The organism is Marinomonas sp. BSi20584 (genome assembly GCF_002792415.1).
GTDB lineage: Bacteria > Pseudomonadota > Gammaproteobacteria > Pseudomonadales > Marinomonadaceae > Marinomonas > Marinomonas polaris.
On sequence record NZ_KZ454885.1, the window covers coordinates 1 to 57,671 of the forward strand.

Annotated in this window: 45 protein-coding genes (1 of these 45 running past the window's edge); 19 read left to right on the top strand and 26 right to left on the bottom strand. The window is 40.5% G+C overall.

The features are described from left to right. Positions 1–174: 174 nt before the first annotated feature. Complete coding sequence (locus TY87_RS15375) at positions 175–660, top strand: GNAT family N-acetyltransferase (RefSeq protein ID WP_100187746.1); 486 nt, start codon at positions 175–177, stop codon at positions 658–660. Positions 661–742: 82 nt separating this feature from the next. On the opposite strand, the gene acnA is transcribed toward TY87_RS15375, so the two are convergent. Both acnA and TY87_RS15385 read right to left on the bottom strand, forming a co-directional pair. Next, positions 743–3,487 (bottom strand): aconitate hydratase AcnA, encoded by a 2,745-nt coding sequence (gene acnA / locus TY87_RS15380; RefSeq protein WP_100187747.1) that lies wholly within the window; start codon positions 3,485–3,487, stop codon positions 743–745. Between the two features lie 510 nt (positions 3,488–3,997). Then, positions 3,998–5,122 carry a helix-turn-helix transcriptional regulator gene (locus tag TY87_RS15385; RefSeq protein WP_100187748.1) on the bottom strand — a complete coding sequence of 375 codons (1,125 nt, stop codon included), beginning with the start codon at positions 5,120–5,122 and terminating at the stop codon, positions 3,998–4,000. Positions 5,123–5,811: 689 nt separating this feature from the next. On the opposite strand from TY87_RS15385, the gene TY87_RS15390 reads away from it, so the two are divergent. From TY87_RS15390 to TY87_RS15400, 3 genes are all read left to right on the top strand, one after another. After that, on the top strand, positions 5,812–7,656 hold the full coding sequence (locus TY87_RS15390; protein ID WP_100187749.1) for an alkaline phosphatase D family protein: 1,845 nt from the start codon (positions 5,812–5,814) through the stop codon (positions 7,654–7,656). 35 nt (positions 7,657–7,691) lie between these two features. Continuing rightward, positions 7,692–7,934, top strand: a complete 243-nt coding sequence (locus TY87_RS15395; RefSeq protein WP_157789905.1) for a hypothetical protein — start codon at positions 7,692–7,694, stop codon at positions 7,932–7,934. 194 nt (positions 7,935–8,128) lie between these two features. Then, on the top strand, positions 8,129–9,571 hold the full coding sequence (locus TY87_RS15400; protein WP_100187751.1) for an FAD-dependent oxidoreductase: 1,443 nt from the start codon (positions 8,129–8,131) through the stop codon (positions 9,569–9,571). On the opposite strand, the gene TY87_RS15405 is transcribed toward TY87_RS15400, so the two are convergent. Then, on the bottom strand, positions 9,568–11,121 hold the full coding sequence (locus TY87_RS15405; RefSeq protein ID WP_100187752.1) for a sensor domain-containing diguanylate cyclase: 1,554 nt from the start codon (positions 11,119–11,121) through the stop codon (positions 9,568–9,570). The two genes, TY87_RS15400 and TY87_RS15405, sit on opposite strands and share 4 nt — an antisense overlap. A 196-nt stretch (positions 11,122–11,317) precedes the next feature. On the opposite strand from TY87_RS15405, the gene rho reads away from it, so the two are divergent. Together rho and TY87_RS15415 are read left to right on the top strand one after the other, a co-directional pair. Continuing rightward, positions 11,318–12,274 carry a transcription termination factor Rho gene (rho, locus tag TY87_RS15410; RefSeq protein ID WP_100187753.1) on the top strand — a complete coding sequence of 319 codons (957 nt, stop codon included), beginning with the start codon at positions 11,318–11,320 and terminating at the stop codon, positions 12,272–12,274. A gap of 112 nt (positions 12,275–12,386) precedes the next feature. After that, complete coding sequence (locus TY87_RS15415; protein ID WP_100187754.1) at positions 12,387–14,531, top strand: transporter substrate-binding domain-containing diguanylate cyclase; 2,145 nt, start codon at positions 12,387–12,389, stop codon at positions 14,529–14,531. Positions 14,532–14,648: 117 nt separating this feature from the next. On the opposite strand, the gene TY87_RS15420 is transcribed toward TY87_RS15415, so the two are convergent. The 3 genes from TY87_RS15420 to TY87_RS15430 all read right to left on the bottom strand — a co-directional run bounded on the left by TY87_RS15420 (position 14,649) and on the right by TY87_RS15430 (position 17,416). Next, complete coding sequence (locus tag TY87_RS15420; RefSeq protein ID WP_072840880.1) at positions 14,649–15,113, bottom strand: bactofilin family protein; 465 nt, start codon at positions 15,111–15,113, stop codon at positions 14,649–14,651. After that, positions 15,023–15,967: a M23 family metallopeptidase gene (locus TY87_RS15425; RefSeq protein WP_072840881.1), complete on the bottom strand. Its 945-nt coding sequence runs from the start codon at positions 15,965–15,967 to the stop codon at positions 15,023–15,025. The genes TY87_RS15420 and TY87_RS15425 overlap by 91 nt, the downstream gene beginning before the upstream one ends. A 252-nt stretch (positions 15,968–16,219) precedes the next feature. Next, positions 16,220–17,416, bottom strand: a complete 1,197-nt coding sequence (locus TY87_RS15430) for a DEAD/DEAH box helicase (protein WP_072840882.1) — start codon at positions 17,414–17,416, stop codon at positions 16,220–16,222. Positions 17,417–17,574: 158 nt separating this feature from the next. Between TY87_RS15430 and TY87_RS15435 the strand changes: the two genes are divergently transcribed. The 3 genes from TY87_RS15435 to gdhA all read left to right on the top strand — a co-directional run bounded on the left by TY87_RS15435 (position 17,575) and on the right by gdhA (position 21,276). Next, positions 17,575–18,279 carry a pseudouridine synthase gene (locus TY87_RS15435; protein WP_100187819.1) on the top strand — a complete coding sequence of 235 codons (705 nt, stop codon included), beginning with the start codon at positions 17,575–17,577 and terminating at the stop codon, positions 18,277–18,279. Positions 18,280–18,298: 19 nt separating this feature from the next. Continuing rightward, positions 18,299–19,207, top strand: coding sequence for an NAD-dependent epimerase/dehydratase family protein (locus tag TY87_RS15440; protein WP_072840884.1), 909 nt, complete (start codon positions 18,299–18,301; stop codon positions 19,205–19,207). A gap of 716 nt (positions 19,208–19,923) precedes the next feature. Next, complete coding sequence (gdhA, locus tag TY87_RS15445; protein WP_072840885.1) at positions 19,924–21,276, top strand: NADP-specific glutamate dehydrogenase; 1,353 nt, start codon at positions 19,924–19,926, stop codon at positions 21,274–21,276. 84 nt (positions 21,277–21,360) lie between these two features. Here gdhA and TY87_RS15450 read toward each other — a convergent pair whose 3' ends face one another. Continuing rightward, on the bottom strand, positions 21,361–23,190 hold the full coding sequence (locus tag TY87_RS15450; RefSeq protein WP_100187755.1) for a flavin-containing monooxygenase: 1,830 nt from the start codon (positions 23,188–23,190) through the stop codon (positions 21,361–21,363). Between the two features lie 411 nt (positions 23,191–23,601). Here TY87_RS15450 and TY87_RS15455 point away from each other — a divergent pair, with 411 nt between their 5' ends. Further along, positions 23,602–25,581 (top strand): sigma-54-dependent Fis family transcriptional regulator, encoded by a 1,980-nt coding sequence (locus TY87_RS15455; RefSeq protein ID WP_100187756.1) that lies wholly within the window; start codon positions 23,602–23,604, stop codon positions 25,579–25,581. A gap of 221 nt (positions 25,582–25,802) precedes the next feature. Further along, the gene (locus TY87_RS15460; RefSeq protein ID WP_100187757.1) at positions 25,803–26,705 is read left to right on the top strand and encodes a GGDEF domain-containing protein; all 903 of its coding nucleotides are present in this window, start codon (positions 25,803–25,805) and stop codon (positions 26,703–26,705) included. Between the two features lie 140 nt (positions 26,706–26,845). Here the strand turns inward: TY87_RS15460 and TY87_RS15465 are convergent, their stop codons facing one another. After that, complete coding sequence (locus tag TY87_RS15465) at positions 26,846–27,217, bottom strand: glutathione S-transferase N-terminal domain-containing protein (RefSeq protein ID WP_072840888.1); 372 nt, start codon at positions 27,215–27,217, stop codon at positions 26,846–26,848. 174 nt (positions 27,218–27,391) lie between these two features. On the opposite strand from TY87_RS15465, the gene TY87_RS15470 reads away from it, so the two are divergent. Next, positions 27,392–27,583, top strand: coding sequence for a DUF3185 family protein (locus TY87_RS15470; RefSeq protein WP_012069603.1), 192 nt, complete (start codon positions 27,392–27,394; stop codon positions 27,581–27,583). Between the two features lie 50 nt (positions 27,584–27,633). Further along, positions 27,634–28,098 carry an ASCH domain-containing protein gene (locus TY87_RS15475; RefSeq protein WP_100187820.1) on the top strand — a complete coding sequence of 155 codons (465 nt, stop codon included), beginning with the start codon at positions 27,634–27,636 and terminating at the stop codon, positions 28,096–28,098. Between the two features lie 41 nt (positions 28,099–28,139). Here TY87_RS15475 and TY87_RS15480 read toward each other — a convergent pair whose 3' ends face one another. After that, positions 28,140–28,901 carry an EAL domain-containing protein gene (locus TY87_RS15480; RefSeq protein WP_100187758.1) on the bottom strand — a complete coding sequence of 254 codons (762 nt, stop codon included), beginning with the start codon at positions 28,899–28,901 and terminating at the stop codon, positions 28,140–28,142. 238 nt (positions 28,902–29,139) lie between these two features. Here TY87_RS15480 and TY87_RS15490 point away from each other — a divergent pair, with 238 nt between their 5' ends. The 3 genes from TY87_RS15490 to TY87_RS15500 all read left to right on the top strand — a co-directional run bounded on the left by TY87_RS15490 (position 29,140) and on the right by TY87_RS15500 (position 33,355). Then, positions 29,140–29,799, top strand: coding sequence for an NADPH-dependent FMN reductase (locus TY87_RS15490; RefSeq protein WP_100187760.1), 660 nt, complete (start codon positions 29,140–29,142; stop codon positions 29,797–29,799). A 122-nt stretch (positions 29,800–29,921) separates the two neighbouring features. Beyond that, complete coding sequence (locus TY87_RS15495; RefSeq protein WP_100187761.1) at positions 29,922–31,172, top strand: HD domain-containing phosphohydrolase; 1,251 nt, start codon at positions 29,922–29,924, stop codon at positions 31,170–31,172. Between the two features lie 599 nt (positions 31,173–31,771). After that, on the top strand, positions 31,772–33,355 hold the full coding sequence (locus TY87_RS15500; RefSeq protein WP_100187762.1) for an L-lactate permease: 1,584 nt from the start codon (positions 31,772–31,774) through the stop codon (positions 33,353–33,355). Positions 33,356–33,456: 101 nt separating this feature from the next. Here the strand turns inward: TY87_RS15500 and TY87_RS15505 are convergent, their stop codons facing one another. The 4 genes from TY87_RS15505 to TY87_RS15520 all read right to left on the bottom strand — a co-directional run bounded on the left by TY87_RS15505 (position 33,457) and on the right by TY87_RS15520 (position 39,595). Beyond that, complete coding sequence (locus tag TY87_RS15505; protein ID WP_100187763.1) at positions 33,457–34,731, bottom strand: dicarboxylate/amino acid:cation symporter; 1,275 nt, start codon at positions 34,729–34,731, stop codon at positions 33,457–33,459. Between the two features lie 35 nt (positions 34,732–34,766). Continuing rightward, on the bottom strand, positions 34,767–36,194 hold the full coding sequence (locus TY87_RS15510) for an aspartate ammonia-lyase (protein WP_072840895.1): 1,428 nt from the start codon (positions 36,192–36,194) through the stop codon (positions 34,767–34,769). 266 nt (positions 36,195–36,460) lie between these two features. Next, positions 36,461–37,879 carry a sigma-54-dependent transcriptional regulator gene (locus TY87_RS15515; RefSeq protein WP_100187764.1) on the bottom strand — a complete coding sequence of 473 codons (1,419 nt, stop codon included), beginning with the start codon at positions 37,877–37,879 and terminating at the stop codon, positions 36,461–36,463. Between the two features lie 45 nt (positions 37,880–37,924). Next, the gene (locus TY87_RS15520; RefSeq protein WP_100187765.1) at positions 37,925–39,595 is read right to left on the bottom strand and encodes a transporter substrate-binding domain-containing protein; all 1,671 of its coding nucleotides are present in this window, start codon (positions 39,593–39,595) and stop codon (positions 37,925–37,927) included. A gap of 149 nt (positions 39,596–39,744) precedes the next feature. On the opposite strand from TY87_RS15520, the gene TY87_RS15525 reads away from it, so the two are divergent. Then, positions 39,745–40,122, top strand: coding sequence for a DsrE family protein (locus TY87_RS15525; protein WP_100187766.1), 378 nt, complete (start codon positions 39,745–39,747; stop codon positions 40,120–40,122). Positions 40,123–40,244: 122 nt separating this feature from the next. Here the strand turns inward: TY87_RS15525 and TY87_RS15530 are convergent, their stop codons facing one another. The 4 genes from TY87_RS15530 to TY87_RS15545 form a co-directional block, all read right to left on the bottom strand. Continuing rightward, positions 40,245–41,762 (bottom strand): alanine/glycine:cation symporter family protein, encoded by a 1,518-nt coding sequence (locus tag TY87_RS15530; protein ID WP_072840898.1) that lies wholly within the window; start codon positions 41,760–41,762, stop codon positions 40,245–40,247. Between the two features lie 268 nt (positions 41,763–42,030). Further along, positions 42,031–44,001, bottom strand: a complete 1,971-nt coding sequence (locus tag TY87_RS15535) for a tripartite tricarboxylate transporter permease (protein ID WP_100187767.1) — start codon at positions 43,999–44,001, stop codon at positions 42,031–42,033. A gap of 23 nt (positions 44,002–44,024) precedes the next feature. Further along, the gene (locus tag TY87_RS15540) at positions 44,025–45,107 is read right to left on the bottom strand and encodes a Bug family tripartite tricarboxylate transporter substrate binding protein (RefSeq protein WP_100187768.1); all 1,083 of its coding nucleotides are present in this window, start codon (positions 45,105–45,107) and stop codon (positions 44,025–44,027) included. Between the two features lie 61 nt (positions 45,108–45,168). Continuing rightward, positions 45,169–46,230: a 4-oxalomesaconate tautomerase gene (locus tag TY87_RS15545; RefSeq protein WP_100187769.1), complete on the bottom strand. Its 1,062-nt coding sequence runs from the start codon at positions 46,228–46,230 to the stop codon at positions 45,169–45,171. Positions 46,231–46,347: 117 nt separating this feature from the next. Here TY87_RS15545 and TY87_RS15550 point away from each other — a divergent pair, with 117 nt between their 5' ends. Further along, positions 46,348–47,244 (top strand): LysR family transcriptional regulator, encoded by an 897-nt coding sequence (locus TY87_RS15550; protein ID WP_072840902.1) that lies wholly within the window; start codon positions 46,348–46,350, stop codon positions 47,242–47,244. A gap of 129 nt (positions 47,245–47,373) precedes the next feature. After that, a complete protein-coding gene (locus TY87_RS15555) occupies positions 47,374–48,039 on the top strand; it encodes a class I SAM-dependent methyltransferase (protein ID WP_100187770.1) in 666 nt (221 codons plus the stop codon). Positions 48,040–48,111: 72 nt separating this feature from the next. Here the strand turns inward: TY87_RS15555 and TY87_RS15560 are convergent, their stop codons facing one another. The 9 genes from TY87_RS15560 to TY87_RS15595 all read right to left on the bottom strand — a co-directional run. Further along, positions 48,112–50,076 carry an LTA synthase family protein gene (locus TY87_RS15560; RefSeq protein WP_100187771.1) on the bottom strand — a complete coding sequence of 655 codons (1,965 nt, stop codon included), beginning with the start codon at positions 50,074–50,076 and terminating at the stop codon, positions 48,112–48,114. A 79-nt stretch (positions 50,077–50,155) separates the two neighbouring features. After that, positions 50,156–51,808, bottom strand: coding sequence for a phosphoethanolamine transferase (locus tag TY87_RS15565; protein WP_100187772.1), 1,653 nt, complete (start codon positions 51,806–51,808; stop codon positions 50,156–50,158). Positions 51,809–52,110: 302 nt separating this feature from the next. Continuing rightward, on the bottom strand, positions 52,111–52,281 hold the full coding sequence (locus tag TY87_RS22620) for a hypothetical protein (RefSeq protein WP_198432110.1): 171 nt from the start codon (positions 52,279–52,281) through the stop codon (positions 52,111–52,113). A 14-nt stretch (positions 52,282–52,295) separates the two neighbouring features. Continuing rightward, a complete protein-coding gene (locus TY87_RS15570) occupies positions 52,296–53,252 on the bottom strand; it encodes a class I SAM-dependent methyltransferase (RefSeq protein ID WP_100187773.1) in 957 nt (318 codons plus the stop codon). 175 nt (positions 53,253–53,427) lie between these two features. Next, positions 53,428–54,825 carry a PepSY-associated TM helix domain-containing protein gene (locus tag TY87_RS15575; protein WP_100187774.1) on the bottom strand — a complete coding sequence of 466 codons (1,398 nt, stop codon included), beginning with the start codon at positions 54,823–54,825 and terminating at the stop codon, positions 53,428–53,430. A gap of 153 nt (positions 54,826–54,978) precedes the next feature. After that, positions 54,979–55,461, bottom strand: coding sequence for a DUF2946 domain-containing protein (locus tag TY87_RS15580; protein ID WP_157789906.1), 483 nt, complete (start codon positions 55,459–55,461; stop codon positions 54,979–54,981). Positions 55,462–55,499: 38 nt separating this feature from the next. Then, the gene (locus TY87_RS15585; protein WP_072840909.1) at positions 55,500–55,868 is read right to left on the bottom strand and encodes a DUF2750 domain-containing protein; all 369 of its coding nucleotides are present in this window, start codon (positions 55,866–55,868) and stop codon (positions 55,500–55,502) included. Positions 55,869–55,973: 105 nt separating this feature from the next. Further along, positions 55,974–56,981 (bottom strand): adenosine deaminase, encoded by a 1,008-nt coding sequence (locus TY87_RS15590; RefSeq protein WP_100187776.1) that lies wholly within the window; start codon positions 56,979–56,981, stop codon positions 55,974–55,976. Positions 56,982–57,143: 162 nt separating this feature from the next. Beyond that, positions 57,144–57,671: the final stretch of a BMP family ABC transporter substrate-binding protein gene (locus TY87_RS15595; RefSeq protein ID WP_072840911.1), read on the bottom strand. Its footprint extends 540 nt past the window's final position; 528 of the gene's 1,068 nt are visible here — the last part of the coding sequence; its start codon lies off the right edge, out of view — the gene reads right to left on this strand; its stop codon occupies positions 57,144–57,146.

Genomic DNA, 57,671 nt, shown 5'->3' on the forward strand with positions numbered 1-57,671 from the left:
CAGTAAACTGCTTTTCAAACCCGTCATGCTCTATGTTGATTGTCGCTATTTTATAACTGCTTGCTTCTTAATGAGTGCTTCAAGACTCAAATAAAGTTTTTTTTATTGAAAATTTGATGAATACTTAAGCTATCAGAGCAGGATTTCCTCTGCCTTTCATAAAATGGAGTCGTTATGTCTTTCTTGGTGTCTATGTCAAGACCCTTTTTTGCATCTTATATTGAAGAGCTTATCATGCAGTATGCGCGAGAGAATGTGGCATCTGGCCGCTGGCAGAAAACAGGATCATTAACTCGATCTAGGCGTGATATAGAAAGACTGTTACCGCGTGGAATAGACACAGATAATAACCATTTCTTTGAAATGAAAGTGCCTGAAGTAAACGAGACAGTCGGTATGATATGGCTGTCTTTAGAGAACAGCAGTACCACGAGTACGGTGTTTATTTACGATTTAGAAATCAAGGCAGAACATCGCCGACAGGGCTATGCGAAGCTTGCCCTAAAGGAAATCGAAGACTTCGCCGCAACGCACAACATTGTTAATATTGGCTTGCATGTATTTTCTCATAATAACGCAGCACAGAACCTATACGCTGAAATGGGTTATGAAACCGTTAGCGTGAACATGGTGAAGAAAATTGGCCAAACTGAGGGTTGATTTTCAGAGACAAACTTGTGGATGATAATAAAATAGCCTCGCTCATTATTGAGCGAGGCTATTTTATTAAATGCAGGGAAGGTTAGCCGAGCATACCTCGCAATACGTACTGTAAAATACCGCCATGTTTGTAGTAGTCCCACTCTTTGGGAGTATCAATTCGTACGTCAGCACTAAAGCTTATTGTTTGCCCTTCGCTATTCGTCGCCATTAGGGTTACTTCATCGGTTTTATCGTACAAGCCATTTATATCAAATTGCTCTTGCCCTGTTAAACCAAGTGATTCATAACTGTCACCGTCTTTAAATTGCAGAGGTAAGACGCCCATACCAATTAAATTAGAGCGGTGGATGCGCTCATAGCTTTCTGCGATTACCGCTTTTACTCCGAGTAGCAATGAGCCTTTAGCCGCCCAGTCACGAGATGAGCCTGTACCGTATTCTTTACCCGCTAAAATAATAAGTGGCGTATTGCTTTCATGATAGGTCACGGCAGCATCGTAAATACTGGCTAAGTTATCATCCGGTTGAGTGCGGGTAATGCCGCCTTCGGTGCCCGGTGCCAGTAGGTTTTTAAGTCTTACGTTAGCAAAGGTACCGCGCACCATCACTTCATGATTACCTCGACGAGAGCCATAAGAATTAAACTGTGCTTTTTCTACGCCGTGTTTTTGCAAGTATAAACCGGCTGGGGAATCAGCCTTAATTGAACCCGCTGGAGAAATATGATCTGTGGTGACAGAATCGCCCAGTTTGGCTAAACAGCGAGCACCTTTAATGCTTGGAATACCCGGAGGATCGATGCTCATGCCATCAAAAAAGGTGGCTTTTTTGATGTAGGTTGACGCGTCGTTCCAGTCATAAAGTTTGCCATCTGGAATTTGGATTTGCTGCCAGTGGCTATCGCCTTCGTATACGTTAGCGTAGCTTTTGGCGAACATTTCTTTGGTAACGGTTTCTTTGACAAGATCGTTGACTTCTTTGACACTTGGCCAAATGTCTTTTAGGTAAATATCGTTACCGTTCGCGTCTTGCGCAAGAGGCTCCTTGTACACATCTATATCGGTACGGCCTGCAATGGCATAGGCGACAACGAGTGGAGGCGAGGCTAAGAAGTTCATTTTCACGTCTTGGTGAATACGTCCTTCAAAGTTTCGGTTGCCAGATAAAATAGAGCTAACGATGAGTTTGTGTTTCTGGATAGCGTCTGATATTTCACTGGCTAATGGTCCAGAGTTACCAATACAGGTGGTGCAACCATAGCCTACGAGGTTAAAGCCTAGGCTTTCTAGGTCATCCATTAATCCTGCTTTTGCTAAGTAATCTGTTACCACTTTAGATCCTGGCGCCAGTGAAGTTTTCACCCATGGTTTTACATTGATACCTAGTTGTTTTGCTTTTTTAGCAACCAAGCCTGCTGCTAGAATGACGCTTGGGTTTGAAGTGTTGGTGCAGCTGGTAATGGCTGCGATAACACAAGCGCCGTCATTCAATTCAAATTCTTGTCCTTTAAATTTAACAATGCTCGCGCCTTTAATTGGTGCTTCATCTACGGACTCATCGGGGTGAATAACAGGGCCTTCACTTTCTATACGAGCTTGTTCTTCACTGCTTTTATTTTCACGAGCCATTCGTTCTTCTTGAAAGCCTTTTAGATGATCACGGATAGTGTCACCTGCTTTATCAAGGGGTATCCTGTCTTGTGGTCGTTTAGGGCCTGCGAGGCTAGGAACAACATCATTCAATATAAGTTCAAGTTTGTCGGTATAGTTGGCTTCATCGCCATCATTGCGCCATAGACCTTGGTGTTTTGCGTATTCTTCAATGAGGTTGAGTTGCGTTTCGTCGCGATTTGTTAAACGAAGATAGTTAATGGTTTCATCATCAATAGGGAAGATGCCGCATGTTGCTCCATATTCTGGAGCCATATTGGCAATGGTTGCTCTGTCGGCAAGTGGCAAGTCAGCAAGACCATCACCGTAAAATTCGACAAATTTACCAACGACGCCATGATTTCGTAGCATTTCAGTGATGGTAAGTACTAGATCGGTCGCCGTGGTGCCTTCCGGTAGGCGGCCACTTAGCTTAACACCAACAACCTGAGGGATAAGTAAGCTGATAGGTTGACCAAGCATAGCGGCTTCGGCTTCAATGCCGCCGACACCCCAACCAAGTACCCCTAAGCCATTAATCATTGTGGTGTGTGAGTCTGTTCCCACTAGCGTGTCCGGGTAGGCAAACTTTTTGCCATTGCGTTCTTCGTTAAATACCACGCGAGCTAAATATTCTAAGTTTACTTGGTGCACAATACCTGTCGCTGGTGGCACGACTTTTAGATTATCAAAGGCGGTTTGTCCCCAGCGCAAAAATTCGTAGCGCTCTTTATTTCTTTCATATTCAAGTTTGGTATTTAAATCAAATGCAGCTGCATTGCCATAACCATCGACTTGTACTGAGTGGTCAATAACCAGTTCGGCAGGAGATAGTGGGTTTATTTTCGCCGGATCGCCGCCTAGCTTTTCCATCGCATCGCGCATCGCAGCTAAATCAACAATGGCTGGGACGCCGGTAAAGTCTTGCATGACAACACGTGCAGGCGTAAAAGCCACTTCGGAGGAGGGTTTAGCTTGAGGGTCCCAATCTAATAACGCTTGGATGTCTTGCTTTTTAATATTAACGCTATCTTCGTTACGAAGTAGGTTTTCGAGTAATATTTTTAAAGAAAACGGCAGTCGCTTGGCTTTGTCGCCAAGTCCTTTTAAGGAGTGAATATGAAAATGCTCGCCATTAACGGTGATCTGTTGTTGGGTGTCGAAACTGTTGTTCATTTTTTTCCCCTTTGTCTATTAGGCAGATATCTTTAGACAGATATCTTGAAAAAACCTCTAAAGTGTGATGTTTTGATAAGTTTAATGTTGACTAAGAGTGTAGCAGTACTTTTTGTCTTAGACGACCGCATGGCGCCGATACTCTAGACTTCACCGCTGCAAAGCCCTATGTGAGTTGGATTTCATAGAAAAGAGTCTTACTTTTTTCGCATTTAATTATTAGGGTAATAGTAAAAACTATCATTACAATCGTACTATTCGTCCCAGTATTTCTTGGATTGGTTACTATATTTCCTTCTAAAAGAGAAAATCACAATCAAGTTATATAAAGAAGAAGTAAATAAATTGGAAGATGGAAAGTCGAGTTGAGCGGTTTGTCCAGAATGTCAGAGGTGAGGCAAAAGAATTATTTAGACTAAGTAAGAAATTACGTTTTCTCTATTTAAAAGAGCTAAGCGAATTTGACAGTTTGAAGTTAGGATGAATTTCTTGCTAATTTAAAAATATCCATCAAGATATAATGTTGAAAGAACTCATAATCAAAGTGCGAACTAGATCGGTTTGAGAGTTTACCTGTACTTTATTAAATACATTTTTTAGTTGGCTTCTGACTGTTTGAATGCTGGCGCTTTTAGAATCTGCATACTTTTGTAATGATAAACCGTTTGTTAGGGCTAATGCTAATTGAGCTTCTGAAGTTGTTAGATTATATACCTCCTTGAGCACTTCCAATGACATATGGGAGCAAAGGTCAGGATGAGAAATATACACCAGAGCAAAATTTGATATTTGGTGTTCATTTTTTAATATATCTAAATCGTGCACTCTTGAGTTTGTGATCGTTATAGATAGCGGTGTCACATTATTGTTATTTTCTAATTGTAATGAAGTAGCCGAAATCTGACCGTCTAATACATTTTGTATTTTTGATTTAAGATTTTTTTTGGATGACACCTTGTCGGTGAATAATTGTTTATCTTTTATATGAAGGCCAAAGACGCTATTAGCTAAAGATGTTGCTAAGTCGTTTATAAAATGAACCTTTAGGTCAGCATCGATTGCAATTAGGCCAAGCGGAACCTTAGCTAATGCACTGCTAAGGACTTCTTCTTTTTCATATAGTTTTTCAAGGATGTCAGAGAAATCAAATACTCTACGAAAATGAGGGTAAAGTCGTGACAATACTTTTAGCTCATTGTCATTAAATTGTTCCTGATCCATACCACGATGAATGCCAATACCAACGAAGTACTCAGTATTATTACAAATATTTAAAGCACTTATGTAGCCAACATTATTAGGTAAAAGTAGGTTTTGATAAAAGTCAGGATGGTCGAATTTTGATGTTTTATGGTCAATGGCTCCAAGCACGGTTCCTTCAGGTAAGGCTTTCATAATGGTGCCTGTAGCATCATAAACACCTAGTTTCTCTTGATATTCAGGAGAAAAATCGCTCGGAACACCATAACTTCCCAAGACTCGATAAACGTTTTTCTTAAATTTAATAAAAAACAGTCCAGCGCTTTTGGCTTTAATTGTTTCACAGAGTTTTTCTAAGACACTGTCCCAGTCTCTGTGCTCAAAGCCACGCTCATAGATCATATCGACTAAATCTAAAATAGAGTTTTCTTTCATATCGAAATGTTCCTAAGAAGCGGGAGGATACAAGTCTGAATATACCCCATGTAGGGTATGACCAAAATAAAGTAGATGTTTATATTTGTAAAAATATTCAATTTTATCGCAATCCTCTTAGAAGCGAGTAGTTGTCGAGCGACGTCCCTATGCACCACAATCTCTTGCTACAAATAAAGAAGCAATTCAAGTGGTTCGAAATAAGCAACTGAAGCAGGCAGGTAGTTCAGTGGTTAATGACGACTCTTGTCAATCTATGAATGCTAATATTAAATCACAACAGTAGTGATCCTAGCCTGCAAGCCTCTTACGAGCATTTATAACGTGCATACGATGAAAATTGTAGTGCCGTTGGCAACGGTTCTCGGATATCTATAAAAGAGAATCATTTCTTTTTAGACGGAATAGGGGGATTCGCTAGCTGTGGAAAAATTAACGAAGATCAGGTCGAATTATTATGTTTGAATGCAATTACCTTGAATGCAGTAAGTAGGCAAGGGGATTTGCACCAACAGCAACATCAGATGGCCTTTATAAAGCTCACAAAAGTAGTGCTAAGTTATATATTATATCCTTGGGAAGACTGAAGGTTTATTAAATTATTAATATAAAGCTTGGTCCTAATCTTATGTTGAGGCTATATTCTTTAGTAAATTAATTTGAGCAGGCTAAAAATAGGGAGATTTATTATGGCAATTATCTGCGGGCCAATGGTTAGGCATACAACTCGTGAAAAAATTAATATATGGCAAGTTTTAGACCATGAGTTTAGTGAGATAAATCTCGCTGTTTATCCATCATTACAGAGTTTGGGTAATATTGCTTCAGAGGTCTCAAGTAGTATTGTGCAACTTGGCTCGTCCTGTTTTGCTGTAATGTTATCTGCCACCATAGCGCCGTCTGATTCTAACGAGATTATTTATTATGATGTCATTGTGGATGGCGAAGGCTTGGTAGAAACAGGGCTTAATGAACTGGTTTGTTTACAGGGAGAAAAGCTACCAAGTGTGATGATACCGAAGCAACATCGTTATCTATATCAGGCATCTTGTCGTAAACCCCATGATAAACAAGGTGTTGACCATTTAGCTGAAATGGCTGATTTGATTGAGGAAGCCTTAGGGAAGAACACAAGACCTAGTCAGCTGTATCTTACTGGCGATCAAATTTATGCGGATGATGTGTCACCGATATTGCTGCAATCCTTTCAAGATGTTCGAGAGGCTTTAGGTCTGCCCCATGAAATGATGTATACCGACAAAAATGACTCTTTTGATCCAGATAAAATGCATTTAGATGGTCGATGGCGTAAGGCTAAACGAAAGTTAGGCTTTACCTCTGGAGAGAAAAGGTCCCATCTTTTTAGCTTTTCTGAATACTTTTGCATGTATTTATTCAGTTTTGGTGCCAGTTTACCCAAGCAAAAATTTGCTAAATATAAAGCGCTACAGCCAAGACTGACATCGCTGCGACGTAAAGATGATAGGGAATATCATTATAGCTCTATGCAATACGAGAATGAAAAAGTGGTTTTGGAGCGATTCGCGCAAACGGCAACGAGTCAAGTTCGTAAAGCATTGGCTAATATTAGTGTGTATATGATGTTTGATGATCATGACGTGACGGATGATTGGAACTTAACAGAGGAAAATAAGCATAATCTTTCTAGTAGTTGGCTGGGTAAACAGGTTTATGTAAATGCTTTGTCTGCCTATGCTGTTTGCCAGCATTGGGGGAATCAGCCTGACGCTTTTAGTCCAACAATACAGCAAAATATCGCGGCTTTAGCAAAGAATCCTACTCAGGAAAATCATAAACCCTTAGAAGTGTTATTTAGTAAGTATTGGGGATATTTATTAGAGCAAGCACCACCAACACTTGTATTGGATACTCGGACCCAGCGAGTATATGACGGTGATAACCTTGAGTTGATGTCTGAGCAACAGCTTGATGCTATAGGCGAAAAACTTGCTCTTTTACCAAAAACTTCTGTGCTAATACTGGTTTCTCCTACACCAATGTATGGCTTTAATGCCATTGAAGCTGCTCAACTTAGTCCGCTATTAACAAAGTTTAAGGCTTTTTCTGATAGAGAACCGTGGATTGCGAGCGAGAAAGCGCTTAAGAATTTACAGAATGCTTTGTTGAGAACGCCTGACATAAAACATGTCATTATTTTTAGTGGTGATGTGCACTACGGTTTTCTGCGCAGGCAGCATTTAGCAGCTCAAGGCGTAACATTTTGGCAGTTTTGTAGTAGTGCTGCCTGTAATTCACCTGTTGGTGGTAATGTTGGTTTGTCTTTGGCTTCTACAATGGCGAAGCATTTTTACCATGATGACACAAAATATCTAATGCCGAATGGTAAAAGACCTCATTTTTTAACTTCAGATAAAAATATTGGGGCTTTGGAATTAGATATCGTGAATATGGCACTTGTTCCTGTTAAAGCAACCCTTCATTGCTGCTCCGCTTCCGGTGAAATTTATGAGAAATGCTATGATTTAACTGATTGCCATGAATACCCTTCATAGTGTTGGTTGTTGGTCTCTTTGTTTCAGGGTATCTGGTGAGTAAGGTGGATGCGGCCATCGTACATGTTCTTAAACCTGAGGTGCTGTTTACTCCTATAATTGGCTTTAGGGTGCTACTAACAATCGGTTCTATAGCGTTGGCTCTTGTGCTGGCATCATCAATACGCTTCTACTCTCATACTTGTGTTCAGTCGGTTAATAAAGCATCGGAAGTTGTGGAAGATAAAATTAAAAGTGAATGTAAACGTGTCGTTTTGATTCTAGACAAAAGCGCTTAGTTATGAGCCTGCCATTATTTAAATAGAACTTTAATATAGTCAATTTTTCAGGACTATAATAACTATCATAGTAATTAAGTCCTTATTCTGGTTTTTCTTTTAGGCTCCTATCCACTGTATCGGTTACTATTTCTTTTATAGAAAGACGACATCATTAGCTTTTTTTAAAGCACATCAAGTGGAAAATTAATCAAGTGGTAAGTGAAGCGGGTAGTTGGACTGCTTGTCCAGAATGTCAGGGGCGCGGTAAAAGAAGCCGTAGGTTGCGCAAGAAAGTGCGTTTGCTGTATCTAAAAGAGTTGAGCGAATTTGAAAGATTGAAAGGCGAAGGGCCAGCTCCAGTTCGGCCTAAAGGACATCTTGAATCCTGTTCAAATTGTGCTGGCTCAGGCTTGGTTGCCTCTGTTAGTTACCCTGAACCAGATACTGAAAAATATCCTCATGTTGCTATTATTGGTGGCGGTATAGGCGGTGTGGCTTTGGCCGTTGCTTGTCTGCATCGCGGCATTCCTTTTACGCTGTATGAACGAGATCACGGTTTTGATGCTCGCTCGCAAGGTTATGGTTTGACTTTGCAGCAAGCGAGTAAAGCGATTGAAGGCTTTGGTATTTTCTCGTTAGAAAAAGGTGTGGTTTCAACACGCCACGTGGTTCATACGACGGAAGGCAAAGTTGTCGGTCAATGGGGCATGAGAAAGTGGATGCAGTCTGACGCAAAGATGTCGCCTAAGCGCACCAATATTCATATTGCTCGCCAGTCTTTACGCTCAGCTTTGCTTGAGCGGTTAGGTGGGCGCGATGCTGTACAATGGGGACATCGGTTAGTCGATTTAAAAGAGGGTGATGAGGTTGATCTTAGCTTTTTGGTTGATGGTGAGTTAAAACACGTCAAGGCGGATCTTGTTGTAGGTGCTGATGGTATTCGCAGTGCGGTGCGCCGTTTACTTATTGGTGAGGAAACGACGCCGTTACGCTATCTTGGTTGTATTGTTATTTTGGGGATTTGTCCTTTGTCAGACCTCAATGGTGTAGAAAGCGAACTGCTGGATTCGGCGACGGTATTTCAAACAGCTAATGGTAATGAACGTATTTATATTATGCCCTATGACGCTGATTCTGTAATGTGGCAACTGAGTTTCCCTATGTCAGAAGACGATGCGAAAGCCTTGAGCGCTCAAGGTGTTCAGGCTTTAAAAGACGAAGCCTGTCGCAGAACTCAGTGGCATGATCCTATTCCTCAGATTCTATCGGCTACTCAAACGGCACAAGTGTCAGGTTATCCGGTTTACGACCGAGAATTACTTACTGCAGAACTACTAGAGAAAGGCGATAAAGTCACGCTGATTGGCGATGCAGCTCACCCAATGAGCCCATTTAAAGGGCAGGGTGCGAATCAGGCTTTGTTGGATGCGTTGGCTTTGGCACGCGAAATATCCAAAGGCTGCTGGTCAAAGTCTCAGTGGCGCGAAGCGGGTATTCGATCAAGTGTACTAACCGAGTTTGAAGCTGAAATGTTAGAACGCAGTGCAGTTAAAGTAGAAGGCTCCGCTGAGGCGGCCGAATTCTTGCATTCTGATATAGTGCTTTATGAAGGTGATGAGCCGAGAGGCCGAGCCTTAAAAAGACTAGATAATTAGCTATGAACGATAGAGCAATTTCGGCCCTGTCGTTTTGCTTGATACAAAGCGATATCCGCTTTCTTGAGCGTTATTTTAATCGTATCGTTGCTATTGCTATCCCAATATGAAATGCCTAAGGAAACAGTGATGTTACCTGCTATAGGTATTTCATATTGTGCAATTTTCACACGCAATTTCTCCGCAAAAAGATGCGCAACAGATTGTTTAGTTGATGGTAATAGAATTAAGAATTCCTCCCCGCCATTACGAAAAATGATCGCGTTTTTATCGCCGGTCTCTTTCATTAGCCAGCTCAACTGCTTTAAAACCTCATCGCCTACATCATGACCAAACAGATCATTAACTACTTTGAAATGGTCGATATCTAATGCAATCACAGCAAAGCTTTGCTTCATTTCTCGCCATTGTTCTAGTATTTGATCTAAGCTGCGACGGTTGTATAAACCCGTCAGGGGATCTGTATTCGTGTCTATATTTAGTTGATTTATTTTTTGATTCAAGGAAGCTAAACCGCTAAGAATTGCTCGTTTAAGCTCATAAACCTCAAAATACCATGATTTAATGCTTAGAATATTATGCTCTGCCTCTTTGTCGTGCATATTACTAGCTTGGTGTGCTAACGCTTGTAAAGGTGCTGTAATAAATCGATTTGCGATCCAGATAGCTATAAACGTCAATAGTAGTACTGGTAAGCTTTTCCAAATTACTTCCGTCAACTGCACATCTAATTCAGCCATAGCGCTATCAAAAGGGCGTTGCGTAACTACCCCCCAGCCAGCTCGTTCGATGTGTGCGTAGCCTGCTAGCATAGATATCCCCAATGAATTAACAACGCGAGCACTGCCTGATTGACCGTTTATGGAAGCATCTAGAACAGGGTTGTTTTGAACATGATCTCCAATGCGGTTTTTATGTAGGTGATAAATTATTTCTTTGTGTCGGTCGACAACATATATGTATGAACCATCGCTATAAGGATGTTGGCCGAGTAGGTTAAAGAATACATTGTTTTGGTGTAGGTAAATGGTGCCGGCAATATAGCCTAAATATTCGCGATTCTTTGTATAAATAGGATGAGAAATACTGACTAGATAACTGCCAGAAGGCGATAGAAATGGATCTGCTACTATTGGTTTTCGACTATTAAAGGATTGGCGTGCTTCAGTTGGTAATAAGAGTCCTTTCACAGGAACTGTAAGTGGAAAAACAGTCGTGATAATTGCTTTTGAATTAATAATTGAAACAGAGTTAAAGAAGCTTGATTGCTGATATAGTCTTTTGGCTTCTGACTCTAGAAGTGCTTCGTTATCAAAATCTGTTGATAAAATATTTGCACTGTAAGCTAATTGCTTTTGAGCATTTTGTAAAAAATTATTGGTGGTTTCTGCTAGCTTTGCAGCGTAAACGCGATTGGCTTCAAGCGTTGAGTCGATCAGTAATTGCTTTTGGACTTGGTAAGTTACATAGTAGCTATTGGCAAAAGTAAGTAACACAGCTGCAATGGTCAGTAGTAAAAAAAGTCTTTGTAAGTCTAAACGAAACAACACTTATCCCCTTTACTAAGCCTGAAATCTTGTGTCTGTGTAGATACGAGCTTTTTATTGTTTTATAAATTTAATCTGAAACTATTATAACGAAGGTTAAGCATTATGAGCAGTAAAAAATTATTGTCTTTATGGTAAAGTAGTATCATTTTTATCAATAAATCAAACACATAATTATCCAAGACTATAAGACCACAATATGACGAGAAAAATATTAAGTTTGAAAGGTAAACGATCTTCAGACGTGAACCCAGTCGATGAGGTGGCCGAGGATTTGTATCCGAATGATCCTGAAAAACGTTTTCTAAACGGCGTGGCCATTCATCCTTCCCCTTGTATTCATCTGGCATCTGGTTCTTCACAGAGAACGGTTCGTGCAATGGATTTGATCACGCCAATTGGTATGGGGCAGCGTGGCCTGATTGTTGCGCCACCAGGATCTGGTAAAACAACCATGTTAAAACACATTTGTCAGGCCGTGGCAGAATCTTATCCTGAAATAAAGCTATATGCCTTGCTTATCGATGAACGCCCTGAAGAAGTAACGGATTTCAAGCGCAGCGTATCGGCAGAAGTGCATGCGTCGTCTTCTGATGAAAGCTATACACAACATGTTCGTGTAGCCGATGCGCTGCTAGCAACAGCGCGTAAGCAAGCCGGTGAAGGTCAAGACGTGATGATTGTGATTGATTCATTAACAAGGCTTGCACGAGTGCATAATGCCGAGCAGCGAGGCAGCGGTCGAACCATGTCTGGCGGACTTGATACAAGAGCGTTGGAAATCCCTCGTAAGCTATTTGGTGCAGCGAGAAAGGTAGAGAACGGAGGGTCATTGACAATTCTCGCGACTATTTTGGTGGATACTGGCAGCAAGATGGATCAGGTGATTTTTGAAGAGTTCAAAGGTACGGGCAATATGGAAATTGTTTTGTCACGAGAAGCGGCGAGTCATCGAATTTTTCCTGCTATCGACATTGCGAAAAGTAGTACTCGTCGAGAAGAATTGCTTATTGATGGAAAAGATCTTGAGAAAGTGCGTGCTTTGCGACGTTCACTTACAAATCTTAAGCCGGTAGATGGTGCTCAGAAGTTAGTTGAATTATTAGAAGAATTTCCGACCAATGCTGAGCTATTGAAGGCTTTTTCGCCGACCTAACTAATAGGTTTTAAAAGGTCTTCATTTTTATAATAAGTACCTGAAGAGCCTTTTTTCTAGAGCAGTTTTTGATTAGTCCTAAATTACACTTGAAATTTTTACTGAGATAGTAATGAAAAAAATCTTGATAACATTGCTTTTTCTATTTCTATATTCAGTTGGATCTATAGCGAAACCTTTGGATTTAACGAAAGAGGAAAAGGGTTTTATTAAAGATAATCCAGTGGTAAGCATCGGCATGATGCCCGATTTTACTCCTTTCTCATATTATATTGAAGGCGAGCCTGTCGGGTTTGAGCACGATTTGTTGAATTTGATATCACAGAAAACTGGTCTGAAATTCGAAAAACACATTGATAAATGGACAACTATTTATAATTCGTTTAAAAACAAAGAAATCGATATGATAAGTAGTATTTCTTATAAAAAATACAGAGAGCCCTTTACTATATTTACCAGTCCATATTACAACATACCTATTATGATCTTCATTAAAGATAATTTTGGTGAATACAATGGGTTAAAAAGTCTAACAGGAAAAAAAGTTGGTGTGTTGAAGGACGTTTTTTATATTAAGGAACTTGAAGATTTAGGCTCAATGAATCTGATTTTTTATGATAGCTATGATGAGTTAACTAAGGATTTAGTCTTCGGTAAAATTGATGCGTTAATGCAAAATCTACCTAATATAAATCACCTGATTAAAAAGAATCTATACAATAATATAAAGTTGGCAAGTGAGCTTGTTTTACCAAATACAAATAGAGAAGACTTAAGGTTTGGAATACAGCCCGGAAAAAGCCTTTTAAGTTCTATTTTACAAAAGTCTCTTACCTCTATATCAAAAAGAGAAATTGAGGAATTGAGTGATAAATGGATTGGCTCTATTAAAGAGTACCCAGGTGGGCATATTGATCTCAATGATGCTGAAAAAGCTTACATTAATACCCATACTATCAAATATTGTATCAACCCAAGTGGTTTGCCCTTTGAAGGTCTGAATGAAGACGGTGAACATGTTGGAATGAGTTCGGATTATTATCGTCTTTTTGAACAAATGCTTTCAGCAAAATTTGAATTAGTTAAAACAAAAAATTGGAATCAATCTGTAGAATTTATACAGCAGAAAAAATGTGACATGCTCGCTTTAGGAATGGAAACGCCAGAAAGGAAAAAATACTTAAACTTCACTAGTCATTATTTAGATGTTCCATTAGTTGTCGCTACGAGAGTTGATGTTCCATTCATTAATCAGATACTGGACTTAGAAGGCGAAAAAATTGGAATAATAAAAGGTGATGCTTTTGTAAAAATACTGCGTGGGAAATATCCGTCATTAAAAATAGTCGAAGTTGATGATATTTATGATGGCTTAGATCAGGTCAAGAATGGCCAACTCTTCGCTTATATTGATACTTTAGCCAGTATTGGGTATGAGTTTCAAAGCAAATATTTTGGTGAATTAAAAATAGCTGGAAAAATATCTGAAAATTTAAGACTTTCTATCGCTGTCAGAAAAGATGATGTTGCCCTGTTAGGGATTTTACAAAAAGTTGTTAATAATATTACAAATGAGCGCCATAGAAAGATATTTACAAAATGGATTCCTATAAAATACGAACAAGACGTAAATTATAAAATAGTATGGCAAATTGTATTGGCTATTGTGATTTTTCTTGCCCTTATGATCTATTGGAATAGAAAAATAATCAAAGCAAATACATTGTTAAAGCAAGCTCAAAAAGATATCGAAGAAAAAAATAAAGAGTTAAACAGATTGGCTCTTACGGATAACCTAACAACATTATTTAACAGAAGAAAGCTGGAAGAGCTTATACAAGCTGAGATTGATAAAGGCTACCATGTTGATAATAGCTTTTGTCTTTCTATACTTGATATCGATCACTTTAAAGAGGTTAACGACAAGTATGGTCATCAGCGAGGCGACAGTGTCCTTGTTGAAATAGCAAGTGTTTTGAAAGACAGTTTAAGAATAACAGACTACGTAGGACGTTACGGTGGGGAAGAGTTTATTATCATTTTCCCTGAATCAAGTATTGAAGATGTTAAGTTAATAATAGAAAGAGTTAGGCTTAAAATTGCACAATATGATTTTGAGGGTATAGAACACAAAACTGCTAGTTTTGGATTAACCGCCTTCAAGGCAGGCGATACGATAGAGGCCGTGGTTAAAAGAGCCGACAATGCACTTTATGAAGCGAAAGAAAGTGGCCGTAATAGGGTTGTCGTTAATTAAATCATCAGGTGACTAATTTGTTCTATGGTTGGGTATTATTAGAAATACCCAACCAATATCGAGCTGCTTAAGGCTTTTTCCCCTAGTTAACTCTTCGCTAAAAAATGTTGCTTTAGACTAAGCGTTTTTATCATTACTAATCAAAACCACGTTGTCTTCTTGAAGATCTAGTTCATCTAGCTTGTCAAGACTACTAAGCCCTTCATGATGTTCTTGTTTTTCTATAGTGTTATCTGATGGGTTGGTGATGCCCATAAATTTGCCGCCAGGCTCAATACTTAAATTGTCACTGTAAACGGTGCCACTAACGCGGCCGCAACTTAAAATTTCAATATAATTTGCGTGGCAGATACCTTCAAAATTGCCGTTAATGATCAAGCGTTCCGTGGTGATTTCGCCTTGAACATTGCCTGATGTGCTAATTTTAATTTGATTTTTTGCTTCAATCTGGCCTTCGACATTACCATCTACTTGTAGTTGGTTAGCGACTTTTATGTGCCCGTTAATTGTGCAGCCTTCTGCGATGAGAGTTGTAGTTGCTGACTGACTCTTAATTCTATTTTGCCCACCAAAGATTCCCATCGTATACCTCTTACACTTTCAAAAATTGTATCAAAATTATCTACATCCCAAACTATGAAGGGCTTGGGATCTAGTGCTCGTCCAATGAACCGTATTTCATAATGTAGGTGAGGTCCTGAGGTTAATCCGCTGTTACCTGAATAACCGATTAAATCGCCTTTTTTAATGAAATCGCCTTTGTTAACCGCAAACTTACTCATATGAGAGTAAGAGCTAGAAAATCCATATCCATGTAATAAGCGCAAGAAATTGCCTGACCCTTCATTACTGGGTCTGGTTACTTCGACTGTTCCATCTGCTGGCGCATAAATTGGCGTTCCTGTATTTACCGCAAAGTCTTGGCCTCGATGAAATTTCATTATGCCAATAACAGGATGCTGTCGCTCTCCATAGCCAGAAGAGGTTCTTGCATCTTTTACTGGTGGCCCACTTGGGATCTGAGTCAGCATTGCAATTCGCAATGACGAGTTCATCGCCGCCGTGTCTAAACGTGATTCAAGCTCGACATTATCTTGATTATCCATGCCTAGAACTTTTTCTAAATCATTTAGTCGATCAGAGACCACTTGCATTCGTTCTTCTCGCTCAGATAAATCCTGTTCCAAGCTTAGTTTTAGTGCTGTAAGCGAGGTGATTTCTTTGGTTAAAGAAGAGGACTTATTTTCTAGTTCGAGCAATTTTAGCTTTGAATATTCGGCATCGCTAATTAAGTAGTAAATGATTCCTGCGGTAAGTAGGATCGCAAGAAAAATAATGTAGCTAATAAACTTGAATGTATGACGTGTTCTTTTGCCGAAACTAAAATGCTTTGTTCCATCAACTGAAGAAATGGATACCGTTATATTGTCTTTCATTGTTTTGCTTTTTTACCGACATCATAATTCAATGCTTAGATATACAGCATAGTATCCATATTTGTAAACTTTTGTATATCAAAGCGGCCTTTTTATACTCAAATAATGCTGATTTGGTTAAATAGATGAACTTTTGAAGATTAGATTTATGGCTGTCACTTTATAGAAAAGAATGCCCCGTAACGGCTATTATTTTAGGCCTTGAGGCTTTGCCCTAGGTAGAAGGTTTTTCTACCTAGGGCAAATCGTATTTTAACGGTTTGCTTTGCGAACGTAATTTAAGATTGAAACGGGTACGACTTTTCTTACTGGAAAGCCTGCAATCTCTTTGCGGTCGATAATGTGCTTTAGTCGGCTTTCAATAGCGCAAAGGTTTTTAAAGTCACCCATGGCAACAAAGGATATAGCTTCACCAGAAGCACCAGCACGACCTGTTCGGCCAATGCGGTGAATGTATTCTTCTGGTTTGAACGGTAAGTCATAATTGACCACGCGACTTAATGAACCGATATCCAAACCACGCGCAGCAACGCCCGTTGCAACTAAATATTTTAGCTCACCAGATTTGAATTGAGCCAAAATCTTTTCGCGCATGGCTTGGCTTCTATCACCATGAATACAATCGGCGACTATTCCTCGTTTGGCTAGCTGATCGACAAGCTTAGCTGCACCGTGTTTTTTCTCGATAAAGATAAGTGCTTGATCCCACTTTTGCTCGTTAATCAAATGGCTCAATAAGGCAGATTTAGTGTCTTTATCAACGGTAATTAACCATTGTTTGATACTTGCGGCCGCGCGGACATTAGGTGAAATAGATATTTCAGCCGCTAGATCGGTCATCTTGCTGTCTGAAAAATCAAACGCTAGAGCGCGAACATCGTCGGTCATGGTTGCTGAAAATAAAAGGTTTTGACGATTTTCAGGTAGGCGTTCCATGATTTTGTTGATATCGCCAACAAAGCCCATGTCTACCATTCTGTCTGCTTCGTCCAATACCATGACTTTAAGTTCATCAAAATGCAGCGCACGTTGATGAGCTAAATCGAGCAATCTGCCTGGAGTGGCGACCAGAATATCTACGCCTTCGATTAAACGTTCTTTTTGTGCTTCAGTATCCACACCACCATACACGGCCATAGAGGTTAGCTTAGTGTGTTTAGCGTATTGAGCAACACTGGCTTCAACCTGAACGGCTAACTCACGAGTCGGCACGAGAATCAGCACTCGAATGCGTTTGCCGCGTAATGTTCCGGCTTTAGTGAATCGTTCTAGCAAGGGCAGAACAAAAGCAGCAGTTTTGCCTGTTCCTGTTTGTGCTGTGGCGATTAAGTCTTTACCCGAAAGGATGATGGGAATCGCTTGTTTCTGGACTGGTGTAGGGGTTTTGTAACCTAATTCGGTAATAGCTTTAACAAGAGGACTGGATAATCCTAGTTTTGCAAATGGCATAAGGTGCTCTGACAGATTGTCGTAAGGTGTGTCGAAATGAAAAGATGATGCAGTATAACGTAAAAGCACTTCTATATTGGGGAAAATCCGTCTGGCGTTGATAATTACTGCTCAGAAAGGATAATGTCTGGTTCTTCCACCTGATAATGTTGCCTGTTATGCGTCTTGATAAGTTTGTTTGTAAAAGTACTGAGTTGACCAGAAAGGAAGCGATTCAATACATTCATTCGGGTGAGGTTTGCGTCAATGGTGAAGTAGTGACAAGCGAAGCGACTCAAGTGCATGAAAACAATACGGTACTCTTGAAGGGTGATAGGCTAAAAGCGCGCGATTTTCGCTACATTATTATGAATAAGCCAGCAGCTACGGTGTGTTCGAATATCGATGAAGTGTATCCGTCTGTGTTCAATTATTTAGACGTTGATAAAGCTTCTGAGCTACATATTGCGGGGCGTTTGGATGCGGATACAACTGGTCTGGTGCTAATTACCGATGATGGGCGTTGGTCTTTTAATATCACACTGCCAACGAACGATTGCCGCAAAGTCTATCGAGTTCAGTTGTCTCAAGCCATTCCTGCAGAACGGAGTAGCGACCTTGTCACTCAGTTCAAACAAGGGCTGCAACTCCAAGGTGAGCAAGGTTTAACTCGTCCCGCCAAATTAGACATTATTACTCCAAAAGAAGTACTTTTAACCATCACCGAAGGCAAGTTTCATCAGGTTAAGCGCATGTTTTCAGCCGTTGGCAATAGAGTGGTTGGTTTGCATCGAGAGAAAATAGGCGAGGTTTGCCTTGATCTTGATGTCGGACAATGGCGTTATTTATCTAAGAATGAAGTAGAGTCTTTTAATAATAATTAAAATTCATCGAGGTTAGGTTATGACAGCAAAACGAATATTATTTACAGGTGGATCGGGAAAAGCAGGCAAGCATGCCGTTGCGTATCTTATTGATCAGGGATATCGAGTACTTAATGTAGACTTGACGCCACTGGATCATCCTAAGGTCGATAACCTGATTGCGGACATTACCGATTCTGGTCAGATGTTCAATGCAATGAGCTCGTATGCTGGTTTTGATGAATTAGAGCCTGGTACAGGCGTGCCAACATTTGACGCTGTGGTGCATTTCGCCGCGGTACCTAGAATCCTGATCAATCCAGATAATGAAACCTTTCGAGTGAATACCATTGGTACTTACAACGTTATTGAAGCTGCGGTAAAGCTTGGTATTAAGAAAGTAATTATTGCGTCGTCAGAGACCACTTATGGTATTTGTTTTTCTGATGGGCAAACCAATCCGCATTCTTTGCCATTAGAAGAAGATTACGATGTTGATCCTATGGACAGCTACGGTTTGTCTAAAGTAGTTAACGAGAAAACAGCACGTAGTTTTCAGCGTCGTTCAGGAATTGATATTTACGCGCTGCGCATTGGTAATGTGATTGAGCCTCATGAATACGCTGAATTGTTTCCACATTATTTTAAACACCCTGAAGTGCGTCGCCGAAATGCTTTTTGCTATATCGATGCTCGTGATCTTGGGCAAATTGTTGATTTATGTTTGCAAAAAGATGGCTTAGGTTTCCAAGTGTTCAATGCTGGCAACGACGATAATGGCGCGATTATTCCGACTAAAAAATTAGCAGAACGCTTTTTTCCAGATGTGCCATTTACTCGAGAAATGGGTGAGCACGAGGCTTTGTTCTCAAACCGTAAGATCCGTGATGTTCTGGGTTTTAAAGAGCAACATAATTGGCGTAAGTATGTGAGCGTTTCTGGTGAGTAAAATTTAGAGAAAAAATCTTAAAACATTGATCCTATCTCATTAGGCTAAGAAAACGTGCGCTGGCTTACAAAAAAACGGCTTCTGTTGCAGAAGCCGTTTTTTTGTAGCAGAGGGTTTACTGTTTAAAATGGGTAAAGGGGTTGTGATATCTCTAGTTCTTTTTTGGTGCGATATGTTGTTTATAAATGGTGCGCTTTGATCTTTTGATTTATATACATGATTTATAAGTATTTAATTGGTTTATTTACATCTCTTATAATTAACAAAGTCAAGAGTGAAAAATTGCATTGTTCCATAATAAAGCATGAAAAATCTGTTGCTTTGACAAGATAATTCTTCTGTTTTCTGCAAGTTTTCTGGTTTATTCCATGTATAACGCTTTAAAAAATTAGTAGCATTGACCGTTTTTCAAACAAATAAACAGGTCAATATTACGATTTTAAGTATTTTCCATATAATCTATGGCACCAATTTAGAGCGATAGATTATTTGTCTTGGTTGTTGAATTTGTTAACTATTGATGATGAATATGCTCAGTTAAGCATCGAGAGCATGAGCTGTACCCGCCTTTCTTCTCATACAACGGTAAGTATCGTCACAAAATTACTTAGTGAAATAGTGTGATTGAAACGTTTAGAAAGTACCCATGCCTTTATTATTCGATGATTAACAAAATGGAAGTAATATTTTGACTATTAAACAGGAACCGAAATTTTATGACTTATGTCCATCAAACCATTTCTGATTTGAAGCGTACTAGTCCTGCTCAATCTGAGTTTTATCAAGCCGTGGAAGAGGTGCTGGATTCACTTGAGCCCGTATTGGAAGGTAATGATCGTTATCAAAAGCAAGCAATAATACAACGTATTGTTGAGCCTGAGCGTCAAATTATGTTTCGTGTTCCTTGGGTAGATGACAAGGGTAACATTCAAGTCAATAAAGGGTATCGTGTTGAGTTTAACTCTGCACTTGGCCCCTATAAAGGCGGTTTACGGTTTCATCCTAGTGTAAATGCCAGCATCATTAAATTTTTAGGCTTTGAGCAAATTTTTAAAAATGCACTAACGGGGTTGCCTATTGGTGGCGGTAAAGGTGGCGCTAACTTTGATCCTAAAGGCCGTTCTGATGGCGAGATTATGCGTTTTTGCCAGTCATTTATGACCGAGTTATATAGACATATTGGCCCAACAACGGATGTTCCTGCAGGTGATATCGGTGTTGGTGCACGAGAAATTGGTTATATGTTTGGACAATATAAACGTTTGACTGGCCGCTACGAAGGGGTACTGACGGGGAAAAGTTTGCTTTGGGGCGGCTCATTAGTTCGTAAGGAAGCAACTGGCTACGGTGCAGTGTATTTTGCTCAGTACATGCTAGAGGCCCGTGGAGACCTTTTAAAAGGTAAAAAATGCCTTATTTCAGGTGCTGGTAATGTAGCTATTTACACGATTGAAAAGCTATATCAGCTTGGTGCGATACCTGTTAGTTGTTCAGATTCACGTGGCACTATTTATCATGACAAAGGTATCGATCTTGATTTATTAAAAGAATTGAAAGAAGTACGTAGCGCAAGCTTGGTAGAGTATTTACAAAAACATAGTGATGCTCAATATATTCCAGCGTCTGATTATCCTGCGAATGGTCATGCCGTATGGCGTTTTAAGGCGGATGCTGCTTTTCCTTGTGCTACACAGAATGAACTTACTTTAGAAGACGCTCAGGCATTATTGTCCAATGGGTGCGTTGTTGTGAGTGAGGGGGCGAATATGCCGTCTACTCAAGCGGCAGCTGATGCCTTTATTGATGCGAAAATTGCTTATGGTCCAGGTAAAGCTGCGAATGCTGGTGGTGTAGCGACTAGTCAGTTAGAAATGGCGCAAAATGCAAGCATGCAAAATTGGACGTTCGAGCAGGTAGATGAAAAGTTGAAAGTAATTATGAAAAATATTTTCAATGCAGCCAATGATACTGCTACAGAGTTTGGTCAACCTGGTAATCTTGTTTTAGGTGCTAATATTGCTAGTTTTAGGCGTGTTGCTGAGGCCATGATTGAGCAGGGAATCGTATAACTTTTTTATAATCACAATATAAAAAAACGGCTTCTGTTATAGAAGCCGTTGATGTGTTTCAGGACGAGACAATTAGGTCTGTCGTTAGCTTAAGTGATGGACTGGCTCCATACCATATACGGATGTATCTATTCCTTCCATGCGTGCTTTTATTTGCAATGATAGATACTGAGAGTAGTGTCTTGATTGATGCAAATTGCCACCATGGAACCATAGCGCTTCTTGATGAGTTGGTTTCCACATGTTGCGAAGCTCTCCTTCCCATGGACCAGGATCTTTTGCTGTGTTCGATCCCATGCCCCAGCATTTACCCACTTTGTCAGCGACATCTTGGGAGATGATTTTTGCCGCCCAGCCGTTCATCGATCCGAAACCTGTTGCGTATACGATTAAATCAGCTTCCAGTTCAGTACCATCCGTAAGCACCACAGATTTTGGTTTAATGCTCTTAATAGAAACACCGGATTTAAGCTTAATGTCTCCATTGGCGACAAGCTCTGAAGCACCAACATCAATGTAATAGCCTGAGCCACGACGAAGGTATTTCATAAATAGACCAGAGCCATCTTCGCCAAAATCTAGTAGAAATCCAGCATCGGTTAAACGTTGGTAGAAGTCTTTATCTTTTTCAGCAACCGCTTGGTAAGCAGGAATATGAAATTGTGGCATCACTTGAAAGGGGATAGATGCAAAGGTTAAATCTGCTTTATAGGTTGTCATACCATTTTCAACGGCTTCTTCTGAATATAAGCCTCCTAGGACGAGCTCCATCAATGAATCAGATTTGATGATGTGAGTGGATGAGCGTTGGATCATAGTGACATCAGCATCATTTTCCCACAGGGCACAGCAGATATCATGGGCTGAGTTGTTGCCACCAAGGACGATGCATTTTTTACCTTTATAGGCTTCTCCGCCAGGATGTTGACTAGAGTGGTGTTGCTCTCCTTCAAAAGTATCCATTCCAGGTATGTTGGGCATGTTAGGTATGCCAGACATGCCTGTTGCTAGTATAAGTTGCTTAGGACGAAGGGTGAGTTTCTCTCCATTTTTATCAATAGTTACCCGCCATTCTTGTTTCTCTTCGTCAAATTCCGCATGTATACAGCGTGTAGATCCCCAATAATTGATCTCCATGACTTTGGTGTACATTTCTAACCAATCACCAATTTTGTCTTTTGGGGTGAAGACTGGCCAGTTTTCTGGGAAGGGGAGGTAAGGCATGTGGTCATACCAAATAGGATCGTGTAATGAGAGTGATTTATAACGATTGCGCCATGTGTCGCCCGGTTTTGGTAGGGCATCAATTACTATAGTGGGAACATCAAGTTGACGTAGGCGAGCCGCTAGACCTATGCCGCCTTGTCCTCCGCCGATAATCAGGCAATAAGGTTGTTCTGTATAACCTAGGGTGGCTTCTTCGTGGTGGCGTTTTTCAAGCCACGTTTGGCGGTTTTTATTGGCTCCATGTTCAGCGCCTTTTGGACGAAGTTTGTTTCGTTTTTCAGGGTAGTCTTTAAGCTCCGTCATTGTTGTTAGGAAGGTCCAAGCAAGACCGTTACGCAATCGTAAATATGCACGTCCTCTAGCAACGGCAGTTTCAAAGGTAATCCAAGCGTCAATCACACCGTCTGTTTCAGTGGCATCTTCTTCTAATTGCCAGTTAGTCGGACAAACACGTTTTATGGTGTCAGCGATCATGTCGCTAATGGCAGTGCGACCTTCAAGGGTTTTAATGTTCCAGGTGAAGGATATTAAGTCACGCCAATACCCATTTTCTTCAAACAGTACCGCAGCATCAGTTGGGGTATTTGAGCTAAGCGTGTTCGAAAGTTTTTCTAGCCAATCCATAATGGCTATGTTGGGTTGATGCATTGTATTTAGTGAAGATGTTTTTTTTGAAGGATCCGTCATAAGTAACTCCAATGTAGATTATTATTTTTATTACTACCCTAATACCAAGTTCATATGCTTGGTTTCATTTGAACTATATTGGTACTGAAGATGGAGCAGTATGCGTGCCAACAGATCGCCACGGATATTTTTTTGTTATAACTTTTTGATTTATATCGTATATTTTTTTAAAAGTAAGATTGATTAAATGATAATGTATTTCGTATTCGTTACACCTGTAATGCTTTTTTTCACAAGTGTAACGTCCAGTGTTCGCCTTTTAACTAAGTAGAGACGGGGAAGTTTGAGATGTTGATCTTGAGCTGGGCGATGAATCAGAATTGGGTAAAGAAGTATAGAAAGCCTGATTCTTCACGAGTAGACTGCTAGTAATCTAAAAATAAAAATAATAGCCAGGAGCAAAGAGTCTGTATGAATCATACAAGTCAGCAACGTCGGCATATTGATGCAATACTTAGCTACAGTGGCCGTCAAGCCTTAGGTAAGCATTATTCTCCCCATGAGTTAATTGGGCGTTCTTGGCAGCGATGCCTTAGTGAATATGGTTTAGACCCCAGTCAACCAAGACCAGCTCGCATTGTGACGCATCAGATTCTTCGTGAGCATCAAGATTCGGTGGATGAGTTTTTGAATGTTGCGCGCGCAGGTGTTGAGCAGCTTTATACCCAAATAGCAGGCTTGGGTTATGTTTTATTGCTGAGTGATTATCGAGGCATTACCGTCCAATTTTTAGGAAGTAAAAATGACGATGAGCGCTTGCATAGAGCGGGTCTGTATTTAGGTGCGGACTGGAGTGAGCAATATGCCGGTACTTGTGCGGTAGGTACTTGTATTCAAGAGCAGCAGGCCCTAACTTGTCATCGAGTCGATCATTTTGATAGCTCCCATATTGGTTTAACTTGTACAGCCGCTCCGATTAAAGACCCATCTGGCCAGTTATTGGCAGTGTTAGATATTTCCGCACTTGATTCATCACGAACACCGGATAGCCAAAATTTTGCTTTGCACTTAACTCAGCTTTACGCTCGATTAATAGAGGATGCGTATTTCTTGAGGCGCTATCGGCATAGCCTGATTTTTAAGTGCGACCAGTCTCGTGAATTGGTTCAAGTAAATGGCCAGTGTTTATTTGCATTAAATGAAGATGGTGAGGTACTGGCTGCAAACACTGCTGGCCGTAGTTTATTATCACAATGTCATATAATTGATCTGCCAACGGTATATTTACCTACATTGTTAGAATGTCAATGGCGGGATATCGTCTCTATTAATTACGAAAGTAAAGATGGTATCCGAGCTTTTCGTTTATCGGGAACACAGCAAACCTTGTTTGGAATGTTGATAGAGCCCGCCACAAATGTGCCTTATCAGCCTCAACTTTCACAAATACTGGCTACTCAAGAAGAGTCTGTTTTTCAACTTGATGGATTGAGTGCGGATGATCCAGCCATGCGTAAAACGATTAGTCTGGCAAAACGGCTACGTCATCGAGATATGAATCTACTGATTTTAGGTGACACAGGCACTGGGAAAGAGGTGTTAGCACAAGCGATTCATGACTCAAGCCATCGTGCACAGAAACCTTATATAGCTGTTAATTGTGCTGCGATTCCTGAATCTTTAATTGAAAGCGAGCTTTTTGGCTATGCGCCTGGAACCTTTACTGGTGGGCGTGCAAAAGGGGCAAAGGGATTAATTCAGCAGGCGAGTGGTGGCACTCTTTTTCTAGATGAGATTGGAGATATGCCCCTGCATTTGCAAACCCGTTTACTCCGTGTATTGGCTGAAGGGCAAGTTATGCCGTTAGGTTCACTACAAGCGATTGATGTGGATGTACGTGTATTAGCGGCCACACATTGTAATCTTGCTCAACTCATTAAAGAGGGGCGTTTCAGAGAAGATTTATTTTATCGTATTAATGGCGCGACATTACATCTACCCACTCTCAAAGCACGTGCTGATAAACCATATCTCATTCAAATGATCTTAAAGAAAATTAATCCAGCAGTGAGATTAAGAGCCGATGCCATGAGCGCACTTTTAGCGTATGAATGGCCTGGTAATATCCGTCAACTTGTTAATACATTAACCTTTGCTGACGCCATTTGTGAAACCGATGAAATATCTATACAGCATCTTCCCGAAGAGTTTTTTGTCCATCAAAACGGATTGGTTGAACCATTGATTCCGCTTCATCCAATAACACCGACTTATGAGGGTTGTCAGAAGTTGTCAAATGATGATTCAGAGCAACAATTTTTATTGAATTTGCTACGGCAGCAGCGTTGGAATGTATCCGCTGTTGCGAAACAATTGGGTGTGTCACGACCCACGATATATCGTCGTATGACAAAGCATCAAATAGTTCAGCCAAAGAATAGTAATTACTAATATAAAAAATTACTGTGAAGCACTGTTTTAAAAATGACACTGAGAATTAAGACATTCATTCTACATTCCTGATTAATGATGACTTTTCTTTTGAGTGATTGATTGAAGAAAAGGAAGATTTAGCCGTTACTATCTTATAGTAGAAGGAGTTTTTCTGGGTAAAGATAATAAGTAGTCTTTTTTTATCTCGGTTTTGCATAGCGATATCGCAGGGTGTTTTTATGATTAGTATTGAACAAATGGCTATTGTTTTAGATACCTTACCAGACCCTGCATTTATCCTGTCGCGCAGCGGTAAGTATATAGCTGTATTTGGTGGGCGTGATGCTCGTTATTACTATAGCAGTGATGGGTTGGTTGGTTTGCGTATTACCGAGATCGTTGAAAATGAGAAGGCGGATTGGTTTCTTCAGCAAATTGAATTGGCACTAGACTCAGGTCAGCTGTTAATCAAAGAATATGAAATGAAAGGGCTAGATATTAATCGAGAGTCTACAGATGACCCGAAGCATTCTTTTTGGTTCGAAGGTCGTATTCAGAAGCTCGGCTTTTTGGTTGATGGCGAGGATGTCGTATTGTGGGTCGCCAGTAACATATCGGAGCGGCACGAACTTGAAATTAAGCTGAGAACGCTTAGTGATACAGATCAGCTCACAGGGCTTTTTAATCGAAGGAAACTTGAGCGGGATCTAGCACTTCATTACGAGGCGTTCGAGCGGTATGCTGTCCCTGTGTCTATTCTGATGTTTGATCTTGATAACCTTAAAAAAATCAATGATACCTTGGGGCATTTTTCTGGCGATGAAATTATTATGATGATAGGTGATATTTGTCGATCAGAACTCAGAAAAACCGACATTGCTTGTCGCTTTGGTGGTGATGAATTTGTTATTTGTTTGCCAAATATGAATTTGGAAAATGCGGTGACGTTTGCAAATCGACTACGAAAGCATTTTAAGTTGGAGTTGAACCGATTTTCTACTGAGGATATACCTATTAGTATTAGCATAGGTGTCGTGACTATGGAACCTGCGGATCGATCTTATGAGGAGACATTGAGACGTGCTGACGATGCTTTGTATGAGGCAAAGAGAAGTGGCAAAGATCAGGTAAGATTGGGTTAATATCCTTTTAGGCATCGAAGACTAAGTAGTATTCGTGCTCTGTGCAGTTGATGATTAAATATTTTATGAAAAACGGCTTCTGTTGCTGAAGCCGTTTTTCGTTTAAGCATTAGAAATATTAGTTTTGCTTATTTTTAGTGTTAAGCAAAGCGTTTTTCTAGGTAGCTGATGATCTGTGAAGATTCGTACATCCATTCCACTTTTCCATCTTTCTCAATACGCAGGCAAGGCACTTTTACTTTACCGCCGCCTTCAAGTAACTCAGTACGGTGAGCTGAACCTTCTGGTGCGTTACGCTTTTCAATAGGTAGGTTTAGCTTGTACATGGCTCTGCGTGTTTTAGTGCAAAATGGGCAGGCGGCGAATTGATAAAGCGAAAAATCTTTAAGTTCTTGATTAATCTCTTGTTGCTTTTCTGGTGTGCGCTTTTTCTTAGATCCGCGGGTAATAAGATCAACAGCTATGATGATGTAGCCTAGAAGGTTACGGATGAGGTTTATCAATAATTTCATGCGGGACGCTCGCTTGTTCTCAGAACTAAATGAATAAGAGTAATGTCAGTGCGCGCCATTCTAGCGGTAAAGTGTTAATGATTTAAGGGCTAGAGATAAATGTTTTTAATTTGTGCTTTGGTATGTGTCATTATCAAACGCTATTCGCTGAATTTATAATCCTTTGGAGTAATTATGAACAATAAAATTATAGGTATTATTTTAGTTATCGCTGGTGCTGCTTTGGCTGTATGGGGTTACAACATTTACGATGCGGCTAGCTCTCAAGTAACTCGTGCCTTAAGCGGTGAAACGCCAGTAGAAGCTTGGGTCGGCATGGTCGGTGGTATTGTTTGTGTATTAGTTGGTCTAACAAGACTGAAATAAGTGCTGATTTTGTAGAATAGTGTGAGATGAAAATAGAGGTTGAAGATTTCATGGAAAAAAGAAACAAAGTGTATTTGGATAGCTTTCTCCATTCTTTACCTCTAGAAGTTGCCGAAAAATACACTTCGTTTAGTGCAGGTTACTACTGTGCCGATGAGTACAATGCCAACATTTGTGCCGATTTGATTATGCGTGGTGAAAAACAGGCATCTTGCAGTATGAAACATTGGTACAGCTATGAAGGTGAAGCCATGCCAGAGGTTGGTCATTTACAAGTTGTGACCAATTGGGACGGCAAGCCCTTGTGCATCATAGAGATTACCTCTGTGACAGAATGCCAGTATTGTGATGTTAGTGCTGAATTTGCCGCAGCAGAAGGTGAGGGTGATAAAACCTTGGCTTGGTGGCGTGAAGCGCACTGGGCGTTTTTCTCCGCGGAGTGCGAGGAATTAGATATTGAGCCAACGGAAGATATGTTACTGGTGTTAGAGCGCTTTAAGGTTGTTTATCAATAGGGAAATATTAATAAGTTGGCCTTTTCGCGCTTAGCTTTGAGTTAATCCCAGTTTATCTCAGCAAGTGATTCAAAGCTTGGGCGAGCAAAATAGTAACCTTGGAACAGATGGATGCCCATGTCTTGTAAAACTTGGTATTCGGCTTTTGTTTCGACTCCTTCAGCGACGATTATCATATTCAGTTCGTTGAACAGGTTTACCAAATTTCGTACGATGATTTGGCGCTTTTTGTCTTGGTCTATATTCTTGATTAACGCTATATCAATTTTTGTGATGTCTGTTTTAAGGTCGGCAAGTTGGTTTAAACCGTTGAACCCTGAGCCAAAGTCATCTGTAGCGGTTAAAAAACCTTGTTGCTGATAATGCAGAATAATGGATTCTAAATGTTTGCTGTCCGTAATTTGTTCGTTTTCCGTGAATTCGAAAATGATCTTTTCTTTTGGAAATTGATATTCTTCTGCTGCGTTTAGCGTGGTTCGAATACATAGTTCTGGCTTGTAAACCGCATTGGGTAAGAAGTTAATACTAAGAAAGCAGTGTTTATGAACTTCTAGCTCTGCAGCAAGTTTTATAGCTTTCACTCGACAACTTTGATCAAAGCGATAGCGGTTGGTTTCATTGACGTTTTGAAAAACCTGAAATGCACTTTCTTGATTTAAGCCACGAACAAGAGCTTCTTGTGCGAAAACGGTTTTGGTTTGGCTATTAATAATCGGCTGAAACGCCATAGTGAAGTCGAAGCCTAAGTCACATCCAGTTGAACATTCTGCGCAGCCTAGTTTTCGGAAGTCCTTCTGTTTCATGTTGCGACTCTCTTGTTTAATACTTGGGTATGTAGGGAATAGATAGATGCTTCTTATACATATAATCCCCTATCACAATGATTTCTATGGAGTATTAAACAATAGAGCTTTCGTTGGTAATTTACCAGTGATGCGTCATTTCTTTCAAATATTTGCTATCGTGTGGGTTTTATTCCATCTTTCTTCGGTGGATGTTATTGAAGCATTTGATGGCGATGATTTTAATAGGTGATTGTTTATGAAGATTTTAATGTTCCTTGGTACCGTTAGAGACAGTACACCGCCGCGGCCAGCTCGCTTAGGTGAAAGGGTAGCGAAAGCATGCTTAGCGTCTTTTTCATCTCAGCATGGCGATCATGAAATAGAGTTGATAGACGCTTTAAATTATCCGTTAGAACCAATTTTTAAGCCTCATTTTTCCTATTCGAAAAGTCAGGTTCCATCTGAATTGGATGAGCTAGCTAAGAAAATAGCCTCCGCTGATGGTTATATAATGGTAAGTCCAGAATACAACCATTCAATGAGTCCTGCTTTGGCGAACTTACTGAATCATTTTGGTAGTTCTTTGTTTTCATACAAGCCAAGTGCCATAGTAACTTATTCAGCAGGCCAATGGGGTGGCATGCGAGCGGCAATCGGCATGCGAACCTTTTTGTCAGAGCTGGGCTGTTTGCCAGTGTCATCTATGATTCATGTTCCAAAAGCGCAAAATATCTTTTCTGAAGACGGAGGTTTGCTAGAGGGCGAAGATCAATCTGAATGGTTTGGTTACTTTGGGCGTACGTTTAACCAATTGATTTGGTGGGCTCAGGCAGCGGTGAATCACAAAACGCACATTGATCCTCAAGATATGATTCGAGCCTTCACAAGAGATCCTTCCCAAAGAAATGCGCCTTAGTTTGGCTTAAACAAAAACGTTAAGTCGTTTGGATGCAAGCAATTTGCTATTAATCCAGTCCTTAATAATTCCTTAATTAATAAGCGCTATTGTTTGGGTAATAAACATTGAGAGATCTCACCATGGATTTTGCCCAAAAAGCGTTAAAGCGAGTTGCCGTTTCAGGTTTGATCATCAGTATTGTTGCTGGTGCTGCAGGATGGAAAATCGCCAAAGAAAGCGCAGAGCAAGAAACGGTTAATTTGGCTTTAGAGGTCTCTCAAAGTATCGTTTCGCATTTTGATATAGTGAATGCTTCCATTGAGAATCTCGCGATAAGGGCGCAGCAAGCGACTGATAATCTAGTGTTAGATTGGTTTGATATCGCGGAGCTTTATGACAAAGATGGGATCAAGATTTCAGAGTCCATTACTGCAGCGGGTGAATTAATAGAAACAGCTTTACCTCATCATGAAAAGCCAAGTTATCAGCAAGCGTCTTATCAAAGTTTGACTTTAAATGACGGTAATTGGGCGTTAAGAACTTTCGTACCTATAAAAAATAATGGGCATATTTGGGGGTATTTGGAAGGTGTTCGAATGGTGCCGGAATGGCAACGTGCAGATATTCGCAACTTTTCATTGTTGCTTGCATTAATTTCCGCGGGAGCTGCATGGTTATGTGCTCTGGTAATTTATCCGCTAATTTTGATCTTGAACAAAGAAAATCAGCATTATATTGAAAAAATTAAACAATCCAATATAGACATGATGTATGCCATGGGGAAAGCCATTGCTTTACGAGATTCTGATACGGGTGCGCATAATTACCGTGTAGCGTGGATAGCATCAGAATTGGCTGAAGCTTATGGCCTAGATAATGAAGCTATGAAAGCGCTGATATTAGGAAGCTATCTCCATGATATAGGTAAAATTGCTATATCAGACAAGATTTTACTTAAACCTGGAAAACTGTCAGAAGATGAGATGGCAGTAATGAAAACCCATGTTCAAGAGGGGGTGGTAATGGTCGATGGTATTGCTTGGTTAAGTGATGCAAAAACTGTAATAGAGGCGCATCATGAAAAGTGGGACGGTAGTGGTTATCCTCATCGTTTAGTTGGTAAAGCCATTCCGATCAGCGCTCGTATATTTGCTATAGCGGATGTTTTTGACGCTTTGTGCTCTAAACGCCCATATAAAGAACCATTCAGTTACGATAAAGCCTTGTCGATTATTCAGGAGAGCCAAGGATCTCATTTTGATCCGTCTCTTGTTGCGCTGTTTGAAGGATTAGCAAAAGGATTTTATAGCACTATCTCTATTGCCGATGAAGCATCGTGTCGTACTTTAATGTCTAACAAAATCGATAAATTTTTCTACAACACCAAATAAACCAAATATTATTCCAATGCTTAGTAAGGCTAAGACTTTGACATCTATTTGTAATCTCACTGAGATATATATGTCTTTTTCAGTGATTCTCGCTTGAATATTATTTTTAAGGATTTTTTCCAATTGGAGTATTCGATTAGTTGGTAATCGAATCAAAGTCGAATCCTTTCATTTTTTCAGAATGTCTTAATTCTTGAAAGCTAAACTGAAACATAGAAATTCTTCGGCTATTCCTAAAGTGATTCGTCAGACAAATTATTCATGTTGTTAAAATTCAACTGTTTATGTGGATTATTTCGTCAGTTTTATAATATCTTTAGATTATAGCTATCATTATTTTAGTACAAAAGAGCGTAATCTATACTTGAAAGAGTATGCTCTAGCTGATGTTTATTACGCGTATTTAGGAGAGGTGGCTAGCTTGATTAACATTATATTAAGTAATGAAAACAATGATGCCGAATTTACAAGTTTGTCTTAAGTGTGATTCATATCAATAACAGACTCTTCATAAAGTTTTAAAATAAAAAAGCAAGTTGAATTTTTACTATAATTTTATAGGCAAGCAAGATAAGCATAACCATTAAGCAAGGAAAAGCATGAATACTATTTTGTCAGCGTTACCAATTGTATTATTGATTTGGGTGATGACAAAGCGTAATCCCGTGCCTTCGCATATTGCTTTGCCTACTGTTGCGGTTCTAGTTGCCTTTATTCAGCTGGTGTTTTTTCAGGCGGATACAGGTCTGTTAAGTGCTAATGTAATCGCAGGGGCTTTGTCTGTATTGACACCTATTTCTATTGTCGCTGGTGCTATTTTATTAAATCGTGTGATGTTCTTTTCAGGCGCTGAGGCGGTGCTAAGTCAGTGGTTAAAAAGCATCAGCTCTAACAAAGTGGCTCAATTGATGATTATTGGTTGGGCTTTCGCTTTTATGATCGAAGGGGCATCTGGATTTGGTACTCCAGCAGCGATTGCTGCGCCTATATTGGTTGGTTTGGGTTTTCCTGCTATCCCCGTGGCTATTTTTGCCTTAGCGATGAATACTGTACCTGTGTCCTTTGGCGCGGTGGGAACACCAATCTGGTTTGGTTTGTCAGGGCTGTCGCTATCCGAAATGCAGCTTATGGAAATAGCTAAACAAACAGCGTTACTTAATAGTCTTGTCGCTTTAGTTGTCCCTTTTATCGCTCTGTCTTTTGTAGTGAAATGGCGCGATATTCGTCAAAATGTCTTATTTATTTTACTAAGTATCCTTTCCTGTATAGTTCCTTATGTTGTGTTTGCTCAATGGAATTATGAGTTTCCTTCATTAATAGGCGGTGCTGTTGGCTTGGGATTAAGTGTATTGTTGGCAAAACAGAGTGTTGGGTTAAATAAATCTGCAACTACAGAATTGTCCGATAAGGTCATAGAAGTAAAAACTATCATGAAGGTTTTTCTACCTTTTGCCTTGCTTATTGCCATTTTAGTTGTAACGCGCATTCCTCAATTGGGCGTGAAGGCATTACTTAATGATATGACGCCATGGTTCACTTGGCATGTCGGTGACGCTGGTTTTGAGGTGAGTCAGGCCTTGGTGTTTAGCATTAACAATATTTTGGGCATGGACGTAAATTGGCAATATAAAAGTCTCTATGTTCCAGCTGTGATTCCTTTTCTTATAGTCTCATTGATTTGTATCCCTTTGTTTGGTATGTCACGCGTGCTTGTTGTGACATCTTTACGAGATACTGGTCGGCGTTTATTTTTGCCTATGTTGTCCCTAATTGGCGCATTGGTGATGGTTAATTTGATGATGCAAGGCGGAAGCCAAGCTCCAATGTTGTTATTAGCTCAAGCATTTTTAGGATTACTGGGCGATAGTTGGGGTTATGCGGCGGCGCTACTTGGGGCGCTCGGATCTTTTTTTTCAGGGTCGGCAACCGTGTCAAACTTAACTTTTGGTGGTATTCAATTAGGTATTGCAGAGAAGGTCGGTTTGCCTGTTAGCCTTGTACTTGCTTTGCAATCTGCTGGTGCAGCCATGGGTAATATGGTGTGCATTAATAACATTATTGCAGTATCAACAATCTTAGGTGTGAGTAATAAAGAAGGGTTTATCATTAAGCGAACTATTATTCCGCTGTTTGCCTACGCGCTGGTGGCGGCATTGTTTTCTATCGTCAGTTTGGCTTTATAAAAAATAGCCAGATGAGATTGATGTCATCTGGCTATTTTTTATGTTGTTACAAAGAAATTATTAAGGTTCAGCTTTGATAAGTATCGGTTACTAAATATCGACTACGCTTTTGCTGAGTCTGATGTTGGTTGGGCTGAATAAATATCTTGGTCCAGTTCATTTTCGCTTTTCGCAACGAGAGTTGAGACCATCAAGTCGCCACAAACGTTTACTGTTGTGCGAGCCATGTCTAGGATTCTGTCTATACCTGCAATGATGGCTAGGCCTTCGATTGGTAAACCAACAGTTGTTAGAACCAAAGACAGCATGATCATACCAGCACCTGGAACACCCGCTGTACCAATGGATGCTAGTGTAGACGTAGCGATAATGACAATGTAGTCAGAAAATTCTAGGTCAACACCAAATGCCTGTGCGATAAACAAAGCGCAAACGCCCTGATAAAGCGCTGTACCATCCATGTTTATTGTTGCGCCCAAAGGTAAAACAAAACTAGAGATACCTTTTGATACACCTAGTTCTTCTCGAGCCGCTTTAATGCTTGCTGGTAATGTACCTGAACTACTTGTGGTGGTGAACGCAACCGCGGCTGGTGTAGCAATACCTTTTAGATAAGGGATTGGGCTAAGGCGTCCTAATAGACTTATCAAGCCACTGTAAAAAATCACGACGTGTATAATGCTACCAAGATAAACCACCGCAACAACTTTAATCAGCGGTAGTAGAATCTCTAGGCCATATTTTCCCGCCACCCAAGCCATTAAACCGAATACGCCGTAAGGTGCCAGTTTCATTACTAGACCTGTTAGCGTGTACATGGCTTCCGCAAGGCTTTCAAATACTGCGATGGCAGGTTTGCCTTTCTCACCAGACAGAGTTAACGCAATTCCTAAGCCAAGTGCAAAGACTATGATTTGTAGAATGTTGCCAGCAGCAAGCGCATCAACAGGGTTGGTTGGGATCATGTTTAGCAGCGTTTGCACTAATGTTGGAGCTTCTTTGGTCGCTTGAGAGACCGTGGAAGCGTCCATATTCAAACCGGCGCCAGGGCTAAAGATAGTTCCTAAACCTAGGCCGATAGTAATAGCAACAGCGGTTGTTCCTAGATACAACACTATTGATTTCAATCCCACTCGACCCATTTTTCGAGTGTCTTGCATAGAAGTAACGCCAACTACCAAGGAGCAAAACACCAAGGGAACAATGAGCATTTTAATGGCTTTAATAAATAAGGTGCCAAGCGGTTTCAGTATTTCTGCGTCTGGCCCCATGATAGAACCGGTTATTATACCAAGAACCATACCAATTAAGATTTTTTGCCAAAGTGGCATTTTGCCCCAAAAGGTTGTTTTTTTTGTTGTTTGAGTATCTGTCATCTTAATGCCTTTTTATTTGTTATTTGTCAGGGGGATTAACGCTTAATACGTCGAGCTTGAGGACGAATCATATTGGCCGGTTTAAGCACCTCGTTGATATCGTCTTCGCTCATTAGTTGCTCGTCACGAATTAAGTCTAAAACTCCACGTCCTGTGGCAAGTGCTGTCTTAGCGATACGGCTAGCATTGTCGTAGCCGATATAAGGAACAACGGCAGTAATAACACCGATGCTTTGGTCAACCAGCTGTTGGCAGTGCTCTTTGTTTGCTGTGATACCGATGACACAGCGCGTTGTTAACATGTCCATGGCTTGTTTCAACATGCGCATAGATTCCAGTACGTTATAGGCAATAAGTGGCTCCATTGCATTGAGCTGAAGTTGACCTGCTTCTGCGGCCATAGTGATGGCCATATCATTACCGATAACTTGATAAGCTACTTGGCTAACAGCTTCTGGAATAACAGGATTGATTTTGCCCGGCATGATAGAACTGCCAGGTTGTTGTGGTGGAAGGTTTATTTCGTTAAGCCCACAGCGAGGCCCCATGCTTAAAAGGCGTAAATCGTTTGATATTTTCGATAGCTTGATTGCAAGGCGCTTAAGCATGGAAGAGAACAAAACGAACGCGCCCATGTCAGAGCTGGCTTCAACTAAATCGAATGCAGGAATTAGTTGGAAACCGCTGATATTAGATAAGTTTTTTACTGCTATAGCAGCATATTCTGGATCTGTATTGATCCCTGTGCCTATCGCAGTGCCACCAAGGTTCACCTCTTTGAGTAGCTCTGACAGGCCGGCAATACGATCGATGTCTTCTGTCAGCGTCGAAGCAAAAGACTGAAACTCTTGACCTAAAGTCATAGGAACTGCGTCTTGTAATTGGGTTCGTCCCATCTTGATAATGTCGGCAAACTCCACAGACTTAGCTTTAAATGCATCGCGTAATGAGGCGAGGGCCGTTACTAAATCACCGTGTTTGAGCAAAATAGCCAAGCGAACGGCAGTCGGGTAAGCGTCATTGGTAGATTGTGACATGTTGACATGATTGTTCGGGTGAAGGTGTTGGTATTCGCCTTTTTCATAACCGAGTTTTTCAAGTGCAATATTAGCAATGACTTCGTTAGCATTCATGTTGGTTGATGTGCCAGCGCCGCCTTGGATCATATCGACAATAAATTGGTCGTGAAAATGTCCTTGTCTGATTTCTGCAACGGCGTCAATAATAGCGTGATAGCGATCGTCGTCTAAAAGACCTAAGCTTCGGTTTGCGCCAGCACAAGCCGATTTCACCATGCTGATGGCAACAACAAGCTCAGGGAAATGGTGAAGCGGTATGCCGCTGAGATCAAAGTTCAAACAGGCGCGTTGTGTTTGAATGCCATAGTATGCGTTAGCTGGAACATTACTTTCGCCAAGTAGATCGTGTTCGGAGCGAACGGCTTCGGTGGAGATTTGTATCATGATGCTCTCGTTTATTGTTGTTTTACATGGGGTTTTGTAATAGATAAGAGCAACCATTGTGCCAATTGGATGTGTTTCATTTAACTCATTGATTTAATTTATAAATTTATTAAACTCGTTGGGTTTCTTTAAATCTGAAGGGGTATGCCAAGGGAATAGTTAAATTGTCAAAATATGGATTAAAAATGTTTTATATCAATATCTTAAGCGAATAATAACTGTGGTTATAACTATAACCACAGTTATATGGGTTGCTTTTGGGAGGCTTAGCTGATTTTTTTATTTAAGCGTTTACTTAGCGCAGGTTGAGACACGCCTATGAGGCGAGATGCGAGGGATTGATTGCCCTGTGCTCGTTTCATCGCTTCTTCTACTAGTAGATCAGTAATTTCTTGCATGGATGGTAATGGTTGTTCGGCTGGAAAGAACACTCGTGCGTTACTGTTTTCTAGATTTGCTTGTAATAGTGAAGGGTTTTCTTTCGTCAACACGTGACGAAATGTCTCCATCGAGAGAACTTTAGATTGATGACGGCTTACGGCATCATAAACGAGTGCTTTTAACTCTCTTATATTGCCCGGCCACTGGTAATTGGCTAATAAAACGGGGAGCTCTTTGGGAATAGTTGGTTTGTTTTTGCCCATTTCTTCTGCTGCTTGTGTTAGGAAAAAGTCTAGCAATAAGGGTAAATCATTGACCCGACGACGTAAGGGTGGGATCTCAACATGGTGAATTTTCAAGCGATAGTATAGGTCTTTTCGAAAAGCGCCAGATGCTTGTTTATCCGTGAGGTTTTGATGGGTTGCAGCGACTACTCTGGCGCGCAGAAGTTTAGGTCGGTCACTGCCTAATGGGTAATATTCACCCTCTTGTAATAGGCGCAATAATTTGACCTGTGATGTAGGGCTTAAATCGCCAATTTCATCCAAAAACAAAGTGCCTCCCGTGGCTTGTTCAATCATGCCAGGGCGAGCGCTATCCGCTCCGGTGAAAGCGCCACGGCGGTGACCAAATAATGTGTCCGAAAAAACGTTGTCGTCTAATCCAGCGACATTGACACTCACCAAAGGCCCGGTGTTGTTACTTAAGTCATGAATGGCTTGAGCGATTTGCTCTTTGCCTACACCACTTTCGCCGGTAATCAGAACTGGCTGTTGGCTAGACGCAATTGATTCAAGGTACTGAAAGACAGCATGCATGCCTTTGTCTTGAGTAATGATACTGGCGAATACATTAGGTTGTTCTAGAGTATTGGTTAGTACATGGCGACGTAGGGCTTGATTTTCGACATGCATTTCTTGCATACGTACAGCACGTTTTATGCCTTCGATTAAGCGGCGTTCTTCGGTTGTTTTGACATAATAATCAAAGGCGCCAAGTCGAATACAGTCTAAAGCGATCTCTAGCTGGTTTAAGCCGCTAATGACAATAACATTAATGTCTGGATACTCTGTTACTATTTTCTGTAGTAGCTTATCACCTGAAATATGAGGCATGGTCATGTCTAGTAGGACGATGCCAATTGGGTGCTCCGCAATCATAGACATGGCGTTACGACTGTCTTGGCAATGGTATAAGTGGCTGAATCCCGCTTTACGTTCTAATGCAATGCTCATGCTGCGTAAGAAGGCTTCTTCGTCATCCACCAGTAAAATACCGAATTGTGGGTAAAGGTTTTTTTGCATACAAGAACTCCTAACAGAGACTTTTACAGGATGTCACGAATGAAGCTAAGCAACTGAAAAGGTCAAAATAGCTTTAGTGCCATGCTTGGGGATAGACTCATAAACCAGACTGCCACCGTGTTCTTGGACGATTTTACTGGATATAGAGAGACCAAGGCCAGTACCACCATCTTCTCGTCGAGTGGTAAAAAAAGGATCGCATAATCGATTTATATTATGCGGCTCTATACCTTTACCTTGATCCCAAACTTCTAAACACAGGTGGTTTTCGTCTTTGAGAAAAGTTCGAATATTAATGGCTTGATTAGATGATTCCAAAGCCTGACACGCATTTACTATAAGGTTAATAATAACTTGCTCAATTTTCTGAGCACTGCCATAAAAACTCGGCAGCGGACGGGTATATTCTACATTGAATTGATCACAGCTTTGACGAATGGTTTTGTCTACTAGACGAATTGCTACTTCTAGGGTTTCATTAATATCTATCTGTTCTTTCCAATTATCTGGTGTTTCACGGGCAAAGTCTTTGAGATCGTTAACGATACGACGAATTTTTTGTGTACCTATTAACATATCTTGCAGCATAGAAGGGATCTCATCGCGCATCCTGCTGTATTCGAGCCCAGCAATATAAAAATCGCCATGTTCTTGATAATGGGCTTCGAGGATATCTTCGGCATCATCATAAAATTCTTGTATTACTGGCAGATTTAATAAGAGTAGGCTGCTGGGATTGTTTATTTCATGGGCAACCCCTGATACTAAAATGCCTAATGACGCCATTTTATCCGCTTGCATTAGCTGTTTTTGCTGTTGCTTTAACTCGTTGGTACGACGACTTACTTCACGGGTTAGCATGCGGTTCCAGATGACAATACCGCCTAAAATCACCAACAATATTCCAGAAATACTGCCGGTAATTAGTCCGATCTTTTTCCATGGGAAGCCGTCTTGCTCTAATGGGCCTAGCCATTTATCGTAAATTTCCTGCTGGCGGCCAGTATTTTTAAGAATGGCAAGACCTTCGCTAAATTGAGCGAGAAGGTCGGTATTGCCTTTCATTACGGCATAACCATATTGCTTGGCACCAAAAGGGCGGCCAACAGGAATGATGTTAGATAGCGCCAGTTCCTTACCAAGATATAGCCCGGGTAAGTTAGCGACCAGTGCATAATCGTATTTGCCTGACGAAAGTAAACGTAGTGCTGCAGAGTGGGTGTCGACCAGAATCAACTTGGCTTTGATATCGCTATGAAGAAAAAAGTCATGCATGACACCGCCGCGTTGGACAATCAGTTCTTTGCCTGTAAGTTCGTTCAGATCATTTACTTTAGCGGTCCCCTTACGAGCAAAAATAGATTGGTGGACTAACGCATGTGGCGGCGAAAAATTGTAATTGTCGGTTCGCCCTGTTGAATAGGCCATGCCTTGTAAAACATCTAGTTTGCCTTGTTCTAAACGGCTACGAATATCATCCCAGCTGCCCAGTTGTATATCGACCTCAATCCCCATGACTTCGGCAATGGCGCGAGTTAATTCAGTGTTGTACCCATCCGGTTTACCATTTTCATTAATAAACTCATAAGGTGGGTAATTTAGATCGCCACCCACGTGAATCGGAGCGTCTGCTAGACTGATACTCGCAGTGCATAAGCCGAAAAAAAGTAGGAAAGATTGGTAAATAGATGGCATTGCGTTGATTTTAATAGACATGTCGGTAAATTGTATTTTTTAGAATATGTAAATCATAACATGCTTCGATGATAAGATAGCTGGAGTTTATTTTATTGCTATTTTGTGCGCCGGATTTGTCTTACGCTAGTCATTAATCAAAAGCATGCTAACCGTTTAATGAGGATGTTATGCAATCAGTCAAAGTGGTTTTTCATATTGATGAAGTTGAAAAGTGGTCGTTGCTGCTCGCGAATGTACGAAATCTTGTAAAGGTCGTGGATGTTGCCGCTTCCAAAATTGTTGTGTTGGTTAACTCAAAAGCTGTGACCATATTTGATGGGAAGATTGTTGATGAGCTTTCTTTTGATAGAAAAGCACAACCAAATCATACTGATGCTATCCAAGAGTTAGCCGAGCTGGGTATTGAATTTACAGTGTGCCAAAACTCGATTAATGGATTGAGTCTTTCTGTTGAATCTTTGCCAGAGTCTGTAAAAGTTGTTCCGGTTGGCGTGTTGGAACTGATCGAAAAGCAAGCTGATAGTTTTGCTTATATAAAACCTTAGTTACTGTAATATATAAAACCTCAGCGACTATCGTATATAAGATGGTAAGTGGTACAGAACGAAAAAGGGTCACTTTGAAGTGACCCTTTTTTATATCAATTTTTTACTTAAAAGCTTAATGACTATTTTTTGTCGGCAGCTTTTTCAGCTTGTTGCTTGTCGTAACGTTTTTCCCAGAACTCCGCGCCTTTGATACCAAGTGCTTTAGGGTTAAAGGTGTATTCAGTTACGCCAGATGCTTTTTGGTCTTCGTAATCACGCAATGCTTTCATGGTTGGTTTTGCCATGAAGAAGATAGTGATGATACCAACGATGTTTAACCAAGCCATTAAGCCTACACCAACGTCACCTAGGTTCCAGATGTAACCTGCAGTATTAACTGTACCGTAAGCTACCATGAACATGATAAGCAGTTTTACGAAGGTTAGTGACACGTTGATGTTCAACGCACGACGTAGGTAAGCTACGTTAGTTTCAGCGATGTAGTAATACGCCAAAATAGTCGTGAATGCGAAGAAGAACAATGCGATGCCCACAAAGACTGGACCTGAACTACCAAATACGCTTGCCAGTGCCATTTGAGTGAAGGCAGGAGACGCAATGATAGTAGAAGGATCAACGTTTTGTACGATGAATTGACCGTCAGGCAAAGAGCCTTGGACGTTGTATTGTTGTGTGATCAAAATCATCAGAGCCGTAGCTGTACAGATGAATAGTGTATCAACGTAAACAGAGAAAGCTTGAACAAGACCTTGTTGTGCAGGGTGTTGAACTTCTGCCGCAGCGGCAGCATGAGGTCCAGTACCTTGACCGGCTTCGTTAGAGTAAACTCCACGTTTTACACCCCAACCAATTGCCGCACCAAAACCTGCTTGTGCAGTAAATGCATCAGAGAAGATTAAGCCGAAAATACCTGGTACTTTATCTAGGTTTAGGAAAACAACGATCAACGCCATCACAATGTAACCAAGCGCCATGAATGGCACGATTATCTGAGTGAAGTTCGCGATACGTTTGATGCCACCAAAGATGATGAATGCCAAGACAACCAAGATAACAGCTAAGGCAACTAATTTAGTTGAACCTACGTCACCGAATGAGCTTGATACAACAACACCTTCGCCGAAGATTTGTACGACAGCGTTGCCAACAGAGTTTGCTTGAATGCCAGGCAAGAAAACACCACAAGCAAGAATAGATGACAAGGCAAATAATATGCCTAACCAACGCCAGCCAAGGCAGCGCTCGAAGTAATAAGCTGGACCACCACGGTATTGACCACCTTCGCTGACTTTATAAAGCTGACCTAAAGTGGATTCCGCATAAGCCGTGCTTGCGCCTAAGAAAGCAACGACCCACATCCAGAAAATCGCACCTGGACCACCAAAACCAATGGCCGCAGCAACACCTGCAATGTTACCTGTACCAACACGACCAGATAGCGATACCGCGAGTGCTTGGAAAGAAGAAATGCCTTTGTCTGAATCGTTAGAATTGAACAAAAGCGAGCACATTTCTTTGAAATGACGAACTTGAGCAAAACGTGTAAGTATTGAATAAAACAAGCCCGCGCCTAAACATAGATAAATTAGGGCAGGGCTCCAAATGACTCCGTTTAAGAAATCAATGAATGCTTGCATAGATAGTCCTCGATAAGATTAGCTCTGAGAGCTTTTTTAGTTGTTGTATGGATACTAGAGTGCGGCGGTTGTGGGAATTGCCGCTGCCATTATGCGGAATGTTACCGTTGGAAATGTAAATTGCGCATGAAAAGTGCACTTAAGTGGGGCGAATTTAACATGAAAAAGAAATGAGATCTATTTGTAAAAGATAGAAGGGGGATATTTCACAAAAAAAATCCCGATGCAAAGATAGTTGCATCGGGATAGGTTCTAGGCGCTGGAGTACCTAGATAAAGGTTTTGATTGCGCTTAATAGATAGGGGTCAAAGAGACCTTCAGGGAAGTCTACATTCATCACTCTACCAATAGTGACTAAAAATATGACCAAGCAAATAGCAATAGTCGTTGATTTTAGATAAGACGCTTTTGCTAAGAACTTCAAGAACAAGAGTGAAAATACAAAGGTTGTTGTAATGAAGCCAAACAAGTAATACCCATAAGCAATGAAAAAGAAGCCTGCTATATATATCAAATTCATGGTGAGATCAGACGGAATTCTTGTGTGTTTTACTCTAATGTATTTGCTCACAATCATTACTACTGAAAACAAGATAATTGCTATGGCAATGATGGGAAATGCTTTTGTTAGCATTGATGAGTCCCAAACATTCACGAGAGCATAAATAGCACATACGCTCATAATTGCGATTATCCCCCAATCTGCCAAAGAAAAAGTTTTTACAATATTGTCTTTTTTAGTTTCTTGTGGCGTTGGTTCTGCTTTCACATCATTCTTCTGCTGCCTTTTTTTCAAAATAGGAGGTAGTACGAAACCAACAATAATGAGTGCGGCAATAGCAATTACTCCAGGACGTAAAAACCAAGAGTAACCGTAAAATTGGATGCTTTGGAAGAAGTAGTTCTCTGCTCCTGAAGATAATACAAAGCCAATTAAAAATGCCGGTCTAGGCCAATTCGCACCTTTCATCATGACGCCGAGAGCTGCCACGACACCTAATAAAATAAAGTCACCTAAGCTTCGAGTTGCTTGATAGGCAGCAAACAAGATAAGGGTCAAAATAATAGGCGTAAGTACCGAAAATTTAATGTAAGTGAGTAGCGATATTGGACGTGTAAAACAAATACAGAATAGTGCGCCCAGAATATTGGCAAGAGCAAGAGACCAAATAATCGTGTATGTCAGGTCAAGGTGAGTCGTTATCATTGATACGCCCGGTTGGATACCAAGCAATAACATACCGCCTAGAAAAACCGCCGCCGCGCCAGAACCAGGTACACCGAATAAAATGGTCGGAATCATGCTTCCTGATGCGCAGGCGTTATTGGCAGATTCAGGAGCGATGACACCACGAATATCACCTTTTCCAAATTGAGACGAGTCTTTACTAGAGTTGATGGCAAAGCTGTATGTCATCCAATCTACAACTGATCCACCTAGGCCTGGAATCGCGCCAATTAAACTCCCAAATATAGAGGATTTACCAACCAGTGGAAGGTTAGCAAAAACATCTTTGAAGCCCTGTTTTAAGCCGTGACCAAGTTTATTTGGTGAAGAGGCAATTGCGCTATTTTTCACTAATAAGCTGATGATCTCAGGTAAAGCAAAAATCCCCAAACCAACCACAACTAATGGAATCCCGTCATACAGATAGTCGATATCTAGAGTGAAGCGGAACTCTCCTGTTGCTGGAGCTCCGCCAATAGCGCCTACCAAAAGACCAAATCCACAAGCTGCCAAGCCTTTGTAGACATTACCGCCCGAAAGAGCGGCGACAACGCTTAGCCCTAACAGCGTAAGCATAAATAGCTCAGCCGAGGAGAAAGCCAAAACTACAGGTCGTGCGACGAGTATAAATACGCTTAATACAATTGCACCAACAACACCACCTATCATGGATGATAAGAAAGCGGCGGACAATGCGCGAGCCGCTTGCCCTTTTTTCGCTAAAGGAAAGCCATCCATAACCGTAGCTTGTGATGAACTTGAGCCGGGAATGCCCATCAAAACTGAGGTAAATGTATCCCCCGTTGGTATTACCGCAACGAGTCCCATCAGCATACCAAGACCAACGGAAGGTTCCATCCCATATAAAAAAGGTAAAAGTAAAGACATACCGGCGATGCCACCAAGTCCGGGAATAATGCCGACTACTAATCCAACTAAAACACCAGCAATTAGGTAGGTTAGATGGGTAACTGACATTATTTGATCCAGGGCGCTGAGGAACTCAATCATTAATAATCACTCCTAATTTAAAACTACAGCTTGTAATCAAATTTCGTTTTTAGCCAATCGGAAATCCAAGTGTACAACTCAGGAGAAACGGTAATGGCATCGCTAAGATATTGAGCGGCATCAATACCTACAATGTTTTCATAAGGCCCTACTTGTATCTCTGAATCCTTGATAAAGGCAGGATCTTGTAGCATCTGTTTAACAGCTTTTTGATATGTCTGAATAATGCCATTTGGTGTATCCGCAGGTATGAAGATCACCTTTTGAAAGGCAAATCCAGCAGCTAAGAATTTTTTATAAGCCGTATATTCCATACCAGATGGTTGTTTACCAAATTTTTTGAAATAGACTTCTTCAAATGTCGGAAGGTCTGCAAAAGCAGGATCTCTAACGATTTCGCCCTTATTATTTAGAATACCTAATGAAAATAGTGGAACTGCTTTTTTATTATCAACAAGATCAACGACAGAGCTTAAGTAGGCAGAAGACGTTTGAAAATCTATTTTTGCTTCACCTCGCTCAAATGCAAGACGGCCAGCACCTCGGCTTTTCATACCAAAAACAGGCTTTATATCAAGCCCTAGCATTTCGAAAGCCAAAAAGACCGGTAACTCCAACCCTGTTGGGCTTTGAGAGCCAAAAGGTAACGTAACACCATTTAATTTAGTAATATCATTCGCTGAGGCTACTCCAAGATCTGGTTGTACGTAGACAACTCCGCCTGTAGGGCTTGCCATCAACGGAATCCATTTATCAAAGTTATAGCGAACACGTTTATCCCCTAACATGAATGGATACAGTGTTGATGCTGAGGTTCCTAAGATATCCTCACCATTACTCTTTGCTCGTTGAAAAAATAGATTGGTGCCTGTGATTGAGCCTCCACCAGGTTGGTTTTTTATAACCACTGTTGGGTTTCCTGGTAGGCTTTTAGTTAAATGGGGTGCAACAAAGCGAGCCCAAACATCGGTGCCGCCACCGACCCCAAATGGAATCGTCCAGTTAATGGTTGACGGAAGTTCAGTATCTTGTGCTTTTGTGGGTAACGCCAATAGGCAACCAAAAGTTAAGACAGAAACCCCTAAGAGCTTAGAAAGTTTTTTCATTGAATTCACCTTTCTTGTTTTTATGAATGTTTAATACGTTTATTATTTTTTGTATTGATAGTTAATTAAGATAAACCGTACCTGAAAGTATTTTTCTTGCAGTACGGATTACCGATACGCTATTTAACGCTGATAAATTGTCTTCCTTGCGTTGAGCGCTAAGCTCGATCTTTCCTGAAGGGTGTTCAAGGGTGAAATGGGACTCGGAGTCTTTATCACCAATGAGTTTTGAGGCTACGGTTCCTGGAAGGCAACACGCAGTCACAATAGCGATACTTCCCGTAACGGCTAATGATTTATGGCATTTATGTGGGACAAAGTAGCGAGCATTGATGGTTCCATCAAAACGAGCTGGAGAAAGTAAAATAGGCTTAGGTATAACCGAGTTTGAAACATCACCCATTCCCATTAGTTCACCGGCCTGAAGGCGAATAACTTCTAAACGAGTCATAAACTCAATATCGTTATCTAGCTCTGCTGGCGTTTCATAGCCGGTTTTTCCAAGATCACTTGCTTGGATTAAAACAACCGGTGTCGCAGCATCAATACAAGTAACTTCTACCGAATCGATAAGGTTCAGAGTACTACCAGTGGGTAATAACTTACCTGTTTTTGCGCCCTCTACATTCAAAAATGTTAACTGAATTGGGGCGCCAGGCGAGTTCGTACCGCTAATAATAGTATTTCCGGTATATTCTACTTTGCCTTGAGGAGTTTGTACTGTTGAATGAATAATCTTTCCGGTGTTTAGATTGTGAATGCGCACCGTCGTCGTTCCTTCGCTAGCCGGGAATAAGCCAGTTTCTATGGCGTAAGGCGCAACACCAGCAAGCATATTTCCGCAGTTTGGCGCAAAGTCTACAGTTTTCTCTACTATGCCTACTTGTGCAAATAAATAATCAACATCCGCATCTGGGTGAGTTGAAGCGCCAACCATCGCCACTTTGCTTGTTAAGCTATTTCCTCCACCAATGCCATCAAGTTGAAGTTCATGGCCGGATCCCATAATTTTTAACAAAACATCTGCACAGGCATTTCGGTCTTGAGGAAGATCGGAGATCTGTAAATAGGGCCCTCTAGAGGTGCCGCCGCGCATGATGATGCAAGATATGGTTTGTGACATTGTGATAAACCTTTGTTGTTGTAATAGCTTGTAGCTAAAGTCTCACAATCTATATTCGTGCATCAAATGCAAAGATACGTCATAATTGATGTGTAAAACGAATCAATTGGAGTGGCAATGCATCAAATAGAATTTAAAGATTTGGTTATCTTCATACGTATTGCGGAGACAGGAAATTTTCATGATGCCGCTGAATTAACCTTTTTATCTCAACCTGCTTTGAGCCGGAGAATGCAGAAATTAGAGGCTATTTTAGGTACTCAATTATTTGAACGAACGACTCGAAAAACTTGGCTAACCTCTGTGGGGCGTGAGTTTTTGCCAAAAGCTCGTCGTATGGTAGAGGAATTTGAGCTGTCTGTTTTAGGCATAAAAGACATGGCTTCTCAGCAGAAAGGCAAAGTCACTATTGCCTGTATCCCTACTGCTGCATTTTATTTTTTGCCCAGTGTTATTAATGTTTTTAATGAACGTTATCCAGGGATTCGCATTCAAATTTTAGACGAAAGTGCCAATCATGGTTTGGAGTCGGTTATTCGCGGAGATGCGGATTTTGGTATAAATATGGCTATAGCTCAGCATCCAGAAGTGTCTTTTACGCCGCTTCTCGATGATCCATTTGTGGTTTGTTTACGCAAAGATCACCCATTATGTGAGTTAGATGAGGTCTCATGGACGGATATGGAGCCGTATAAATTAATTAGTGTTGGACGTGCCAGTGGTAACCGAATTTTGTTGGATAAATCCTTAGCAAGAGATCAAGTGCAGCTGAACAGTTTTTACGAAGTCCAACATCTTTCTACGTCGCTCGGTTTGGTGGAAATGGGGCTAGGTATATCTATTGTTCCCAAATTGGCTATGCCATTAAGTAGCGCATCAGTACTGACTTCTAGGCCGCTCAAAGGCAAAAAAATTGATCGTTCAATTGGACTTGTAAAGCGAAGCTCTACATCGGTTTCTCCCGCGGCGGATCTATTTATTAATATCCTGTTGGAGCGCTGGTCGGTTAATTAACTTACGATCAAAGCATGAGGCACTTTAAAAAAGCTAGAGAACTAAACTTAGGGTATTTTAAATAATACAGCTAGTATGGTGTTTCAGTTTAATAGCGTTTGCTATTTCCGTGCATCACCTAGGACTTATATGTCTCATTTTCGCGTCCGTTATCAAACTCTTGAGTTTGATAAGACCGATATCCATGTGCGAACACTGCGTGATAATCAAGAGTTTTCAGATGATGATAATATTGCGTTAAATCTTGGTATCTCATCTGCGGTATGGCCTTTGTTTGGTGTGATTTGGCCATCTGGTGAAGTGCTTGCACACCTGATGTTTGAGTATAAAATCGATGGTTTAAAAATATTAGAAGTTGGCTGTGGTATTGGGCTTGCAAGCCTTGTATTGAATCATAGATTGGCCAATATTACGGCAACGGATTATCACCCTGAAGCAGGCAATTTCCTTAAGCAAAATACGCTTTTGAATGGCGATCAGCCTATACCTTTTATAAGGGCGAGCTGGCAAGACGCAAGCACAGACTTAGGCAAATACGACTGTATTATCGGTAGTGATATTTTGTATGAACGTTTTCATGTTGATCTATTATCCGCTTTTATTGAAAAACACGCTGCGGCAAATTGTTTGGTTTTGCTGGTGGATCCGGGTCGGGGTCACCATGCTCCTTTCAGTAAAAAAATGGTTCTTTTGGGATATTCTCATCATCAACGAAAACCAGATGCTACAAATTACCTATCTTCGCCTTTTAAAGGGCAAATTTTGACGTATCAGAAGGGTATTGTAGGGATTTAAAGTCGCTTGCTTTGAGGCATTCTCTAAATATAAAAAAGCCGAGTTTTCGCTCGGCATTTTTATGACCATGACTTATTTGCTTCTGCGCATGTCATATCTTTTTTCGTTGTAAAGCCAAGTACCTAGCAGTGGATGTGCAATAGCTTGGTTTATTAAATCCTCACTAACATCATCACTTGGTGTTAATGTTAAGTCTTTATAGGAAAAGGTTTTTGGCGATTTCTTCGGCTGTAGAATAACGACTTTGTTATCTTTCAAGAAGGCTTGGTTTTCATTGAATTGCATAATCGCCCGCCCCACATAATTATCACCGACTTTTGTTAAGTCTTGTCCAATCATTGGGTGTTCTGAATCTACGCCAATTAATGACAAAAGTGTTGGTGCCAAGTCTATTTGGCTGACCAATCGGCTATCACTTTTAGGTTTTATTCCATCGCCTATGATTAAAGCTGGTATGTGAAAGCTTGGAATTGGCACTAAATCTGACCGGGTTGTACGTGCGTCATGATCGGCAACCACTAAGAATACTGTATCTTTCCAATAGTCTTCTTGTTTCGCCAGTTTAAAAAAGTGACCTATTGAGTGGTCTGAGTATTTGACCGCATTCTCACGAGTCGCTTTGGGCGTATTGTAAAGCTCAATTTTGTTGTCAGGAAATTCAAATGGGTCGTGGTTTGATGAGCTAAAGACCAAGCTGAAAAAAGGCTTCCCTGTCTTTGATTTTGCTACAAAGTCTTGATTGGCTTTAGTGAAAAGGTCTTCATCACTTACACCCCAAGAGCCAACAAACTCAGGATTCACAAAATCTTTTTCTTCGATGATGGAGTTGAAGCCGTTACCTAAGAAGAAGGTTTTCATGTTGTCAAAATGAGCGCCACCACCATAGATGAAGTTGGTGTCATAACCTTGTTTACCGAGCAGTTTGGCAATAGTGAAAAAATTGGTTTGTGAATTAGGGAGTTTTACCGTGCTACGCGCTGGAGTAGGAACAAAGCCTGTTATAACTGCTTCAATACCTCGTACCGAACGAGTTCCAGTCGCGTATAAATTGTTGAATGACCATGCTTCAGGCACCAATTTATCGTATTCAGGCGTTAAAGGAAGCCCGCCTAAACTGCCAACAAACTGCGCTCCCAAGCTTTCCTCAAGAATGATAACAAGATTTTTCGGGCGATCAAAACGCTGAGTAGCTTGTTGCATGTGTAGGGTAGGAAGGTCTTCAGATGTGAACTGATCTTTATCTAGCCCCATTGCTTTATGGATCTCTGCAATGACCCTGTCCTGGCTCATTTCTGGGTACAGTTCAAATGAGCTAACTTCATCGGCCATTTGGCTTACGGCGTACATAAGAGAATAAGTCGAGTTAAGGGTTAGGCTATTTACTAGTGGATCGTTAGTAAATGCCGTATAGCTTGGGTTGATTGGTCTGTGCTGCAAGCTTGAACGAGCGCCAAGAAATGCAAGACAGAAAATGATAACGACTAATACTGGACGTTCGAACCATTTAGGCTGTGGAACTTTGACTATGCTTTGTTTACGAAAAAATTGATACGCCAAAATGACAGTGATAGTGGATATTAATGACGTCAAAAGCAAAGTGAGCTTATGGCCTTCGATAAGCATAGAAAATACTTCTTTCGGATAGAGTAAGTATTCTACAAAAAGTCGATTTGGTCTTAAGCTGTATTCTTCAATAAAAGGAGGTGTAGAGGCTTCCATAAAAATCAGCAAAACAAAGGTGCATGTTAGCCAGATTCGAGTGAGGAGATCCCAAATACGATTGATATAGGGAATGCCTGAAATAAGTAAACTGATGACTGCAGGTATGCCGATTATGTATGAGATGGAAGCGATATCAATGCGTAAGCCGAAACCAAGCAATGTGATCCAATCGGCAGCACTGTCGATTCGATCATATTTCCAGATCATTAATAACAAACGACTAAGTGATAAGCAGAGTAGGGTGAGAGCTAAAAAACATAAATACGGTTTGAGAGGAGATAGAACACGTAACCATGAGTTTTTATTTTTTGGCATATCTTATCTCTATAAATTATTATATGTGCACTAGAATATAGTAGATAAAGTAAATAAAAAGTAAAAAATAATGTGTTTCTTAATCCTTTTCATTGTTTTTTCGGCATTTTTTGTAAAGATCGAGTTCTTGATCATAAATCGATGTTTTTACATCCATGATGCCAAGTAGAGAGTGAAAGATATAATCTTGCGATATGTTGCTGTTTTGAGCTTCATTTTTTAGACAGGTTTGATCTATGTTTTTGGTTTTTTTAAAGTCGTCCGACATCCATAACATGAGAGGGACTCTTGTTTGATAAATAGGAGCAAATGCGTATGGTAGTCCGTGTAAAAATACGCCATTTTCTCCTAATGATTCGCCGTGATCAGAAAGATATAAGAGGCTCGTATTATATTGGTCGCTGACGCCTTTGAGTTTGTCAATAAGTTTACTGATAACAAAATCAGTGTAATGAATAGTGTTATCGTAAGAGTTTATAATACTTTCGGAAGAGCAATTTTCTACATCATTTCTCTGACAATCAGGAGTGAATTTTTTCTGATCATCTGGATAGCGTTTAAAATAATTTGGCCCATGGCTGCCCATTAAGTGAATGAAAATAACCCTATCACCTTCCATGTTTTTTATATCTGAATCTAAATTATCTAAAAGAGCCATATCGTAACAACTATTACCATTACAGAACTCATTTACTACTTCACGATTTAATGTTGTTTTGGTGATGTTGTTGGCAACATCTTTGTCACCACCATCATTTTCTTTCCAAAGTAATGAAATGCCAGCTCTTTTGAGAATGTCGATAGCATTATCTTGATGTTTGGCGACAGATTCTTTGTATTCATCTCTTGATAGAGCAGAAAACATACAAGGTACCGATACCGCTGTTGCCGTTCCGCATGACGCGACATCTCTAAATGAAATTACATCTTGTTTGCTAGTATATTCATTGGTTGGTCTTGGATAGCCATTTAGCTGATAGTTTTGTGAGCGCGCTGTTTCGCCAAGTACAAAGAAAAATAGAGTCGGTTTTTGTGATGGATCCTTTATAGCTTGTTTTGCATCCTCACCAATTTTTTTATAGGTGACAGGGCTGGAAAAATAAGTGTTCTTTATGTACTTATAACTGCTTGAAAGGTAGTAAGTAGGGACAATCATTTCTTTTAAGTAGCTGTTTTTTCTACCTATATAGCTCAGATCTTTGAAGTAAAAAAAGACAATGGATAAAATGACAAGGACAGAAACGAAGATGGAAAGCGATTTTTTAATCACGCTAATTTCAGGTCTGATTTTTACTAGCGCTACCATTAAAGAAGGGATGATGCCTGTGATAGCCACCCAAAATACGGAATAAAAACTTAGATAAGAGGCCGCTTCACCTGTATCGGTTTCAAATGCGTTTTGAATAATTCCGTAATCGACGGAGATTCCATAATTATATATTACGTAACTTACGATACTAGATGTTAATAGTAAAAAAATAAATAATGGCTTGGTTATGTAAGGCCAACTAATTAGACAAAATAATACATTTGTGATTAAAAAAATAAAAATTGGCATGCATAAAAAAAGACCAATATTCATAGAATTTGAACGTTCTAAAGCGTCATATAGTTGTACATAGAAAGGAATGTTTATAACTAACGCGTAGTACAAGGCAATCAATATCGTTAATTTAAAATATGTGATTTTTATTCTGATTTTCTTTGATAATGATTCTGATTTCAAATCCATTTTAATTCTTTCGCTTTTTATTAATTTAACAATTAGCCTAAGCTTAGTTTCTAATTTATTTATAGCAACTTTTATTTTGTGAATTAAAAAGTGTTTTAAGTGTACTTTTGTTTTTTATGTCAAATTTTTTATATTTTTTTCATATATTTAGTGCGTTTTTATGAGGGAATGGCAATTTACTTAGTTCTAGATGGAGAGAAGAGTAGCTTCTCTACTATCTTATTTCGAAGTGTCTAAAATAGGATAGTAGGAAGGCAGGGCAGAAGAGTGTTTTTTATACAGTTAAGAATGAAAGCTCGCGCTTAGTCTTTTTTCTCTATGGTGATTTCTAGTGTCTTGCTGTTGCCCGCAAACCACTTTTGAACGTAAAGTGATCCCATAATTGGAGCCTTGCCTTCTTCTGGCACTTCTTGGTAGCGTACGCTGTTTTTGGTTTCTTTCTCGTATTCGAATGTAACGGTTGTATTAGACATTGTGACTTCCTTAATTAGTTAATTTCTTCATCAGGTGTTTTCTGAAATATAAGCGCTTTTAAACCGCTTTCTATGTCGATATCCAAAAACTCTGGCGGATTATCAAGTCGGTATTGAAACGCTAAAGTTGGAGCTTCTTCACGCATGCCATCAATTAAAAATTGCGCAGGAATGCTTGGATCATTGACACAAGCAAGCACTTGACCATTTTCAGCTAATAACTCAGGTAAGCGTCGTAATATTTTTTGATAATCTTTAGTTAGCGCAAAGCTGCCGCGCTGAAATGTCGGCGGATCGATGATGATAAGATCATATTCGCCATATTTTTTGATTTTTCCCCAAGATTTGAAAATATCATGGGCGAAGAATTTCACACAGTTTAAATCATGTTGGTTGAGTCTGTGATTTTCTCTGCCTCGGGTAAGCACGGCTTTTGCCATATCTAGATTAACCACAAAATCTGCACCACCCGTTATGGCAGCGACAGAGAAGCCACAGGTATAAGCAAATAGATTGAGTACGCGTTTGTGTTGGCTGTTTTCTTTTACCCAGCGTCGTCCGTATCGCATATCTAGAAAAAGACCAGAGTTCTGATTCTTGCCTAGATCGAGCCGAAAAAGTAGGCCTTCTTCGTTAACGATCTGTTGTTCTTGATAATTTCCCCATAGGCATTCAGTCGGGCTTCGTTCACGGCTTCGGTGCTGAAGTAATAGCGATTGTGCTTTGCTATCACTCCATTCTGTTTTACTTGTCCAACTGATGATTTCTTCAGTCAGCTTGTCTAGTTCATCAGCAGTTGGCTCTTTGAAAAGAGATACGAGGACTTGTCCTCCTAGCCAATCGACAGTGATTTGTTCTGTTCCAGGAAAGCAGCGTCCTCGCCCATGAAATAGCCGCTGAGCCCCCTGTGGAAGTAGGACTAGCTTGATTAAAACGTGTTCTGTAAGTGTTGCGAGTGACTGCGTGTCCATAAAATACGTATTCTGATGGTGATGAAATAAGAGCACGTATTTTACTGATAACAAGCCAAGAGGCCAGAAAAAGCCAAAATAAGGCGTATTCGGAAGGGGATATTAGGCGTCGAGGTAAAAAATATTCATCGAGCCAGTGGTTGGCTCGATGAATATTTAGTTGTTAGAAATAGAATTATTGACGCTTCCAGCGATAAACATCAATTAACAAAAAGGCGAGTAAGCTAACGCCCATAACTGGCATGCTTATACCCAATGCAATGGCGATTAGTACTGTGATTAATTTTTGTGGACCAGACAGTCTTGCCCATGCTTGTAATAATGGTTTAGAAGTTGATCCGGCCTGTGGGCGACGAATCCACCACATTTTGTAGCCCCAAATAATCATGAAGCACAAAGACAAGCCGAAGATGGTTAGGATTATTTGGTTAACGACGCCAAATAAAATACCCATGTGAGCATCAATGCCCCAGCGAATCAGCTTGGCAACAATAGGGAAAGTGGCAAAATCGGCACGACTGGTGACAGTCATAGTACTAGCATCAACGGCAACACTGTCTACTTGAGTCGGCCAAGATCGATCGATCTCACTTACTCGCCATGCTTTGTCTTTTGTTGATGAAGGTCTTATTTCTAGCTTATTGGCATCAATTCCTGCGTCTCTTGCTGCTTTTAATACACCATCAAACAATAGATCAATATTTTCAAATTTTTCTACAGGTTGCTGTTTCATTGCGGCCATATTGTGATGACTAGAATGATTTAGATGATCTGCGTGCTCATCTGACATCATCATATTGTGATCTGTTGTCTTTAGGTCTTGTGAGACTGAAGGCGTTATCCAGCCAATGCTATTGCGCAAAGTACTGATGTTGTCGCCAGCCCATTTCGACCAAGTTAATCCCGTAATAGAAACAAAGATCAGACCAACAAAAAGACAAAGACCAACTTGATAATGGCGGCGGCGCTTACGCAGATGTTCTGTTTTGTTCGCGAATTCTGCTTTGTTTTTCTTTCCACCCTTGTACCAAAGGAAAAGTCCACCAATCGCTGCAATCCACAACCATGAAGCTGCAAGTTCGCTGTAATAGCGACCCACTTCACTCATGAGTAGCTGGCGGTGCAAAAAACTAATGGTGGTTCTGAAAGGTAAAGAACCACTTGTGCCGTAAACGGGCAAATTGCCTTTCATTTCAAGTGTTATCGGATCAATAAAAATCGCTCTGGCACCAGATAGGTTTGCACTTGGGTCGAGAAACATAACGCGCGTTGTATCGCCTTGCTCTGGTGCTGGGCGTACGGCAAATAAGGTTAAATCACTCGTTAGGTGTGATTTTGCCGCAGTTATTTGTTGTGACAGCGGTTTGGCCTCGCCGACACTTTGCGTTGTTAAAACATCTTTGTAGATGGCATTTTCAATCTGCGGCGTAATCACATAGAGGGTTCCAGTAAGAGCCGCTACAAAGATAAAGGGCCCAACAAAAAGACCAATATAAAAATGCAGTCGTGTAATTAAAAGTAGCATAGCATTTGAAGCAGATTCAGATGCCTTGTTATTCGTTTTTGTCGACATAGTAATTTCTCGTCTCATAGAAAAGGGCAAAATAACGCCTCTGAGTGAAAATCTCACTTTTCTATCATCATGAAAGACGCGCACAAAAATATCTGTTCTGTGATAAATCAGAATAGGCTGCGTCGTTTTTTTTGATATTAATTATGGTATTAATTAGACCGAAATTACTGGTGGTGCTCTGGGTAAAATAGAGGTGAAGGGCACATGATATTTGTGCGAAATAGTAGCTGTTACCATGTTTGGGTAGCGGCTTTGTGTCAGTGGAATAAGCTCTAAGGTTTTAGCGTCAATCCAGTTTAAATGGAAGAGCAGGGAACAATAACCGCAGGCTTCTAATAAATTAGCGCTTTCACCATGTGCGTGATGCCCGTGGTGACTAATATGTGCAGAGCTTACCTGTTTTTGCTTACTGTTCGCTTGCTCGGCAAGCATTTTTGCATGGTCGTGCCCTGACATATCCATGGCTTCCATCTCCATGCTTTCCATAGACATTGGCGCCATGGTTGGCTGGGGCGAAAGTGCATTGCTTATTTGTGAGAATAGCGGACCAAAATAAATAAGAAAAACTGCAAACAAGCCAACGCACACAGCGAACTGTGTGAGTTTATTTCTATGACTCTTTAATTTAGAGCTCATTAATTCAAAGTACATGGCGCTTGTATCAGTAATTACTACTAACTTTTGAGGTCGATTGCATGTTCTTCTGCTGAGGAAACAATGCACTCACCAGCAAGATTAGGTGCTACACCAACCGAGAAACCATCGCCTTGCATACCTGGTAGCCACTTTTCGGCCCAATCTGCTGCGTTAATTTCCAGGCTATTGAAGCCTTGATAATCCTTCTCGCCCCAAGCTGTCGCTAGGGTTTCAGCTGGCCAAATTGGTAATACTTTGTCACTACCAAGATCTATAATCAAACAGCCTTCAGTGTCAGCAAGCGTCCATACAGAAGCGCCTTTTTTTACAAGGTTCAAAACGTGGTCATAGCGATCACTGCTAGGTAAGCGGTAAAAAGTATCATCAAGAAGGATTGTGTTTGACATGCGGTTAGCTCAATTCGGTAATATAAAAAAACAGCATCTTACCACATTGACCAAAAGAGTGATTAATTCAATCTCCCTTTAATCAATGCGGCAGATAAAAATAGGTTATTCGAACAGGGCGTTCAAGTGTTTTAAATGCCGTTCTTTGTGATGGTCTTCCATCCAACTACCAGTGATGCCATTTTTAGCTAATTGAAATAATTCTTCTTTGCTGATACTGGTACCGTTAATTAATGAGGCATAGTTGTCGTTCATATAACCACCAAAATAGGCAGGATCATCCGAATTAACCGTCGCATTTAGGCCGAGCGTCAACATATTTTTAATTGGGTGATTTTTCATGTCATTAACGACACAAAGTTTCAAGTTAGAAAGTGGGCAAACCGTCAGAGTTAAGTTTCGTTGCTTGATTGCTTCAATAAGCTTGTCGTCTTCCAGTGCTCTGTTGCCATGATCTATTCTATCAACGCCGATTTGCTCAATGGCTTGCCAAACGTAGTCTGGAGGTCCTTCTTCGCCAGCATGTGCAGTGACTTTTAATCCGAGGTTTTTGCATTCTTCAAAAACGCGTAAGAACTTTTCTGGAGGGTGTCCTACTTCCGAACTGTCTAACCCAATGCCGTAAATCCATTTTAGGTGAGGCTTTGCTAACTCAAGGGTTTCAAATGCGCTTTCTTCACTTAAATGCCTTAAGAAAGACATGATTAGCTTGGATGTCATCCCCCACTTTTTCTCTGCATCTTGAAGGGCCTTATAGATACCTTGGATTTGAACATCAAAGCTAACGCCACGAGATAAATGACCTTGAGGGTCAAAAAATATCTCTACATGGACGACATTTTCACTGTGGACTTTTTCTAAATACGCCATCGTAAGGTCATAAAAATCGGCTTCGTGAAGAAGCACCGACATGCCTTGGTAATAAAGGTCTAGGAAGTCTTGTAAATTGGTGAATTGATAGGCTGCTTTTAAGGCGTCTACTGTATTGTATTTCAATTCAACCTGATTGCGTTGTGCTATGGCAAACATCTGCTCTGGCTCAAAGGTACCTTCAATGTGTAAATGAAGTTCGGTCTTGGGCATTTTTTTTGATAGTTCGATTAGTGTTTCCATAGGTTTACCTTTCGTTGCTTTGCTGTGCCTTGGATTCTTAAATATAACGATAAAAACGCAGATGAAAAAGAATGGCTGGCAGTGTTTAAGAGTGGTCGTTTAAAAAGCAGGAGAATATACAGCCAGCAGGGCTGGCCGTATATAAAAATTAATGTACAAAAATTAATGCGGGATTTCGTCAGTAATGCCTTCAACATACCAGTTAACTTGAGCAAGCTCTTGATCTGTTAACGAATGATTAGCAGGAACTGCAACATTGCCTTTGTTATCCTTGATTGGACCTGTGAATGGTTTGAATTCACCAGACTTAATTGCTGCATAAGTAGCATCAATTTTAGCGCGAACATCTTTAGGAAGGTTCGGGTTAATTGATGCTAGTGTTAGCATGTCATCATGGAATCCACCCCAGAAATCTTGAGATTTCCAAGTGCCATCCATAACAGCTTGAACTTCTTTGATGTAGTAAGGTGTCCAGTTGTCACGAACAGAAAAAATGTGCGCATTAGGCGCAAACTTGCTTTGATCGGAGGCTTGGCCGATTGCGCGTAAACCACGTTTTTCAGCCGCAATAAGCGGAGCAGGACTGTCTGTGTGCTGTAGCATGACATCTACGCCTTGGTCCATTAGCGCATTTGCAGCATCAGTTTCTTTACCTGGATCGTACCAAGTATTTGCCCATACAATTTTCAT

Excerpts from the sequence above, each read along its gene's own strand:
- TY87_RS15375 (WP_100187746.1), top strand. The coding sequence starts at position 175 with ATGTCTTTCTTGGTGTCTATGTCAAGACCCTTTTTTGCATCTTATATT.
- acnA (WP_100187747.1), bottom strand. The coding sequence starts at position 3,487 with ATGAACAACAGTTTCGACACCCAACAACAGATCACCGTTAATGGCGAG.
- TY87_RS15385 (WP_100187748.1), bottom strand. The coding sequence starts at position 5,122 with ATGAAAGAAAACTCTATTTTAGATTTAGTCGATATGATCTATGAGCGT.
- TY87_RS15390 (WP_100187749.1), top strand. The coding sequence starts at position 5,812 with ATGGCAATTATCTGCGGGCCAATGGTTAGGCATACAACTCGTGAAAAA.
- rho (WP_100187753.1), top strand. The coding sequence starts at position 11,318 with ATGACGAGAAAAATATTAAGTTTGAAAGGTAAACGATCTTCAGACGTG.
- TY87_RS15415 (WP_100187754.1), top strand. The coding sequence starts at position 12,387 with ATGAAAAAAATCTTGATAACATTGCTTTTTCTATTTCTATATTCAGTT.
- TY87_RS15420 (WP_072840880.1), bottom strand. The coding sequence starts at position 15,113 with ATGGGAATCTTTGGTGGGCAAAATAGAATTAAGAGTCAGTCAGCAACT.
- TY87_RS15425 (WP_072840881.1), bottom strand. The coding sequence starts at position 15,967 with ATGAAAGACAATATAACGGTATCCATTTCTTCAGTTGATGGAACAAAG.
- TY87_RS15430 (WP_072840882.1), bottom strand. The coding sequence starts at position 17,416 with ATGCCATTTGCAAAACTAGGATTATCCAGTCCTCTTGTTAAAGCTATT.
- TY87_RS15435 (WP_100187819.1), top strand. The coding sequence starts at position 17,575 with ATGCGTCTTGATAAGTTTGTTTGTAAAAGTACTGAGTTGACCAGAAAG.
- TY87_RS15440 (WP_072840884.1), top strand. The coding sequence starts at position 18,299 with ATGACAGCAAAACGAATATTATTTACAGGTGGATCGGGAAAAGCAGGC.
- gdhA (WP_072840885.1), top strand. The coding sequence starts at position 19,924 with ATGACTTATGTCCATCAAACCATTTCTGATTTGAAGCGTACTAGTCCT.
- TY87_RS15450 (WP_100187755.1), bottom strand. The coding sequence starts at position 23,190 with ATGACGGATCCTTCAAAAAAAACATCTTCACTAAATACAATGCATCAA.
- TY87_RS15455 (WP_100187756.1), top strand. The coding sequence starts at position 23,602 with ATGAATCATACAAGTCAGCAACGTCGGCATATTGATGCAATACTTAGC.
- TY87_RS15460 (WP_100187757.1), top strand. The coding sequence starts at position 25,803 with ATGATTAGTATTGAACAAATGGCTATTGTTTTAGATACCTTACCAGAC.
- TY87_RS15465 (WP_072840888.1), bottom strand. The coding sequence starts at position 27,217 with ATGAAATTATTGATAAACCTCATCCGTAACCTTCTAGGCTACATCATC.
- TY87_RS15470 (WP_012069603.1), top strand. The coding sequence starts at position 27,392 with ATGAACAATAAAATTATAGGTATTATTTTAGTTATCGCTGGTGCTGCT.
- TY87_RS15475 (WP_100187820.1), top strand. The coding sequence starts at position 27,634 with ATGGAAAAAAGAAACAAAGTGTATTTGGATAGCTTTCTCCATTCTTTA.
- TY87_RS15480 (WP_100187758.1), bottom strand. The coding sequence starts at position 28,901 with ATGAAACAGAAGGACTTCCGAAAACTAGGCTGCGCAGAATGTTCAACT.
- TY87_RS15490 (WP_100187760.1), top strand. The coding sequence starts at position 29,140 with ATGAAGATTTTAATGTTCCTTGGTACCGTTAGAGACAGTACACCGCCG.
- TY87_RS15495 (WP_100187761.1), top strand. The coding sequence starts at position 29,922 with ATGGATTTTGCCCAAAAAGCGTTAAAGCGAGTTGCCGTTTCAGGTTTG.
- TY87_RS15500 (WP_100187762.1), top strand. The coding sequence starts at position 31,772 with ATGAATACTATTTTGTCAGCGTTACCAATTGTATTATTGATTTGGGTG.
- TY87_RS15505 (WP_100187763.1), bottom strand. The coding sequence starts at position 34,731 with ATGACAGATACTCAAACAACAAAAAAAACAACCTTTTGGGGCAAAATG.
- TY87_RS15510 (WP_072840895.1), bottom strand. The coding sequence starts at position 36,194 with ATGATACAAATCTCCACCGAAGCCGTTCGCTCCGAACACGATCTACTT.
- TY87_RS15515 (WP_100187764.1), bottom strand. The coding sequence starts at position 37,879 with ATGCAAAAAAACCTTTACCCACAATTCGGTATTTTACTGGTGGATGAC.
- TY87_RS15520 (WP_100187765.1), bottom strand. The coding sequence starts at position 39,595 with ATGTCTATTAAAATCAACGCAATGCCATCTATTTACCAATCTTTCCTA.
- TY87_RS15525 (WP_100187766.1), top strand. The coding sequence starts at position 39,745 with ATGCAATCAGTCAAAGTGGTTTTTCATATTGATGAAGTTGAAAAGTGG.
- TY87_RS15530 (WP_072840898.1), bottom strand. The coding sequence starts at position 41,762 with ATGCAAGCATTCATTGATTTCTTAAACGGAGTCATTTGGAGCCCTGCC.
- TY87_RS15535 (WP_100187767.1), bottom strand. The coding sequence starts at position 44,001 with ATGATTGAGTTCCTCAGCGCCCTGGATCAAATAATGTCAGTTACCCAT.
- TY87_RS15540 (WP_100187768.1), bottom strand. The coding sequence starts at position 45,107 with ATGAAAAAACTTTCTAAGCTCTTAGGGGTTTCTGTCTTAACTTTTGGT.
- TY87_RS15545 (WP_100187769.1), bottom strand. The coding sequence starts at position 46,230 with ATGTCACAAACCATATCTTGCATCATCATGCGCGGCGGCACCTCTAGA.
- TY87_RS15550 (WP_072840902.1), top strand. The coding sequence starts at position 46,348 with ATGCATCAAATAGAATTTAAAGATTTGGTTATCTTCATACGTATTGCG.
- TY87_RS15555 (WP_100187770.1), top strand. The coding sequence starts at position 47,374 with ATGTCTCATTTTCGCGTCCGTTATCAAACTCTTGAGTTTGATAAGACC.
- TY87_RS15560 (WP_100187771.1), bottom strand. The coding sequence starts at position 50,076 with ATGCCAAAAAATAAAAACTCATGGTTACGTGTTCTATCTCCTCTCAAA.
- TY87_RS15565 (WP_100187772.1), bottom strand. The coding sequence starts at position 51,808 with ATGGATTTGAAATCAGAATCATTATCAAAGAAAATCAGAATAAAAATC.
- TY87_RS22620 (WP_198432110.1), bottom strand. The coding sequence starts at position 52,281 with ATGTCTAATACAACCGTTACATTCGAATACGAGAAAGAAACCAAAAAC.
- TY87_RS15570 (WP_100187773.1), bottom strand. The coding sequence starts at position 53,252 with ATGGACACGCAGTCACTCGCAACACTTACAGAACACGTTTTAATCAAG.
- TY87_RS15575 (WP_100187774.1), bottom strand. The coding sequence starts at position 54,825 with ATGTCGACAAAAACGAATAACAAGGCATCTGAATCTGCTTCAAATGCT.
- TY87_RS15580 (WP_157789906.1), bottom strand. The coding sequence starts at position 55,461 with ATGAGCTCTAAATTAAAGAGTCATAGAAATAAACTCACACAGTTCGCT.
- TY87_RS15585 (WP_072840909.1), bottom strand. The coding sequence starts at position 55,868 with ATGTCAAACACAATCCTTCTTGATGATACTTTTTACCGCTTACCTAGC.
- TY87_RS15590 (WP_100187776.1), bottom strand. The coding sequence starts at position 56,981 with ATGGAAACACTAATCGAACTATCAAAAAAAATGCCCAAGACCGAACTT.